This window comes from Campylobacter concisus (assembly GCF_015230035.1).
Lineage (GTDB): Bacteria > Campylobacterota > Campylobacteria > Campylobacterales > Campylobacteraceae > Campylobacter_A > Campylobacter_A concisus_BK.
The window spans coordinates 1-57,671 of the sequence record NZ_JAAKZD010000004.1 but is presented as its reverse complement, the minus strand read 5'-3'; the positions used below and the strand labels follow the sequence as shown (position 1 = coordinate 57,671).

General features: G+C 39.5%; 54 protein-coding genes, 5 tRNA genes and 1 pseudogene (1 of these 60 running past the window's edge). 27 read left to right on the top strand and 33 right to left on the bottom strand.

What is annotated here, in order from left to right; genetic code table 11:
• The 7 genes from G6W41_RS03505 to G6W41_RS03475 all read right to left on the bottom strand — a co-directional run.
• Positions 1 to 809 carry the 5' portion of a tyrosine-type recombinase/integrase gene (locus G6W41_RS03505; RefSeq protein ID WP_194170637.1) on the bottom strand. Its footprint begins 832 nt before the window's first position, so 809 of the gene's 1,641 nt are visible here — the first part of the coding sequence; its start codon is at positions 807 to 809; the stop codon falls past the left edge of the window.
• A 62-nt stretch (positions 810 to 871) separates the two neighbouring features.
• Complete coding sequence (locus tag G6W41_RS03500) at positions 872 to 2,134, bottom strand: tyrosine-type recombinase/integrase (RefSeq protein WP_194170636.1); 1,263 nt, start codon at positions 2,132 to 2,134, stop codon at positions 872 to 874.
• A gap of 157 nt (positions 2,135 to 2,291) precedes the next feature.
• Positions 2,292 to 2,381, bottom strand: a tRNA-Ser gene (locus tag G6W41_RS03495).
• A gap of 57 nt (positions 2,382 to 2,438) precedes the next feature.
• Positions 2,439 to 2,594: a hypothetical protein gene (locus tag G6W41_RS03490; protein WP_021086361.1), complete on the bottom strand. Its 156-nt coding sequence runs from the start codon at positions 2,592 to 2,594 to the stop codon at positions 2,439 to 2,441.
• 31 nt (positions 2,595 to 2,625) lie between these two features.
• Positions 2,626 to 2,699, bottom strand: a tRNA-Cys gene (locus G6W41_RS03485).
• 7 nt (positions 2,700 to 2,706) lie between these two features.
• A tRNA-Leu gene (locus tag G6W41_RS03480) sits at positions 2,707 to 2,793 on the bottom strand.
• 9 nt (positions 2,794 to 2,802) lie between these two features.
• A tRNA-Gly gene (locus G6W41_RS03475) sits at positions 2,803 to 2,877 on the bottom strand.
• A gap of 103 nt (positions 2,878 to 2,980) precedes the next feature.
• Between G6W41_RS03475 and G6W41_RS03470 the strand changes: the two genes are divergently transcribed.
• From G6W41_RS03470 to G6W41_RS03435, 8 genes are all read left to right on the top strand, one after another.
• Positions 2,981 to 3,056 (top strand) — tRNA-Ala (locus tag G6W41_RS03470).
• A 191-nt stretch (positions 3,057 to 3,247) separates the two neighbouring features.
• Entirely contained in the window at positions 3,248 to 4,468 is a 1,221-nt protein-coding gene (locus G6W41_RS03465; RefSeq protein WP_194170635.1) for a tyrosine-type recombinase/integrase, read from the top strand.
• A 966-nt stretch (positions 4,469 to 5,434) separates the two neighbouring features.
• Complete coding sequence (locus tag G6W41_RS03460) at positions 5,435 to 5,647, top strand: helix-turn-helix transcriptional regulator (RefSeq protein WP_194170634.1); 213 nt, start codon at positions 5,435 to 5,437, stop codon at positions 5,645 to 5,647.
• Positions 5,644 to 6,102: a hypothetical protein gene (locus G6W41_RS03455; RefSeq protein WP_194170633.1), complete on the top strand. Its 459-nt coding sequence runs from the start codon at positions 5,644 to 5,646 to the stop codon at positions 6,100 to 6,102. The genes G6W41_RS03460 and G6W41_RS03455 overlap by 4 nt, the downstream gene beginning before the upstream one ends.
• A complete protein-coding gene (locus G6W41_RS03450; RefSeq protein ID WP_194170632.1) occupies positions 6,099 to 6,329 on the top strand; it encodes a hypothetical protein in 231 nt (76 codons plus the stop codon). The genes G6W41_RS03455 and G6W41_RS03450 overlap by 4 nt, the downstream gene beginning before the upstream one ends.
• 229 nt (positions 6,330 to 6,558) lie before the next feature.
• The gene (locus tag G6W41_RS03445) at positions 6,559 to 6,705 is read left to right on the top strand and encodes a phage antirepressor KilAC domain-containing protein (protein ID WP_242039894.1); all 147 of its coding nucleotides are present in this window, start codon (positions 6,559 to 6,561) and stop codon (positions 6,703 to 6,705) included.
• Between the two features lie 62 nt (positions 6,706 to 6,767).
• A complete protein-coding gene (locus G6W41_RS03440) occupies positions 6,768 to 7,526 on the top strand; it encodes an aspartate carbamoyltransferase (RefSeq protein WP_194170631.1) in 759 nt (252 codons plus the stop codon).
• Positions 7,527 to 7,603: 77 nt separating this feature from the next.
• Positions 7,604 to 8,137: an ATPase gene (locus G6W41_RS03435; protein WP_194170630.1), complete on the top strand. Its 534-nt coding sequence runs from the start codon at positions 7,604 to 7,606 to the stop codon at positions 8,135 to 8,137.
• Between the two features lie 1,135 nt (positions 8,138 to 9,272).
• Here the strand turns inward: G6W41_RS03435 and G6W41_RS03430 are convergent.
• Positions 9,273 to 9,494 (bottom strand): acyl carrier protein, encoded by a 222-nt coding sequence (locus tag G6W41_RS03430; RefSeq protein WP_103593404.1) that lies wholly within the window; start codon positions 9,492 to 9,494, stop codon positions 9,273 to 9,275.
• Positions 9,495 to 9,759: 265 nt separating this feature from the next.
• Between G6W41_RS03430 and G6W41_RS03425 the strand changes: the two genes are divergently transcribed.
• The 11 genes from G6W41_RS03425 to G6W41_RS03375 all read left to right on the top strand — a co-directional run bounded on the left by G6W41_RS03425 (position 9,760) and on the right by G6W41_RS03375 (position 17,168).
• A complete protein-coding gene (locus G6W41_RS03425; protein ID WP_194170629.1) occupies positions 9,760 to 10,017 on the top strand; it encodes a hypothetical protein in 258 nt (85 codons plus the stop codon).
• Positions 10,014 to 10,238 (top strand): hypothetical protein, encoded by a 225-nt coding sequence (locus G6W41_RS03420; protein ID WP_194170628.1) that lies wholly within the window; start codon positions 10,014 to 10,016, stop codon positions 10,236 to 10,238. The genes G6W41_RS03425 and G6W41_RS03420 overlap by 4 nt, the downstream gene beginning before the upstream one ends.
• 8 nt (positions 10,239 to 10,246) lie before the next feature.
• Positions 10,247 to 10,585: a hypothetical protein gene (locus tag G6W41_RS03415; protein WP_194170627.1), complete on the top strand. Its 339-nt coding sequence runs from the start codon at positions 10,247 to 10,249 to the stop codon at positions 10,583 to 10,585.
• 654 nt (positions 10,586 to 11,239) lie between these two features.
• A complete protein-coding gene (locus tag G6W41_RS03410; protein WP_194170626.1) occupies positions 11,240 to 11,482 on the top strand; it encodes a hypothetical protein in 243 nt (80 codons plus the stop codon).
• A complete protein-coding gene (locus G6W41_RS03405; RefSeq protein WP_194170625.1) occupies positions 11,476 to 11,754 on the top strand; it encodes a type II toxin-antitoxin system RelE/ParE family toxin in 279 nt (92 codons plus the stop codon). The genes G6W41_RS03410 and G6W41_RS03405 overlap by 7 nt, the downstream gene beginning before the upstream one ends.
• Positions 11,755 to 12,185: 431 nt before the next feature.
• Positions 12,186 to 12,923 (top strand): spore coat protein, encoded by a 738-nt coding sequence (locus G6W41_RS03400; RefSeq protein WP_194170624.1) that lies wholly within the window; start codon positions 12,186 to 12,188, stop codon positions 12,921 to 12,923.
• A gap of 84 nt (positions 12,924 to 13,007) precedes the next feature.
• Positions 13,008 to 14,132: a PepSY-associated TM helix domain-containing protein gene (locus G6W41_RS03395; RefSeq protein WP_194170623.1), complete on the top strand. Its 1,125-nt coding sequence runs from the start codon at positions 13,008 to 13,010 to the stop codon at positions 14,130 to 14,132.
• A gap of 71 nt (positions 14,133 to 14,203) precedes the next feature.
• Positions 14,204 to 15,226: a ribonucleotide-diphosphate reductase subunit beta gene (locus G6W41_RS03390; protein ID WP_009494790.1), complete on the top strand. Its 1,023-nt coding sequence runs from the start codon at positions 14,204 to 14,206 to the stop codon at positions 15,224 to 15,226.
• On the top strand, positions 15,216 to 15,707 hold the full coding sequence (locus G6W41_RS03385) for a hypothetical protein (protein ID WP_194170622.1): 492 nt from the start codon (positions 15,216 to 15,218) through the stop codon (positions 15,705 to 15,707). Before G6W41_RS03390 ends, G6W41_RS03385 begins: the two co-directional genes overlap by 11 nt.
• A complete protein-coding gene (locus tag G6W41_RS03380) occupies positions 15,708 to 16,475 on the top strand; it encodes a carbon-nitrogen hydrolase family protein (protein WP_194170621.1) in 768 nt (255 codons plus the stop codon).
• Between the two features lie 60 nt (positions 16,476 to 16,535).
• Positions 16,536 to 17,168 (top strand): protein-L-isoaspartate(D-aspartate) O-methyltransferase, encoded by a 633-nt coding sequence (locus G6W41_RS03375; protein ID WP_194170620.1) that lies wholly within the window; start codon positions 16,536 to 16,538, stop codon positions 17,166 to 17,168.
• 11 nt (positions 17,169 to 17,179) lie between these two features.
• Here the strand turns inward: G6W41_RS03375 and G6W41_RS03370 are convergent, their stop codons facing one another.
• The 5 genes from G6W41_RS03370 to G6W41_RS03350 form a co-directional block, all read right to left on the bottom strand.
• A complete protein-coding gene (locus tag G6W41_RS03370; RefSeq protein WP_194170619.1) occupies positions 17,180 to 17,665 on the bottom strand; it encodes a hypothetical protein in 486 nt (161 codons plus the stop codon).
• 129 nt (positions 17,666 to 17,794) lie between these two features.
• On the bottom strand, positions 17,795 to 18,040 hold the full coding sequence (locus tag G6W41_RS03365; protein ID WP_194170618.1) for a hypothetical protein: 246 nt from the start codon (positions 18,038 to 18,040) through the stop codon (positions 17,795 to 17,797).
• Between the two features lie 81 nt (positions 18,041 to 18,121).
• Positions 18,122 to 19,696 (bottom strand): single-stranded-DNA-specific exonuclease RecJ, encoded by a 1,575-nt coding sequence (gene recJ, locus G6W41_RS03360; RefSeq protein WP_194170617.1) that lies wholly within the window; start codon positions 19,694 to 19,696, stop codon positions 18,122 to 18,124.
• 312 nt (positions 19,697 to 20,008) lie between these two features.
• Positions 20,009 to 20,581: an outer membrane protein gene (locus tag G6W41_RS03355; protein ID WP_021088449.1), complete on the bottom strand. Its 573-nt coding sequence runs from the start codon at positions 20,579 to 20,581 to the stop codon at positions 20,009 to 20,011.
• 80 nt (positions 20,582 to 20,661) lie between these two features.
• Positions 20,662 to 22,296, bottom strand: coding sequence for a CTP synthase (locus G6W41_RS03350; protein ID WP_107849993.1), 1,635 nt, complete (start codon positions 22,294 to 22,296; stop codon positions 20,662 to 20,664).
• A gap of 126 nt (positions 22,297 to 22,422) precedes the next feature.
• On the opposite strand from G6W41_RS03350, the gene G6W41_RS03345 reads away from it, so the two are divergent.
• From G6W41_RS03345 to G6W41_RS03330, 4 genes are all read left to right on the top strand, one after another.
• Positions 22,423 to 22,638 carry a DUF4492 domain-containing protein gene (locus G6W41_RS03345; protein ID WP_009295224.1) on the top strand — a complete coding sequence of 72 codons (216 nt, stop codon included), beginning with the start codon at positions 22,423 to 22,425 and terminating at the stop codon, positions 22,636 to 22,638.
• 1 nt (position 22,639) lies between these two features.
• Entirely contained in the window at positions 22,640 to 24,175 is a 1,536-nt protein-coding gene (locus G6W41_RS03340; RefSeq protein ID WP_103568211.1) for a cytochrome ubiquinol oxidase subunit I, read from the top strand.
• A complete protein-coding gene (locus G6W41_RS03335; RefSeq protein WP_194170616.1) occupies positions 24,168 to 25,292 on the top strand; it encodes a cytochrome d ubiquinol oxidase subunit II in 1,125 nt (374 codons plus the stop codon). Before G6W41_RS03340 ends, G6W41_RS03335 begins: the two co-directional genes overlap by 8 nt.
• 264 nt (positions 25,293 to 25,556) lie before the next feature.
• Positions 25,557 to 27,323, top strand: coding sequence for an aryl-sulfate sulfotransferase (locus G6W41_RS03330; RefSeq protein ID WP_194170615.1), 1,767 nt, complete (start codon positions 25,557 to 25,559; stop codon positions 27,321 to 27,323).
• A 35-nt stretch (positions 27,324 to 27,358) separates the two neighbouring features.
• On the opposite strand, the gene G6W41_RS03325 is transcribed toward G6W41_RS03330, so the two are convergent.
• Positions 27,359 to 27,709 (bottom strand): hypothetical protein, encoded by a 351-nt coding sequence (locus G6W41_RS03325; RefSeq protein ID WP_103557760.1) that lies wholly within the window; start codon positions 27,707 to 27,709, stop codon positions 27,359 to 27,361.
• 217 nt (positions 27,710 to 27,926) lie between these two features.
• On the bottom strand, positions 27,927 to 31,067 hold the full coding sequence (locus G6W41_RS03320; RefSeq protein WP_194170614.1) for a retention module-containing protein: 3,141 nt from the start codon (positions 31,065 to 31,067) through the stop codon (positions 27,927 to 27,929).
• Positions 31,068 to 31,388: 321 nt separating this feature from the next.
• Here G6W41_RS03320 and ilvD point away from each other — a divergent pair, with 321 nt between their 5' ends.
• A complete protein-coding gene (gene ilvD, locus G6W41_RS03315) occupies positions 31,389 to 33,062 on the top strand; it encodes a dihydroxy-acid dehydratase (RefSeq protein WP_194170613.1) in 1,674 nt (557 codons plus the stop codon).
• Positions 33,063 to 33,097: 35 nt separating this feature from the next.
• On the opposite strand, the gene G6W41_RS03310 is transcribed toward ilvD, so the two are convergent.
• The 7 genes from G6W41_RS03310 to G6W41_RS03280 all read right to left on the bottom strand — a co-directional run bounded on the left by G6W41_RS03310 (position 33,098) and on the right by G6W41_RS03280 (position 42,460).
• Positions 33,098 to 33,832 carry a hydroxymethylpyrimidine/phosphomethylpyrimidine kinase gene (locus G6W41_RS03310; RefSeq protein ID WP_194170612.1) on the bottom strand — a complete coding sequence of 245 codons (735 nt, stop codon included), beginning with the start codon at positions 33,830 to 33,832 and terminating at the stop codon, positions 33,098 to 33,100.
• Between the two features lie 87 nt (positions 33,833 to 33,919).
• On the bottom strand, positions 33,920 to 34,456 hold the full coding sequence (locus G6W41_RS03305) for a hypothetical protein (RefSeq protein ID WP_103566256.1): 537 nt from the start codon (positions 34,454 to 34,456) through the stop codon (positions 33,920 to 33,922).
• A 150-nt stretch (positions 34,457 to 34,606) separates the two neighbouring features.
• The gene (locus G6W41_RS03300; protein ID WP_194170611.1) at positions 34,607 to 38,734 is read right to left on the bottom strand and encodes an Ig-like domain-containing protein; all 4,128 of its coding nucleotides are present in this window, start codon (positions 38,732 to 38,734) and stop codon (positions 34,607 to 34,609) included.
• Between the two features lie 62 nt (positions 38,735 to 38,796).
• The gene (locus tag G6W41_RS03295) at positions 38,797 to 39,474 is read right to left on the bottom strand and encodes a response regulator transcription factor (protein WP_194170610.1); all 678 of its coding nucleotides are present in this window, start codon (positions 39,472 to 39,474) and stop codon (positions 38,797 to 38,799) included.
• 3 nt (positions 39,475 to 39,477) lie between these two features.
• Positions 39,478 to 41,127: a sensor histidine kinase gene (locus G6W41_RS03290; RefSeq protein ID WP_194170609.1), complete on the bottom strand. Its 1,650-nt coding sequence runs from the start codon at positions 41,125 to 41,127 to the stop codon at positions 39,478 to 39,480.
• 47 nt (positions 41,128 to 41,174) lie between these two features.
• Positions 41,175 to 41,795: a protein-disulfide oxidoreductase DsbI gene (gene dsbI / locus G6W41_RS03285; RefSeq protein WP_021083796.1), complete on the bottom strand. Its 621-nt coding sequence runs from the start codon at positions 41,793 to 41,795 to the stop codon at positions 41,175 to 41,177.
• A gap of 8 nt (positions 41,796 to 41,803) precedes the next feature.
• On the bottom strand, positions 41,804 to 42,460 hold the full coding sequence (locus G6W41_RS03280; RefSeq protein WP_103585519.1) for a thiol:disulfide interchange protein DsbA/DsbL: 657 nt from the start codon (positions 42,458 to 42,460) through the stop codon (positions 41,804 to 41,806).
• A gap of 239 nt (positions 42,461 to 42,699) precedes the next feature.
• Between G6W41_RS03280 and G6W41_RS03275 the strand changes: the two genes are divergently transcribed.
• Positions 42,700 to 43,344, top strand: coding sequence for a ferritin family protein (locus tag G6W41_RS03275; RefSeq protein WP_012140636.1), 645 nt, complete (start codon positions 42,700 to 42,702; stop codon positions 43,342 to 43,344).
• A 110-nt stretch (positions 43,345 to 43,454) separates the two neighbouring features.
• Positions 43,455 to 43,745 carry a DUF5339 domain-containing protein gene (locus G6W41_RS03270; RefSeq protein WP_002940734.1) on the top strand — a complete coding sequence of 97 codons (291 nt, stop codon included), beginning with the start codon at positions 43,455 to 43,457 and terminating at the stop codon, positions 43,743 to 43,745.
• A 38-nt stretch (positions 43,746 to 43,783) separates the two neighbouring features.
• Here the strand turns inward: G6W41_RS03270 and G6W41_RS03265 are convergent, their stop codons facing one another.
• From G6W41_RS03265 to G6W41_RS03220, 9 genes and pseudogenes are all read right to left on the bottom strand, one after another.
• Positions 43,784 to 43,972 (bottom strand): DUF2798 domain-containing protein, encoded by a 189-nt coding sequence (locus tag G6W41_RS03265; RefSeq protein ID WP_275944619.1) that lies wholly within the window; start codon positions 43,970 to 43,972, stop codon positions 43,784 to 43,786.
• Between the two features lie 38 nt (positions 43,973 to 44,010).
• Entirely contained in the window at positions 44,011 to 44,292 is a 282-nt protein-coding gene (locus G6W41_RS03260) for a YciI family protein (protein WP_194170607.1), read from the bottom strand.
• 77 nt (positions 44,293 to 44,369) lie between these two features.
• A complete protein-coding gene (locus G6W41_RS03255; protein WP_194170606.1) occupies positions 44,370 to 45,050 on the bottom strand; it encodes a putative quinol monooxygenase in 681 nt (226 codons plus the stop codon).
• 15 nt (positions 45,051 to 45,065) lie between these two features.
• Positions 45,066 to 46,502 carry a subtype B tannase gene (locus G6W41_RS03250; protein ID WP_149709696.1) on the bottom strand — a complete coding sequence of 479 codons (1,437 nt, stop codon included), beginning with the start codon at positions 46,500 to 46,502 and terminating at the stop codon, positions 45,066 to 45,068.
• A gap of 70 nt (positions 46,503 to 46,572) precedes the next feature.
• Entirely contained in the window at positions 46,573 to 47,343 is a 771-nt protein-coding gene (locus tag G6W41_RS03245) for an SDR family NAD(P)-dependent oxidoreductase (RefSeq protein WP_149709697.1), read from the bottom strand.
• Positions 47,340 to 47,981: an NAD(P)H-binding protein gene (locus G6W41_RS03240; RefSeq protein ID WP_149709698.1), complete on the bottom strand. Its 642-nt coding sequence runs from the start codon at positions 47,979 to 47,981 to the stop codon at positions 47,340 to 47,342. The genes G6W41_RS03245 and G6W41_RS03240 overlap by 4 nt, the downstream gene beginning before the upstream one ends.
• Before the next feature lie 29 nt (positions 47,982 to 48,010).
• Positions 48,011 to 49,156, bottom strand: a complete 1,146-nt coding sequence (locus G6W41_RS03235; RefSeq protein ID WP_149709699.1) for an iron-containing alcohol dehydrogenase — start codon at positions 49,154 to 49,156, stop codon at positions 48,011 to 48,013.
• 84 nt (positions 49,157 to 49,240) lie between these two features.
• Positions 49,241 to 49,915 carry an anaerobic ribonucleoside-triphosphate reductase activating protein gene (locus G6W41_RS03230; RefSeq protein ID WP_149709700.1) on the bottom strand — a complete coding sequence of 225 codons (675 nt, stop codon included), beginning with the start codon at positions 49,913 to 49,915 and terminating at the stop codon, positions 49,241 to 49,243.
• 99 nt (positions 49,916 to 50,014) lie between these two features.
• Positions 50,015 to 52,297, bottom strand: a pseudogene (locus tag G6W41_RS03220) (ribonucleoside triphosphate reductase).
• Between the two features lie 301 nt (positions 52,298 to 52,598).
• Here G6W41_RS03220 and G6W41_RS03215 point away from each other — a divergent pair.
• Positions 52,599 to 53,042, top strand: coding sequence for a hypothetical protein (locus tag G6W41_RS03215; protein WP_194170604.1), 444 nt, complete (start codon positions 52,599 to 52,601; stop codon positions 53,040 to 53,042).
• A gap of 61 nt (positions 53,043 to 53,103) precedes the next feature.
• Here the strand turns inward: G6W41_RS03215 and G6W41_RS03210 are convergent, their stop codons facing one another.
• Together G6W41_RS03210 and G6W41_RS03205 are read right to left on the bottom strand one after the other, a co-directional pair.
• The gene (locus G6W41_RS03210; protein ID WP_194170603.1) at positions 53,104 to 55,479 is read right to left on the bottom strand and encodes a ribonucleoside-diphosphate reductase subunit alpha; all 2,376 of its coding nucleotides are present in this window, start codon (positions 55,477 to 55,479) and stop codon (positions 53,104 to 53,106) included.
• 104 nt (positions 55,480 to 55,583) lie between these two features.
• The coding region (locus G6W41_RS03205; RefSeq protein ID WP_194170602.1) for a pentapeptide repeat-containing protein at positions 55,584 to 57,671 on the bottom strand (2,088 nt) is incomplete at its 5' end.

The window sequence follows — 57,671 nt, the reverse complement described above, 5'->3', positions numbered from 1 at the left end:
ATTATATTATTTACGGTTTTTTCACTTATTGGGTTGCCTTGTTTACCCTTTTTTGCACTTATGTATTCTTGAAACTCCTCTACATCTAGTTTTTCGATCTCATACATGTTGTTATCTTCCATATATTTGATGAATTGATTTATATCGTTTATATATCTTTTTTTGGTTTCCTCCTCATACTTTTGCTTCTTGCCTTCTCTTTTTATAAATTTATCACGCATATCCAGCAAATTTATATTTATTTTTAGTTCTTGATTTTTCGGTAAAAGCTCTTTTTGCTTTTTCGGTAATTTTTTAAGCGTTTCACTCTCTAAGTACCCTGCAATATTGTCGGGTACAAATTGATTATTGATAAATCTGCCGCCTTTTACTTTTTCATCCGTAAAAATGCCGTACTTTATTACTTCTTCTGGTATATCGTAATTTTTAAGATCTATTACGCCTGTTTTTGGCTCATTTTGCATATCAAGTTCGTTAGCCGAATTCATGATGCTTTTTTTAATTATCATTGCAGTATCTTTGAAACCGACTTGCATGTAATATTTGGTAGGCGTTGAGCCGTTTAATTTTTTTAAAATATCCGCTCTTTTTAGCCATTTATCTTTGTCTTTTGTATTTCTGGCATAATTCTTTACGCAATAGTCCATATCTCTCTCAAGCCGCTCCTTATCTAGGGTGTTTCCGATAAAGCCCATCTCGATATTGTCTGTTTTGTTTATAAAATCCTTTTTTATGCCAGAGTAAAACTCAAAAAGCCTACCGAAGTCTACGTTTTCTTCGTCAAGTAAATTTAAAATCTCTTTATTCATATTTCACCTCTTTTTGCCAAATTATACATAACTAGCCAAAGATATTCAATAGAATTTCATCGCTAGAGATTGGAAAATATATTTAGACCATTCATAGCTTTTAGCTTTGCTTTTAGCGAGATATCCTTGGCGTATACGTCTGTTGCTAGATCGGTAGCGTGCCCGAGTAGTACCGAGGTAACATCCGTAAAACCATTTTCTAAGGAGTAATTTTTAATAGCGGACGCAAAATTTGCCCTTAGCCTATGAAAGCTTACGTTGGAGTCCGGTAAAACGGCATGAATATGTTTGTTAAGCCTTTTTCCAAGATAATTACAATCGCTTTTGCCTTTTTTTATTTTCGTTAACCACTTCATATCGCTTAGACGATATATATTTTTATGTATCGGCAGCTCTCTAAATTTAACATCTCCGCCTTTTTGCTTGGCAGTTTGAACTTTGATAAATTTAATACCGTCTCGCTCGCTTACGCTACTTTCATCTAAGCTCCAAATTTCGCTAAGCCTAAGTCCAGTGTGCAAGGCAAACGCCATATAATCTTTAAGCTCCTTTTTATCGGTCTTAAAAATCTTAACCAGTTCGTCCATGCTAAAATTATCCTTCGGCGATTTTTGATCTTTGGAAATTTTAAACGAGCTTAAAAGTTTAAACGGGTTTTGAGATATAAGGCCTATTTTGATAGCATAGTCAAACATTCTACTTGCGTAGCACGTGTAGTTATTGATGGTCTTTTTGTTAAGCCTTTTATTATTTAAGAGATGTAATTGAAAATCCTCGCAGTCCTGGTAAGAAATTTGGGTTATCTGCTTGTGCTTAAAATAAATGTCAAGTGCTTTGGCTACCCTCTGATAGTATCCGGTATTTTTACTATTTGACTTCTTACTTTCGTTTTGAGCGTATCTGGATGCTATATCCGTAAATTTTATCGATTCTCGTGTTTTCTTTGGCCTATCGTTTTCTTGACATTCTTTTCTATCGACAAACATATCGTTGTCGGCTTTGATAATCCCATAAATACCCGATATAACTTTTTCAAATATTTCTTTATATTCGGTCGTCGATAGTCGATGCGATTTGTTTTTAATATTTTTTTGAATGTTGCGTATCTTGTATCTTAACGGTAAATCAATAAATTTTTTGGTTTGAACAGAATTACGTCTATTATCGGCTTCGTTTTTTATTTTTAAAGCGATAGCTTTGGCCTCAAACTCATTGTCCGTAAATAGACAATATTTGACGGTGATAATTTTATCATTTTTCAAGGCCTTATCGAAATAGTAGTAGCTTGGTCTATTTTTGATTCGAGTTATTAATTTAGAAGTCATTGCAAACTCCTAATCTAATAAGCAAACGATGTAACAGACATCCAAATTCGGTGTAACAAAATAAAATCGTCCGAAATTTGAGACGAAAATATAGTGATATAGGCTGCTTAAAAATGCTGAAATACAGATATCTGAAGATATATTTTAAGAGTGGTTGTGGCCGGGAGATAGGGATTCGAACCCCAGGAGGCTTTCACACCTCAACGGTTTTCAAGACCGCCGCTTTCGACCGCTCAGCCATCTCCCGATTAAAGATTTGTGATTATAGCCAACTTTGCTTAAAATTTGCTATAACCACTAAGAATTATTCTGTTTTTTCTTTGACGTAACTAGCGCCGTCATTGATCTTTTCTTTAGTCCATTCTTTGGCGTTGTGGCTATCTTCTTTTACGCCGTGCCAAGTGTTTGAACAACCTACTGCAAAAAATGCCATACATACTATTAAAAGCAATTTTTTCATCGTTATCCCTTTATGTGGTTATTTTTGAAGTTGGAGGCGACACCCGGATTCGAACCGGGGATCAAAGCTTTGCAGGCTCATGCCTTACCACTTGGCCATGTCGCCGTTTTGGTGGTGCCCGAGACCGGACTTGAACCGGTACGGTAAAAACTACCGAGGGATTTTAAGTCCCTTGCGTCTACCATTCCGCCACTCGGGCAAAATTTAATGGAGCGGGAAACGAGATTCGAACTCGCGACCCCAACCTTGGCAAGGTTGTGCTCTACCCCTGAGCTATTCCCGCGTTAAAGGTTGCAATGTTACCCAAAAGTTGCTTAAAAATTTATTTTATAAAAACAACTTTCAAAAAAATGTAAGCCATAAAAAGATAAAATACCAAATCTTTTGGGGTTATAGCTCAGCTGGGAGAGCGCTTGAATGGCATTCAAGAGGTCGGCGGTTCGATCCCGCTTAACTCCACCAACAGACGTTTTCAGGGGTTTTCAAACCTTGTCAAAAAAAGCTTTTTAAAGCCTAAATTTAGGGCTTTTATCACTTTTTAAGCTACCACTCCTTATCATTGCATTTCATCTAATATCACTCTTTTGAGTGTATATCTGAGTGTAAAAAAATATTTTTAGTAACTTTTTACACTCAAAATTAAGGGTTACGAAATGGCAAGCTTTACAAACGATTTGGCACTAAAAAAATTTACACTCAAAAATAAAAATCGTGAGTGGATAAAAGATGACGGAGTGAAATTTTTATATGTGCTTGCATATAAAACCAAAAAAGAAACCACCAAGACCTTTTATTTTAAATATCAAGAGAGCGACGAAAAGCGAACAACAAAACAAATCAGGCTAGGCAAATATCCAAGCATTACGCTAGCAGAAGCAAGAGCGAAAGCTTTGGAGCTTGAGAGGCTAAGAGATAGGGGCGAGGATTTACAGCTAGCCACAGCAAAGCAAAAGGCTATCACTTTTAAAGACGTAGCCGATGAGTGGATAGAAAAAGAGCAGAGCAAAAGCCTCGTATCGACTAAGAAGCAAATAGGGCGTGTAAAAAATCATCTCATCTTTTATTTAGGCAGTAAAGAGATAACCGCTCTAAAGCGTAGAGATTATATGCAAGTAATCGAGCAGATACAAGCACAAGAAATCAAAAAGGGCATAACACACGAAACATCAGAGCGAACATTTAGGCTACTTCGTAAAATCTTAGATTTGGCAGTAAATAAGGGCTACATCGAACACAATCCAACAAGGGACATTATTTTTAACGATACTTTCAAGACCTCATCAAATAACCACTACAAGGCAATAACCGAGCCAAGCAAGCTAAAAGAGCTATTAAGAGCAATGCAGGACTATCAAGGCTCGTTTTGCACGCAGCAGGCGTTAATCTTTGGCGTGCATACCTTTTTACGTAGTGCAAACGTAAGAGAACTAAAATGGCAATACGTGGATTTTGAGAATGATTTAATCACATTTCCAGCCGAGGCGATGAAGTTAAGAGAAGTTTTTTATATGCCAATGAGTAAGCAGGTCAAGAAGCTTTTAAAAACAATGCTAGAGCACAAAAGGGGCGATTTTGTTTTTCCTAGTGGCATAAGTGCGACAAGACCGCTAAGCGATAGCACACTAAACCAAGCAATCAAACGTTTAAATTTCGGCGATGATATGGTATTTCACGGCTTACGCACGACAGCAAGCACCTTGCTAAACGAAAACATCAAAAATCACGGCTTTAGTAGCGACGTGATAGAGCTTTGCCTAGACCACAAAGAGCGAAGCAGCGTAAAAGCAATTTACGATCGAAGCCAACGGCTGGACGAGAGGGCGGAGCTTATGCAATGGTGGAGTAATTATTTAGATAGTTTAGTAGAAGAGTAGAAGAACAATGGCAGAAAAGAAAATCGACCTAAATGAATTATTAAAAATGGAGATGGATAAAATAATGTTAAAAGATGAGTTATTAAATTTTTTGTCGCGATATGCAAATAAATACCCACAATTTCAAAGCGAGGCTAGCATTTATGAGTTAAAAGAAAGTTTATTTTTTTAAAAGATTTTAATGTAGAAAACAATTCTTACGTAGATTATTCCGCCAAATATACTATCAATAAATACATCCAAGACTTAGAAGCCATAGCCAAGAAAAAAGAACGCAAACAAACAAGAGATGAACGCCTACTTAAAAAAATCGAAAAAGCTATTAATGCATTATACGATATAAAAGAGGATTTTTTTATGGGTGAAGATATTGACGAAGAGGACCAAAAGGCTATGTATCCCGATGAGATAAAAATGCGTAAAAAACATAGATGATTTAATATACGCACTTTACTTAAAAATTGATTGTTATGAAAAAGATGAAAATATTACGCCTACAATAGCAAACAAAAAATTTGATAAAGCTTTTTTTGAACTTCTAAACGAAAGAAAAAAGAATAATAATATTAGTCCCCTAGAGTTAGCCAAAGCAATAACACAATTAAGGGTTACTATAAGAAACATTTTTAACAATAAGCCAAATATACGGATAAAATCCGACAAAGAAGCATAAAAAAGATGCCTTTAAAAAATTTCTTACATCGAAAGCAATGTAAGAAATTTATTTTTTACATTAAAACTAATGCATTTTTTTAAAAACCTACATCAAATTCCGTGAAACTTTTTTATTTTTTACATCATTTCTCACGCTAAAAATTTATTTCTAGCATCGATTTTAACGCTACTTTTATGCTAGCTATTAACATTTTTATTTATTAATATTCTCACATCAAATCAATTTAAGCACATCAAGCTTGCAAGCATTCAGGCTTAATTATTTTGAAAAATTATCAAAAAGGATAAACAATGCAAGATAAAACATTACTAAGCTCAAAAGAAACGGCGAAGCTTTTAGGCGTAGGCGTATCAACACTTTACAGATACAAGAAATTAAGCGATTTTCCGAAACCTATCTTTTTTACAAATGTTACAAAACGCTTTAAAAGAGATGAGGTCGAAGCCTTTATTAACAAAAGACAAAACGAAGGCAGACCATTACCACAAGGGGGCGAAAGATGAAAGCTTTTAAAGACGATAACGAAGCTAGGCTATACGGGCGTTTTTACGCTCGTTTATCCAAATGCCCCGATATTAAGGCGATTTACGCGCAGACGGACGACCAGGAGCAAAGCGAGCTACGCGAGGGCGTGATTAAAGCCCTTTGTGTGGCTTTTGATTTATTTGAGGAGCGCGAAACGGAGCTAAATCAAAAGAGTATATGCAAAATAGCACGAGAGTGCAAAGAGATAAAAAGCGCGCCCGAACTTTACGTAAAAATGCTAAAAGAGTGCTACCTCGATATTTATCTCAAATCTCTACAAGACGAACAAAGCGGAGACGATACGGCGGACTTTAAGCCCGTAGCCTTTGATTTGTTTTGTGCTTTGACCGAGCAGGCAAGAGAGCTAAACGCATTACGAGACGAGAACAAAAGGCTAATAGAAACCTTTTTTATCAATAGGAGTGCGCGATGAGTAAGCTAGTATTTACGCCTAGCAAATTTTGCTTTAGCGCGGGCGATGAGGTTATGTTAAAGGCTTTTAAAAAGCATTTGCATACCTACAAGGTGGCGAGCCTGGACGGCGTCACTCAACCTTTACTTGATTGCGCTTATGATTTGTTTCATATCGTGCAGACGCAAAGCAAGAGCATAAAAGAGTTAGAAATAAAAGCAGGCATAAGAGAGGAGAATAACCTATGATACGAAGCAGACATAAAACGGCGTTAATAAAAATGATGTGGGACAGAACGGGAATAACCGCGGGGCGAGTATTTGGCATAAGTAACGCCAATCAGTATTTAGTAGAGCTTTTTAGAGAAAAAATCGTTAAATTTAGATGGTGCACGGACGCAAATAACCCTAAAAGGCGGTTTAAATTATGGCGTATCGATGATTTCCAAAAAGCTAAAAGATATTTAGTGAGCAAAATATGAGCGCAATAGTAGCATTTACAAAGCCAAACGGCGAGCGGTGTCTAAGCTTTAGACCCCTAATAACACCAAGAGGTCAAGTAAAGTTAGCTAAAAAGCTAATCGAGGCTATAAAAGCTAAAAATACACCTCGAATAAAGAGCTAATTAAAGAATTTTAGGGGTGGTCAAGCCAAGCAAGTTTAGCCACCCTTTACAAGGTTACAAACGTGGATATTTTAGCAGAAGTTGAGAGCATTATCAACCCAGCCGAGAGCAAAATTTACATAGACACCATAAGGGCTACATTTTTCAAAAAAGCTATCACACAAAAGATCCATAAAAAAATCGACCTTTTAAAGTCAATCGCTCGAAAGTATGGCAAAAAATGGCTAAAGCTGGATAAGCAAACAGCAAAAGCCGTAAAAATAGAGCGCCGTTATGAGTTTCGAGAATATGAGATAGTTAATATTTATATGCTTAGCGACTTGCCTATTTTTTACGCTACTTTAAAATCGTCAGGAAATGAGCCACAAAAGGCATTATTTGAAGTTTATTGGCTTAGGCAATACAACAAGACACCTCCACCCAAAGAGTTAATAGCGGAGCTTCTAGGCGTGATAAATAACGTTTCATCGCTTGACCTTTGTTTTGATAAGGATAGCCCCTTTAACCTTGAAGCTTTTTGCGATGAGGTTATTAGCTTTGAAAATACCAAGTATCTAAAAAACAAAGATGTATTAACTAGAGTGTATTTTTATGACAAGGCAAAAAAGAATAATCTAAACTTGCCTATCTACCGAGCTGAAGCCGTAGTAAGCATAAATCCCAAAAGTAAAGATAACCCCTTGCCACTCAAGCAAAGGCTAAATTTACAACTCCCTTACGCCATAGATGAGCTTAAATCCATACTGGATAAGACCACTAAAGAACAAGGCACGAGCAAGCCCTACAAGTCAAAAGAGAACAAAAGAGATCTAAGAGCATAATTAGCTAGTGGTAGCTTATGAAACTATTATTAAGCACGTTTTTCATAAAATGACGCGGTAAATTTTAAAGGGCTAATATGGACTTAATAGGACTATTTTCAGCAAAAAGACTAAATGATTATGAGAGCGAAGCCAAGCATAGGGATAATTTTTTGCTTATGCAAAGATTAGCGCCTAAACTGGGGATAATTGAAATTATCACGCGCAATAAAACCGCGCGCTTATTAGGCATCGACGACGATACTTTTGTTTCGAGGCAAACCCTAGGCTACTGGGTTACGTTAATAAACGTGATGAAAATTCATAACAATGTAGCAGATTTCAGTAGGCTAAATTTCGCCAATTATTCAAAATACAACAGGCAAGCCAAAAGCACGATGCTAAATTACAAAAAAGTTAAAATTTGCTATTCGCTCATACTTGCAATAAGAAACCGCGCCTTTCATTTTGAAAATCTTTACAAACTAAATCCAAAAGGGACGCCAAGAATATCAACCAGACACGATAATATTGTGGTAGGAATTGACCCCGAAAAATTAGAAACCTTTATTGATGATGTTTTGGATTGTTTAGATAACGAGATAAGAGAATATTTACAGAGAGGGCTTTAAAGCGCCCTCGGTGAATTTCGCCGTAATTATACAAGTAATTCTTAAACAAGTCAAGCAAAATCTACTAGAGCATAACCAGCCGAGATTTTGGCTCGTTATCTCAACGTAAAATCCGCCTCCCTAAAATTGTGGAAGCAAAAACCCCTAATTTTATGCGTTAGCCTAATTTTTGGCTTACGTAGCAAAGCCCTTAAATATGAGCTTTGTCCGTCTCCTTAAAATTAAGGACACGAGCTCTAACAATGAAACCCAAATAACCCTATTATCAAAGCTTGATCCTTGAAAGTGAAACGTAAAAGCTACCTATGTTAAACATAGCCAGCTTTAAAAGATGACCTAAGTTTAATTTAGGGCATCGTTATATTTGCCTTTCTCAAAAATCTAAAACGCAAAAAGATGACCTAGATTTAATCTACCTCATCGCTCCATAAAAAAAATGAAAACGGCTTTTAACCTTAAGCCAAAATAGCCCTTTTTTTGCTTGCTTAAGGTTTGATAAAAAAGGGTATTGCAGAGATTGCCACCGCTTGCCATATTTTTAACGTTTTTTGTCTATCTTTTAAAATCAAAAACCAAAGCCAGCACCGAGGAGCTAGAGCTTTGCACGCAAGCCACGCACGAGCGAAAATCACAATTTAAGAAAACGAACGTATAGTGTGCCCTTGTAAAACTACCCTACAATGACCTTTTTGTTACAAAAAATCTCCACTTTTCCTTAAATGAAAAAATTAATTATTAAGAGGGCTAAAAATAATCGGGGTCGCGGTTAAAAAAATCAGGGGTTGGCGGTTAAAAAAACGTGCAAGATAAGCACTAGAAAGAGCGTAAAAGCCCTATTCTAGGCGGTAGTTTTAAACTGGGTAAGTTAAATTTAGGTAGCTTTTTAAAAGGGCTTATCTAGTTAGATCAAAAACGCCCCTAAATGTTAAAGAATATCGTATTTTACGTAGCTAGAGCTAAGATCAGAGTTGAGCTGGGGGAATTAAATACCGGTAGCTTTTAAATGATGTCACAGCTGACACCCTAGAGGGATATGATTTTAATTCACCCCCTTTTTAAATGATGTCACAGCTGACACCCTATCGGTAACACGTGTAACGTTACATGTAACGAACTAACTCGTTACAAGATGATATTAATCCTCTTTGTTTTCAGTGTAGGGCTTAACTACCTCAACGATTTTATCCATATCAAGCGACTTAATGTAATTTTCAAGCATAAATTTTAAATAAGGTGGATATGGAGTGCGTGACCCCCAAGCATTAACGGTTGCGTAAGGGATGTTGGATAATTCACTAAGTCGTTTTTTATTGATACCAGCTTTATTTAACAAGTTTTGAAATTCGTTTTTATCCATTTTTTAACCTTTATTTTTTATGAAATAATAGCATAACGCAATAAAAAATAAAAATAAAATATTGTTATACTATTTTAGTTAATAATCTTTTAAGTATCGTTACAATATTATTTTACTTAAAATTAATAGCGTAAATATACTTTTAAAGGAGAACAAATGTTAATCCCAACCAATTCAGACAGACCAATGTTTTAAAAGGTTTCATGAGTTTGTTATCGAGCAGAACAATGGCAACACAGAGGCAAGCGAACAAACGCTTTATGATGTGGCATACTCGCTATTTTATGAGAGCCACACGCTAAGAAGTGAAAGAGATAGAGCCTTTCAAAACTCAGGCAGAGCAAACGCTTTATTTGCCAAATCAGAGGAGCAAAACGAGCAATTAAAAACCGAGCTAGAGCAAGCAAAAGCAAAGTTTGAGAAGCTAGCTAGTAATTACGTAGCCTTGTGCGATGAGATAGACGAGTTAAAAAAAGAAAATGCAGAGTTAAAAAGCAAATTATCACTAAAGGAGCAAAAATGAAGTTAGTTTTTAATAAAATCAATAAGAATTTTGAGTTAGGCGTTGAGGTAACTTGCGTATTAGGGCAAGTATCTACCCTAATGCTAGCACTAGCAAATAAACACGAGAGCATAGACGACAAAGAGAGGCTAAACGCTACTTATCTACTAAGTGGCATTTTGCTCGATATTGCCTCAACGCTTGACGATTATGCACTAAAAGACACAAAAGCGACTAAGTAGCAAAGAAAATGACAGCCAAGAGATACGTAAGACTATACGAGCTTGAAAAAGCCAAAAGCTTTGATGAGCTAATAAGCACACTAGAGCAAAGCCAGGACGTTAGCAGAAATGAAGCTATTTATCAAGCAGGTGCTAAGGCGTGGCTATTCGTAGATTATTACATTAACGAGCTAAGGCACGCAGAAGCACAAGTAAAGCACTTAAAAAGACAGCTTGACCGCCTAAGCCCTAGCGATAAAAGCAAAGAGGACTTTAACAAAAATAATCCCTTAGAAGCCAAAGGGATTTTTAAATGGCACAAGCCCTTAAAGGGTGCGAGCTTGCAAAACGATATGCAAGCAAGCTAATCATAATCTAAGGGGGCGAGGCTAGCCCCTAATCATCTTATTCAATGGGTCCTTTCTAGCCAAAAAGTGCGTATTGCGGGGCGTAACCGCAGATAATCGAGAAATTAGCTTAAAAAAAGTTTAATTCTGTTTCTATTTTTTTAGATGTAATTTTAGGTTGCATTAAGGTAAAAACAAAAGAAGTCAAAAAAGCGAAATAAGCCCTTTGATTTTGTATGTCTTGATTTTACTTTAACAATGCTACAATACTCGTATGAATAACAAAGCCCTTTTATTAAAATTACGATGTAGGCTAGGGATAATCCTAAGCACGAATAACCAAATCCGATTACAAATATTAAGCGAAAAATTAAAGTTAAAAAAAGCGACGTGGTAAGTTTGGCCGTAACCGAATATTTTAACGCACATAACCAAATCATCGACGATAAAAGTAAAGAAGCATTAAAAACGATTTTTATTTAACCTAGCTTTAAAATAGTAAGTGCGAAAAGTTACCACTACATGAACGCCTAAAAAGTGAATACTATGCGAATACTGGCAAGCACGTAATAAGCGTATAAAGATTGCAATTAGTGAATAAAAGTGAATACCAAAATAGAACGTAAGCCACCTTTTAACAATACAAGCTAAAATAATCAAAAGAAAGGGTTACAAATGCAAACATTAACCATACGAGCAGATGAAGCACTAATAAGCCAAATAGTAGCAATAAGCAAGGCTCTAGCTAATACGACTAATCAAAAGCTAATTATCGATGAGGATTATCCGATTTACGACGACGGCAAGACGATGAAGCAAAGGATAGCCGATTACAAAGCGGATATTGAAGCTATCAGACGTGGAGAGCTTGAAACCTATCCGCTAGAGACGTTAAAAGCCGAGATGGAAAAATGGTAGTTAGACGCACAGCACGCTTTAACCACGAATTAAAAGCGGCGTTTGACTTCATAGCCAAAGACAGCCTAAGCAGGGCGCGAGAGTTTAGAAACGAACTTATCGCAAAGATAGAACGCACAGCACAGACGCCTTTTATTTGTCGTAAGTCTATTAATTTTAACGATGAGAGCATTCGCGACTTGATTTTTAAAGGTTATGTAATACCTTACTTAATAGATGATGAGGTTATTTATGTGCTAGGCATTTACAAGGCTAATGAGTGGCAAGCGTGAAACGTAATAAGGCGGTAATGTTTCACAAAATAACCTTAATTAAGTTTTCGAGCAAAAAAGAGATGAAAACTAATTTTTCTTAAGCCAAAACGACCACTTTAAGCGTTCGAAACTTAAACCATTTAATTTTACAACTTCACAATCCCATATTTTAGGCACTTATGATAGTTTTGTATTGAAAACTAAACTTTTCATAACTAGTAAATCAAATATTTAAAGCTTAAAAGGCTTGAGTATGTAAATGAGTGTAAAAATTATTACCTTTAGTCTTGTAAAAAGTCGATAAAAACGGACTTTAAAGCTAAAATCATTTTTCGATTAACTCCACCATGATTTTACTCTCTTTTTTACTCATAAATATTTTCACTTTTTCATGAAATTTTACGTCAAATATATGTAAAAATTTAGAATTCTTTCGCTACATTTACAACATGCAAAATTTAAAACAATATGTAAATGAAATTTTAAAAAATCACCATGATGAGCGTGTATTTAGCTTTGAATTTGATGGGCAAAAATTTTGGTTAAAACGCATTGAAAAGAGCATCGAAGGTGGCTTTTTAACTAAAATTTTTAAACCAAACCCTTATAGGTCATTTGCGGCCGAGATAAAAAAGCTTGAAATTTTAAACGAGGCAAATGCTCCTGCTCCGAAACTCGTGCTAAAAAGTGATGAATTTTTCGTTATAGAAGATATTGGCGAGCCAGTTGCTAGACTATTTAAATATAGCACCGATGAAAAATTTAAGCATGAAATTTTACTAAAAGCAGCCCGCGCATTAGCTGGACTTCACGCACTAAATTTCGCGCACGGACGCCCAGCACTTAGGGATATCGCCATAAAAAATGACGAGATAAAATTTCTTGATTTTGAGTCAAAATTTTTTAGCAAAGACTTGGAGCTTCAAAAGTGCCGTGATCTGCTAGTTTTCATCCACGAGCTCTACCGACAAAAAATTTCAAACGAGCTTGTAAAAGATGCGATTGATGAGTACATTAAGGCTAATGGCAGCGAAATTTACGAGCACTCTTTGCGATTAATAGTGAAATTTAAGCCACTTTTCTACCTACTAAGGCCGTTTAAATTTTTAGATAAAAAAGATCTAAATGCAGCTATTTCAACATTTGAGCTACTTTTGCCAACCGCAAAATCCAAAATCACTTCTTGATAACTAAAAAATAATCTTCTAAATTTTATCTCTGCTTAACAAAAAATAAATTAATATTCGTTATTAAAATCTAAAAGGAGATATATGCTTTTCAAGCGTAACAAAATCATTTTCAACATCCACCTAATAATCGGTCTAATCGCGACTATACCGCTACTTATCATGACACTTGCAGCGCCATTTGCCTCTTATAGAGAGGAGATCAAGTCTGCGATAAATGAAAAATATATAAATTTAGCACCTAGCGAAAAGCCAAATTTAAGTTTAAGCGAGATCCTCGCCAAAGCAAAAAGCGAGATCAAATTTGACACTCTTGAAAACGTGCAAATCGGCGGCGAAAACAAAGCTTATAGCATCAGCGTCACCAAAGACAAAAAACTCCGAAATTTCTTTGTCGATCCCCGAACCGGCGAGGTGATCAGCGAGGACTGGGGCGAGAAAACTCGCATGATAATACTAAGCCTACATAGAAATTTAGGCCTTGCCCTACTTGATAGCAAAGTCCCAGCAAACATCGGCAAGCAAATAGTCGCCATTAGCTCCATCATCATGGCGCTTCTTGCCATCAGCGGCCTCATCCTCTACGCACCAGCGATCAAGCGAAATTTCTTAAATTCGCTAAAGATCAAAACAAATGCAAAGGGCTACGCCTGCTTTTACAACCTCCACACAAGCCTTGGCACCTACGTGGCGATCCTGCTTGTCGTGATGTCGCTAACTGGGCTTTACTGGTCTTATGGTTGGGTCAGAAACAGCGTAAATAGCGTATTTTTCGAGCTAAAACCAAGCCAAGCTCAAAGGGCAATGCCTCAAAGAAATTTAATCCCGATAAGCGATGATAAATTTAAAGAGATCGAGACTGCGGAGCAAATTTTTAAAGACAATGTCACGCTAGAGCTAAAATCACTCACGATAAACGTGCCTGAAAACAACCAAAGCACCTACACCATAAACTACGAAACTAGCGAAAGCCAAGTGGGCAAACTAAAGCTTGACGCGAGCGCTGGCAAGATCAAAGAAAACAAGCTTGTTAGCAAGGCTGAAAGTATCCCAGAGGCAAAAAAGGCTGGCCGCAAGGTGCTTAGCCTGCACACTGGAGAGATGTTTGGCGAGGTCGGTCAGATCGTCTTTGCCATCTCTTGCGTGATCGCCGTTTTACTAATAATAACTGGCTTTTTGATGACCATAAAAAGGAGCAAAGCCATATAAATAAAAGTAAATTTTTACCTTGCTTTGGATAAGATTTTAAGAAATTTTTACCACAAACAAGCGAGAAATTTATGAACAGAAAACGCATCTACAACCCAAGTTCAAATGAAAATTTGACCGACAGAAGAGTCTTTAACGGCAACCCACACGGCATTTTAAATTTCACCAAGGCAAAATACGAGTGGGCGTTAAAGCTTTGGGACCTCATGGAGGCAAACACCTGGTTTCCAAAAGAGGTCGATACCACCGACGACGTGCGCGACTACGCCTACAACCTCACAGAGGCTGAAAAACGCATGTACGACCTTGTCTGGAGCCAGCTCATCTCGATGGATAGCTTTCAGACAAACAACCTAGCTGACAACATCAACCCTTACATCACCGCACCAGAGATCAACGCCGTGCTAAGCCGCCAAGCCTATGAAGAGGCAAACCACAGCAAGTCTTACGCTGTCATGGTCGAGGCGATCTGTGACAACACCGACCTCATCTACGAGATGGAGAAGCACGACGACGTTTTGCGCGAGAAAAACGACTATATCTCAAGCGTTTATGAGGAGCTTGCAGGCGAAGTGACTGACGAGAAGCTACTTCTTGCGATGGTTGCGAACCAAATTTTAGAGGGCATCTACTTTTATAGCGGCTTTACAGCGATCTACGCTCTAGCTCGCGCTGGCAAGATGCTAGGCTCAGCGCAGATGATACGCTTCATCCAACGCGACGAGATCACACACCTGCTTTTGTTTCAAAACATGATAAATTCAGTCCGCAAAGAGAGACCTGATCTTTTCACTCCTGAGACTGAGGCAAAAATTTATGATATGTTTGAAAAAGCTGGAAATTTAGAGATCAAATGGGGCAAATACATCACCCAAAACCAAATAATGGGCTTTACCGACGATATCATCGAGCAGTACATCCACTATCTCATCGACCAACGCCTAGTTGCGATCGGTCTAAAACGCAAATACAACGTCGCTCACCCGATCAAATGGGTCGATGACTTTGCTAAATTTAACGACCAAAAGTCAAATTTCTTTGAAGCAAAGGTGACAAACTATAGCAAGGGAAGTATCAGCTTTGATGACTTTTAAAAATGGCATCTTAGCCCTTGTCTGCGTGCTTTTTGTGGGGTGTGCGAGTAGTAGCAGCCAGAAGGCGATCGACATAGCAAATAAGGATCTATTGAATAGTTTTAACCCTTACATACTTGTCAAAACAGACGAAACCAAATATGTTATCATCTACAAAAGCATGCCAGCTGGCGATGTCCGGCCAAGTCTGGCACCTATCGGGTCGGCTCTTTTTGTCGATGTTTTAAAGCAGATAAATAGGGTATGTAGCTTTAAATCCACCGACCTAAAAGAGACTAGAGTGGTATATTTTGACGATAAAACCTCGTTTTCGTATGAAGTCTGGGTCCTTAACGACCCGCTCTCGCAGCGTGATGACAAGATCACAGCTATAAGCGTTATTTTAAAAGCTACACCAAACATCGGTGGCACGGATATAAACTACAAAATTCCAAAAGACTGCCATGATGAAAAACCTATGATATTTGTATTTGAAAAATAAATGAGCGAAAATTTAAACCTAATAAGCCTAACTTTAAAGGCACGAAATGCTACCGAGCGGCTAGAAGAGCTTGCGAATTTAGTTGAGGCTGCACCTGAAAACTCGCTCCTACTTGCAAGCGAGCTTTGCATCAGCGGCTATGACTTTGACGGCTTTTTTGCAGGGGCAAATAAAGCGATGCTTGGTGGCATGATAGGCAGCTTTGATGCGATGCTGCTTGAGCGCTTACAAGAGGCGCTTAGCCCAGATAAATTTCTTGGTTTTACGCACCTTAGTAGCCTAAACAAAAGCGCAGGGCTCGCTCAAATTTCAAATCTAAATCCGCACCAACCAAAAATCTATAACGAATTTTTACTTCTTAACTCAAACAACGTCTTTCATTCGCAGTTTAAGGCTGAGCTTTTTAGACCAAATTCAGAGCATGAGATCTTTGCAGCCGGCGAGGTTAGCGATATAAACGCATTTGCATTTAAGGGGCTAAAGCTTGGCGTACTGATATGCTTTGAGCTGCGTGATAGCAGGCTTTGGGCAAAACTAAGAGGGTGCGACATCATCATGGTGCCAGCCATGTGGGGCAAGACTAGAGAGGACGCCTACCTTAGCCTTTGCAAGGCACTTGCGATCGCAAATAACTGCTACGTCATGATATCAAGCTCGCTTGATCTTGAGCTCGCTGGGGTCTTTTTGCCAGATGGCACGCTAGAAGCAAGCGCGGTTTTTGACGCAAATTTGATAGCGCAGATAAAGAAAAATTTAGGGCTTTTATAAATTTTAAGATAAGCTTTAAATCGTATAATAACGATTTAAAATTTGTTTAGGATAGAAATTTTGACCCAATTAGAAGCGATAAAATGCCAAAATTTAGCTAGCGACATAGCCGATGAGATCACGCTAAGTCCGCTTTTGTTTGACGCGATATCAACGACCGAGCGTGAAATTTTCGTGCCTATCCCAGCACATGCTTACAAGCTTGACGCACAACCGATACTGGGTAATCAATGGATCAGCTCGCCACTAACGGTGGCAAAGATGACCATGGCGCTAGAGTGCGAAAATGTGGATAACATCCTAGAAATAGGCTGTGGCAGCGGCTATCAAGCAGCGATATTAAGCAAGCTCGCACATAGAATTTTTAGCGTTGAGCGCATAGAAAAGCTAGCCATGGAGGCCAAAAAACGCTTCGAGACGCTAAAGATCAAAAACGTACATGTAAGATATGATGATGGTAACAACGGCTGGCGAAGCTACGCGCCGTTTGATAGAATTTTACTCTCAGCTGCTGCTGATGAGATATCGCCAAATTTATTTAGCCAGCTAAAAAGTGGTGGTATCTTGGTCGCTCCGATGAAAAAAGACGGCAAGCAGTTTATCGCTAAATTTAGAAAAGATGAGAGTGGAAATTTAGAAAAAGAGTTTTTAGACGAGTGTCTTTTTGTGCCACTTCTTGAGGGCAGAGAGTAGAAATTTCGTAGCTATTGCCACCTAACCAGCCACTCGCCGCTAGGGTGCTGCGTAAATATAAGATCATCAAATTTTGTAGTTTCTTCGCCATCTGCCGTGATAAATGTAACGCTAAAGCTAAATGCATTTTTAGCGATAAATTGCACATTTTCTATACTCAAGATATCAACGTTGTCGCTACAAGTGCCACTAGCCCTTTTTGAATGGCTATCATCTCTTCGTAGCGCAGGTGCCCTTGTGCCACCTTCCATAAATTTATCATTTTTATTAGCCTTATAGCATGCCATATTTGCTAAAAATTCCTGCATCCTAGGTTTTGCGCTATCAAATTTCGCTTGATACTCTTTTGGCACCTTAACGCCCAAAATAGCGCCTGGCACCGTCTGACCAACCAAATTTCTACTTTTTGTTAGCGTTGGCTCACTTTTTGGTTCGCAAAAGGCAAAGCTACTAAAAACGGCACAGAGCACAATGACAAGAAGCGATTTGGTTTTCATTTTTCTCCTTTTTAAGCAGGAGCCATTCTATCTCGCGCCACTTAAAAGTTGCCTGAGTTATAAATTTAAAGAATAAATGTGAGTTTTTAGGAGAGGCAAAGCCTAAGCCTTGCCTTGAATTAGAATTTATTAGAATTTATAAGTGTAGCCTGTGTAAATTCCAACACTTATATCTCTTAGCTGAGCGCCGCTATTTTTCTTATAAAATGTCTTATCAGCTTTTAGACCAAACTCTAGTGTGTTGTGAGCGTCAAATGAGTAGATACCGCCAGCTTTTGCACCAACTAACAAACCTTTGAAATTTTTCTTGCTAGTTTCGTTTTCAAAGCTTTGTCTAACACTTAGATAGCCAAGACCAGCGTAACCGCCAAGCACAGCTTTAAAGTTCTCAGTGATGTTTGGAGTGTAGATTTTAAAGATATTTAGTGATTAAATTTCAAACGACTAGGCAAAATGCTATAAAATTTCTCTTATGAGAAGCTGTGGCGTAACAAGCCCACGGAACGAATTTTTAGATACACAAAAGATGATATCTATCATCTCGCCTACTCTAACGTGCCTTGTGAAGTTGAAAAATAGCGCCTCAAGCGTTTTGTTGTCTTTTTGCAAGATAAGTTTTAAGTGGTTTTGATCCCTGCCTATGAGCCTCTCGTTCTTTACGACAGCGTTTTCTATCTTAAAGACTGGGCGCGGATTTTTCTGTCCGTACGGCTCGTAAAATTCCAAAATTTCAAGTAGCTCAAAGTCTATCTCGCTTGGCATTATGTCGCCAAGTAGCTCATCTGAGCTTTTGCACTCTTGCATATTTAGGCATGAGCAGCTTTTATTTATCGCCTCTTTAAATTTTTCCAAATTTTCAGGCGCAAGAGTTAGCCCTGCTGCACCTTTGTGACCGCCGTAGCTTGTTAGCAAATCTTCGTGACTTGCGATTAACGACAAGATATCAAGCTTACCAACACTTCTAGCACTGCCTTTTGCGCGGCCTTTGTCTATGCTAAAGACGATAGCCGGCTTTGCAAAGTGCTTTGCCAGGCGGCTGGCTACGATGCCTATCACACCCTCATGCCACTGCTCGCCCCAAGTGATGATGACCTCATCGTCCTCTTTTACGTCCTTTAGCGAGCACTCAAAGAGTTGGCGCTCCTCCTCTTTTCTGGAGTTGTTAAATTCAATGATCATATCAAGGTAGTTGTAAGCCTCTTCGATGCTCTTTGCACGCAAGAAGTTAAATGAATTCATCGCATCGTCCATGCGTCCGGCTGAATTTATAAGAGGCGCTATAAGAAAGCTGATATCATCACACTCAAATTTATCCTTGCCGTAAAACTCTTTTATGACGCAAAATGCCGAGCGCTTCGAGGCATTTAGCTTGCAAATACCCATGCGAACAAGCATCCTGTTCATATCTCTTAGCTCCATCATATCAGCTATTATCGCGATGGCTAAAAGCTCTAAAAACTTGCTCATATCGTAGTTTAGCTTGCAAACATCCTTTAGCGCTCCAACCAAATACCAAGCCACTTCAGCACCGCAAATTTCGATATTTGGAAAGCTGCAGTCCTCTTGTTTTGGATTGATTATGGCGTAGACTTCTGGCAAAATGGCTGGTGGCATGTGGTGATCTGTGATGATGAGATCGATGCCTTTTTCTTTGCAGATGCTAGCTGCTTCATTAGCTGAGATGCCGTTATCGACGGTGATTATTAGACTCACATCGCTTGCAAGCTCGTCGATGATCTCAGGGTTTAGGCCGTATCCGTCCTTAAAGCGGTTTGGGATCTTTACTAGGTAGTTTTTTACACCAAGATCGTCAAAAAACTCGGCTAAAATCACACTTGAAACCACGCCATCAACGTCATAATCGCCAACAATAGCGATGTGTTCATTTCTCTCGATCGCTTCTTTGATGCGATTAGCGCCTTTGTAGATATCCTTTAGAGCGCTTGGCGTTGGAATTTCACTAAGTTTTTTGTGTATGTCGTTACAAAATCTACGTGCTAGTAAATTCCTAATATCCTCTTTAGTTAACATAGCTTTGGCAAGGACTTTTTGACGCCCTGCCAACTTTTACTAATGCTATTTGCTCACTTAAATTTACGCCCAAACTGCCAAAAATTTGGCAACAAAAATGCTTTTTTTTCATCGTAATCTTTCGCCTTTATTTTGAATGCTTTGATTATATCTTTTTGAAATTTAATTTCTTATAATTTTCAATGAAAGTAAGATTTTTAGGGCAAAAAACTTTTGTTAAATTGATACTCTTTATAAATTAGCCATTGTAAATTTGAAGTAAAAAATGATAGAAATTTTAAGTAAAAATAAGGGGCCATAAGACCCCAAAAATTAAAATTTATATGTGTAGCCTAGATAAGCGCCAACATCTGTCGATTTAAAATCAAGATTATACGCTGAAGGATACCAAGTTTTATCAGTTTTTAAGCCGAATTCAAGTGCATTATTTTTATCAAAACTATACTCGCCACCTACTTTAGCACCCAATAGCCAACCAACTTTTGTAACATCATACATCTCTATAACAGCACCTTTATTATTATATGCATTAAAATTTATTGTTGAAAGACCAGTATAAAGACCAGCAATTAATTTCCAGTCTTCAGTTATGGTTGGTGTATAGTCACCACCTACTACAAATTTATGATTTGTCCATTTTGCATCCACTATACTGCCATGGCTATCTTTAGCTTTAGCGTGATAGAAGTATCCACCATAAACTCTAGCTATATCAAAGTCATAACCACCCTTTATTCCTATGTTTGGTCTATTATCTTTTAAACCACCAGTTAGCTTTGAGTTAAAATCATAGCCACCTTCAACTCCAGCAAATCCACCTTCAGCCAATGCAAATGAGCTAGCAAGTGAAAGTGTTAAAACACCTTTTAAAACACAATTTTTCATGTTAATCCCTTCAATAGTAATTATGGTGCAATTTTATGTATCATATACTTTATCTTTACTTAAATATTTTTGCAAATTTATCATTTTACGTGATTAGCCAAGCTTGCTTTTATAAAGCCTAGTATCACAGGGTTTGGTCTAGTTAAGCGGCTAGTAAATTCAGGGTGACACTGCACGCCTACAAACCACGGATGGCCTTTTAGCTCGATCGCCTCTACTAGTCCGTCGCTTTCGCCACTTACTATTAGACCAGCCTTTTCAAAGATATCTTTATATTTTGGATTTGCCTCGTAGCGGTGGCGGTGGCGCTCTTTTACGCTCTTTGCGTTGCCATAAATTTCAGCCAAAAGCGTCTTTGGCTTGATGTCGCAGTTATAAGCACCAAGTCTCATAGTGCCACCAAGTGGACTTGTGTGCGTTCTTATTTGCTTTTTGCCGTGAGCATCGATGAAGCTATCTATTAGATAGATGATAGGATTTTTGCACTCTTTGTTAAATTCCATAGAATTTGCATCTTCTAAACCCAAAACATCCCTTGCAAACTCGATTAGTGCCAGCTGCATACCAAGGCAAATTCCAAGATAAGGTATCTTATTTTCACGAGCAAATTTTATAGCCTGCATCTTGCCTAAAACGCCCCTTTCTCCAAAGCCGCCAGCTACTAAGATGCCATCCACGTCTTTTAAAAGCTCATTTACATTGCTCTCTTCTATCTTTTCGCTATCTATCCAGCGTAAATTTACCCTAGCGTCCAAATTTGCTCCAGCATGGATGATGCCCTCTGTTAGGCTCTTGTAGCTCTCTTTTAGATCGATATATTTGCCTACAAAGGCAATCGTTGTTTCGTTTGTTGGAGCGATGATCCTTTTTACTAGGCTATCCCAGTTTGCCATGTCTGGTTTTAGCTCACCAAAGCCTAAATTTTCAGCGATCGGCGTTAATATATCTTGCTTTAAAAATGAAAGTGGAATTTGATAGATACTTGCGCTATCTAAGCTTTCTATGACGCAGTTTTTCTCCACACCACAGCTTGCTGCGATCTTATCTTTTAGCTCGCGGTTTAGTGGCATTTCAGATCTGCAGATGATGATATCTGGGCTTATGCCTATGCGTCTTAGCTCGCCTACGCTGTGCTGGGTTGGCTTTGTCTTTAGCTCGCCAGCTACTTTGATAAATGGCACGAGCGTTAGGTGGATATTTAGCGCTCTTTTTTTACCAACTTCTACTCTTAGCGCCCTTATCGCCTCTAAAAATGGTAGTCCCTCGATGTCGCCAACGGTTCCGCCGATCTCAACGATGAGCACATCTTTGCCCTCGCCCGCTTTTTTGATACGATCAACGATCTCGCCAACGATGTGAGGGATCACTTGTATAGTCTTTCCAAGGTAGTCGCCACGGCGCTCTTTTTCGATAACTGAGCTATAAACTCTACCTGTTGTGAAGTTATTATCCTGACTTAGGCTCTCATCTAAAAATCTCTCGTAATGACCAAGGTCAAGATCAGTCTCAGCGCCATCGTCTGTGACGAAGACTTCGCCGTGTTCTAGCGGGCTCATCGTGCCTGGATCTACGTTGATATATGGGTCAGCTTTTAAGACGCTCACCTTTAAGCCAGAATTTTTAAGTAATGTCGCGATAGACGCAGCTGCGATGCCTTTTCCAAGTGAGCTTAAAACACCACCTGTGATAAAAATATACTTCGTCTCTTTTGCCATCAAAATTTCCTTAACTTTAGTTATTTTTTAATCTGCCGATTATACCCCTTAAATATTTAGTAAGGCATTAATCTTGCAATTTTTAAAAATTATTCTTTAAGTTTTTTTGTTATAGACTTCGACATCATGATTAAAAACTGCTTAAAAAACATCGCCTCTTTATATATAGACGGCTTTAAAAATATGAAAATAGGCAAGAAACTATGGCTTCTCATAGCGATAAAGCTTATCATTATGTTTGGGATATTAAAGGTCTTCATCTTTGATGAAACTCTTAATACCAAATTTCAAACCGACGAAGAAAAAAGCGAATTTGTAATTCGTAATTTAATAAAGGAATAAAATGTCTGAGATGGATTTTGTTGATTGGTCTAGGGCTCAGTTTGCGCTGACTGCCATTTACCACTTTTTGTTTGTCCCGCTTACGTTGGGGCTAAGTTTTATCATCGCCATTATGGAGACGATATATGTCAAAACTGGCGATAAGGCCTGGCTTGAGATAACGAAATTTTGGCTAAAGCTCTTTGGTATAAATTTCGCTATCGGTGTGGCAACTGGCATCATCATGGAGTTTGAGTTTGGTACAAACTGGGCGAATTACAGCTGGTTTGTAGGCGATATCTTCGGTGCTCCGCTTGCGATTGAAGGCTTGCTAGCATTTTTCATGGAGAGTACATTTTTTGCCATTATGTTTTTTGGCTGGGATAAAGTTAGCAAGAAATTTCACCTATTTTCAACTTGGCTTGTTGCGATCGGTTCAAATTTAAGCGCACTTTGGATCTTGATCGCAAATGGCTGGATGCAGTATCCTATCGGCATGAAATTTAACCCAGACACCGCTAGAATGGAGATGCAAAATTTCTTCGAAGTCGCGCTAAATCCACTTGGCATCACTAAATTTTTACACACAGTAACTAGTGGCTACACTATCTCGGCTCTTTTTGTGATAGGAATTTCTGCTTGGTTTTTGATCCAAAAACGCCACATCTTGCTTGCTAAAAAAAGCATCGTCGTTGCTAGCGCATTTGGCCTTATCACTTCGGCATTTTTGCTACTTAGTGGCGATGAGAGCGCATATCTTGCAGCTCAAAAGCAGCCTATGAAACTTGCAGCCATGGAGGGACTTTACAAGGGCGAGAAAAACGCTGGCCTAGTTGCTGCTGGTATTTTAAACCCAGCTAAAAAGCTTGGCGATGAGAGCGATGCATTTTTATTTGAGATAAAAGTACCTTATGCACTTGGCATCATGGCAAACAGAGAGCTTAACTCATTTACACCAGGCATAAACGACCTACTTTATGGCAACAGCGAGCGCGGCATAATAAGCGTCGAAGAGAAGATGGCAAAAGGCAAAGTCGCTATCGAAGCTCTTAAAAACTACAAAGAGGCTAAAAAAGCAAATGACGAGAGTTTGATGAAAAGCTCGCTTTCAAATTTAGAGAGCAACCTAAATTTCTTAGGATATGGCTATCTTAAGGATGCAAAAGATGCTGTGCCACCAGTTGCACTTACATTTTATAGCTTCCACATTATGGTCGCACTTGGCACATATTTCATAGCTCTTTTTGCTATCACTCTTTATCTAAATCTCTCAAGAAAATATAAATTTGAAAACATAAGAGCATTTTTGTGGATCTGCCTCTTTACCATACCGCTTGGCTACATCGCAGCTGAGGCTGGCTGGATAGTAGCAGAGGTCGGCCGTCAGCCATGGGCGATACAAGATATCATGACCGTTGGCATAGGAGCTACAAATTTATCTGACTCAAATGTCAAAATTTCATTTATATTATTTGCTGTTTTATTTACGGTCTTGCTGATAGCCGAGATCAAGATCATGCTTAAGCAAATAAAGATAGGATTTAACGACCATGCATAGTTTAAGCTTAGAAAATTTACAAATTTATTGGTGGTTTATAGTTAGCCTTCTTGGCGGACTTTTGGTATTTATGATGTTTGTTCAAGGCGGTCAGTCGCTCATCTTTAGCCTTGGCAAGGACGAGCTTAAAAAAGATATGCTCATAAATTCTATCGGTAGAAAATGGGAGCTTACATTTACGACGCTTGTTATGTTTGGTGGCGCGTGCTTTGCGGCATTCCCGCTATTTTACGCTACTAGTTTTGGTGGCGCTTACTGGGTTTGGCTGGCTATTTTGTTTTGCTTTATCATCCAAGCTGTAAGCTACGAGTACCGCAAAAAGCCTGATAACTTTTTAGGAGCTAGAACTTATGAAATTTTCCTTTTCATAAATGGCTCACTTGGCGTTATCCTTATTGGCATGGCAGTTAGTACATTTTTTAGCGGTAGTGACTTTGTGCTAAATGAGCACAACTTTGTAGAGTGGGAGACTCCATTTCGCGGTCTTGAAGCTTTGGCAAATCCTTACTTGTATTTGCTTGGTATAGCGATGTTTTTCTTATCTCGCGTAGGCGGCTGCTTATATCTTATAAACAACATAGCTGATGGCGAATTTATACAAAACGCTAGAAAACAGCTAATTATCAACACCGTGCTATTCTTGCCATTTTTCTTAGGATTTCTTGCTTGGATACTTACAAAAGATGGCTTTGCATACGACGCAAACGGCGTAGTTAGCCTTGTTGCTTACAAATACGCTATAAATTTGATCGAGATGCCTGTCGCTGGCGTGCTACTACTTGTTGGCGTTCTTTTGGTGCTTGTTGGAATTTTCCAAGGAGCATTTACAAAAAGCATACGTGGAATTTTTGCTTATGGCGTTGGCGTAACGCTTGCTGTGACCGCGCTATTTTTGATAACAGGACTAAATGGCACTGCATTTTATCCCTCATTTAGCGACCTCTCTAGCTCGCTAACTATCAAAAATGCAAGCTCTAGCCACTACACACTTGGCGTTATGGCCTATGTTAGCTTGCTAGTGCCAGTAGTGCTTGCCTATATCTTCATCGTCTGGAGAGCGATAGATAGCAAGAAGATCACGCAAGATGAGATCAAAAACGATCATCACGCATACTAAGGATAAAAGATGTTAGAAGCAGGAATTTTTTTGATACTTTGGCCAGTAACGCTATTTATTAGCTACAAATTTGTTCTTTTTTCTCTTAAGAAATTTGACGCAAATAACTAAAATTTAGGGGCATTTGCTCCTAAATTCTTCTTTTTATTTTCACCATTTAAAACCACTTTCTTATAAATTTACTTAAGCCTCTTTTTATATAAGCGTTAGTTTTGTGTGAAATTTGGGGAGTAAGATATCATTAAATTTCACAAAGGAGCGAAAATGAGCAAGAATTTCTTAGGTTCAGTTGCCCTTGCGGCTGTTTTGGTGAGTGGTTTTGGCTTTAGTGCTCCACTAAACGCTGGAGTCTTGGCTCATCAAGTAAAGGTTCAAGGAGAGCTTGGCTCAGTCTTTATAAACCCATACGACGTATCGCCGCTAACTGCTATCATCGATAGAGCCGGCAAGGATATCAAAGATATCCACGTCAAAGTAAAGGGCAAGCCAGATGGCGGCATAGATATCGACTACAACGTCTCAGAGCATGCCTTGCTCACGCATGACGGCGTACCTATTTGGGGACTTTATCCTGACTATCTAAACGAGGTCGAGCTTAGTTATACTTTTAACGGAGCTAAAAAGGTAGAAACTTATAAAATTTACGCCCAACCTATCGTCACATATAGCCGTGATTTTAGGTTCTCACACATGCAAAAAACTCACGTCAAAAAGGTCGATCCTGCCTTTAAAAACAGGCTCTATCTCATAAACAACACAATAACAAGCGTCTATAAACCGCTTGATTGGAAAAATGGCGGAGCTGCTAGCTGGAATGACTTTACCGAAAACTACATCGTAGATACCAAGGGCGAGGTCAGATGGTACCTTGACTATCAGAAATTTTACGACCGCAGCGAGAGAAGAGTGATGGATGGGGGCATGATGATGGGCTTTCATCAGCTAAAAAACGGCGATATCAGCTTTGGCATGGCTCAAAGATATCTTAGATATGATCTAATGGGAAAAGAAATTTACAACCGCCCGCTACCTAGAGGCTACATCGATCTAAGCCACGAGGTGATGCCGCTAAAAGATGATCACGCACTTCTTAGAGTAGCAAAATACAACTACCATCACAAAAATGGCAAAATTTCTCACACCATAAGAGACCACATCATCGAGGTCGATAACACCGGCAAGGTGGTAGAAGAGTGGGATCTAAACGAAATTTTTGGCAACAACGTATATCGTAGCAACCTCATAAAGGCGCTTGATGCTAGGGCTGTGTGCCTAAATATCGACATGGACGCAAAAGAGATCAAGATAAGCGACGATCAGCCATTTGGCGATGTCACCTCCACTGGCACAGGCAGAAACTGGGCGCATGTAAATTCTATCTCATATGATGAGAGCGATGATAGCATCATCCTTTCGCTTCGTCACCAAGGCATCGTAAAGATAGGACGCGACAAGAAAGTAAAATGGATACTAGCCTCGCCTGAGGGCTGGAGCGAGGACTTTAAAGCAAAAGTGCTAACTCCGGTCGATAGTAAAGGCAACAAGATAAAATGTGAAAACTCAAAATGCGAGGGAGAATTTGACTGGTCATGGACACAGCACACCGCATGGCTAACGCCAAGATACGAAAACAAAGGCGACATAAAGCATATAAGCGTCTTTGACAATGGCGATGCTAGAGGCATGGAGCAGCCAGCCTTTAAAGAGGATAAATACTCCCGCGCGGTTGAGTATAAGATAGATGAGAAAAAGGGCACGGTTGAGCAGACTTGGCAGTTTGGCAAGGAGCGCGGATTTGACTTTTATAGTGCAGTCACCAGCAACGTCGAGTGGCAAAAGGATAAAAGCACCTACTTTATCTCAAGTTCAAACGTAAATTTACTACGCCCTGACAAGACTATCAAAATGGTCTTAGTCGAGATCGACCCAAAGACAAATGATATAAAATTTGAAATGGATGTGGATTCTGCTTCAAGAGATGATGTCGCTTATAGAGCGATGGTTATCGATCCAGAAGTGTTTAGTTATTAAATTTCGGTGTGAGACCCCCTCTCACACCGAGTGTATTAGTTATTATGTTGAAATTTATAAATTTCTTCTTTGACGCTAGTTAGGTCAAAATTTATCGCTCGCTCTAGCTCTAGCAAGCTTACATCTTCGTCTATCTCAAGAGCCATTGCTATCTCGTTTAGCTCTTTTGCTTCCTCATTTGCAAGGATCGCACTCTTAAAACTAGCTTCATCTATCTGGCCAAATTTTGAAAAGATCGATTTAAATTTATCTTTTAAAATTTCTCTACTTAGCTTTTTATCTTCTAAAGCCTTCTTCGTGCCGCCATTTCTGTTGCAGGTTCTAAATATAAAATCTATTGTTTCATTTACTTCATCGAGTAAATTTTTTGTCTTCTCGCTTTGCATACAAACTCCCTTCACCGCAAACAAATCAGCGAATATCATCTTGATATAAATTAATTTTGATACTATTTTATAATTAATTTTTTAAATTGTAAATTGTACCTAGGTACGATATAGTTACATTTGTATATTTTATTTTTATTTTTTGTATTATTTTTTAAAGCAGGATGTTTAACCCTGCTTTAAAGAGAGTTTAGACCCAAGAAATGGGTCTAAAAATTTATGGCAACAACTCATTTACATTGACATTTTGTATAGTAAGCGTAAATGTCTGACCGCCTTCACTTACGCTATATACATATCCGTTGCTAATTTCAGTAGAAGCATTTGCTACTTCAGCTGAGCCTTCTGTAAATGAGCCAACAAATTTATCACCTTTTACGATCAGCGATGTCGCACCTTCGCCACCGACATTTTTTATGAAATTTGCGATATCTGAAGCATGCTGAAATGTAAAATGCTCATTGGCTTCTGACATATCAAGCACCTCAAAGCCGCTTATCTTGCCAGCATTTGTTGTGTTAAACGAGCCGTCGTGGATTTTTAGCGTATCTATGCCGTCGCCTCCGTTTATAGCAGTGCCATTTAGGCTTACATCCTTGCCAAGATCGACTAAGTCGTTGCCGTCGCCACCTGAAAGGTAGGTGTTGGTTAGTGTTACATTATCAGCTATATTGATAGTATCGTTGCCTTTGCCTGAGTTGATGTTTGATGCATCATCATTGTGAGCCATCTCACCCGCAGCTGGACTTAAATTTACACTTGATGTGCCAGTTAGATCGGAATTTATATTTATCGTATCGTCTCCGCCTTGAGTGAAAATTTTAACATCGGTGTTGTCATGAGTGCCTGCTCCGATAGTCACTCTATCGCCGTCATCTGCGGTATTTATAGTAACTCTTCTAAGCTCAGCGTTATCGATAGTCACGATTTTTACACCAGCATTTCCAACGCCTGCACCCTCTATGTTTGTATCAACTAGACCAGTAGCCTTTGCGACATTTAGTGTTACGTTGCCATTTTCAAGCATAATGTTTGAATCCACCATAGAAACATCACCATCGACATTTACATGGTCATCTCCGCCGTTTGTGTAAATGATAGCCTTGTCAAATGAACTATTTCCATAGATATTAATGGTGTCATTTCCGCCGCCTGCACCGATATATGTGCTATATCCATCATTTGAGATCATGGTGACATCTGTTAAAGTTATCACATCCTCACCATATCCAGTCTCAATGGCAGCATTGTTAAATTTAGCACCAGTAACATCTACGCTGTCTCTATCGTCACTTACTCCAGCATCAGCTGAGCTAGTGTTTATCTTGGTGTTTGAAATTTCAGCGCCTCTTTCGATAGTTAATGTATCTCTACCTTTGCCCATCTCTATGTAGTTTGAGTGAATTCCAGCTTGGTTCGCTACTGGATTTGCCACGTGAGCTGTTGAGCTTATAGGGTCATTATGTGTGGCGCTATTATTTTTTATTTCAGTGCTGCCTTTGATAGTTAGGCTATCATTACCCTCACCTGTGTAGATATCCACAACATCTGCTTTGGTATCTTGAAGCACGATCTTATCATTGCCATTGCCACTTTTTATTTCAGAGTTATATATGCCTGCACTGATGAAATTTAGCATATCGCCTGTATCTGAGTCGCCAGAGTCGATATCTACACCATTAAGTCTTGCAGTTACACTAATAGTATCGTTACCCTCGCCTGTTTTTATAAAGCTAGCAGTTCTAACACCTTCATACTCGCTTCCATCTGTCGATCCATGATTAGACCAGTCATCTATCAAATCATGTTTTATATTTACAACATCATTATCGGCTCCAGTATCTATCTTCACTGATTTTAATGATGTTACTGTTATTCCACTCTCGATATTAACAGTATCTTCTCCTTTGCCAGTTTTAAAAAGCACATCGCCCAATGTCGCATCACCTCTAACAGTAAATTTATCATTGCCATCATGGCTTGTAATCATCGTATTTAGCACAATTCCGCCATCTATTATTACTGTGTCTTGATTGTTCTCTCCACCAGCATTGCCCATATCTATTTTTGTAGAACTAACATCAGCATCTTTTTCTATATTAAACACATCGTCGCCATCGCCCATTTTTATGACATCATTACCATCGTCTTTAAAGTCAGACAACCCACTTCTAAAATTTACACCTTCTTTTATAGTTATCGTATCATCGCCATCTTTTGTGTCGATGATGGTTTTCATAGTGTTATTGCCATTATTGTCTGGATCATAGTTTATAAAGCTGCGATCTATGGTAGGTTCTACACCTTCGTAATCGTCTGGATTTATGTCTTGTGTGATGTCGATCTTATCATCATTATCAATGATCTTACCCTCAGCCTCGCCAGATGTGATAGCAGCGTTGTTTGTAGTCACGCTAAGAGTTACACTCTCTTTATAAACGCCGTAGCCATTTATGCCAGGAGCGATATTTGCGCCTAGATCCTTACTACTTGCGCCCTCGTTTTGATTACCTGATGTTTGACCGTAGTCGTCAATCACTTGCACTCTAACCTTTACATTTGCGATATCACTTGGTGCGACGCCACTTATCGTGCCACCATTTTGTATCGTAGTCCAGTTATCTCCACCATCAAGTGAATACTCCATAACGTTTGAGTAGTCTCTGCCTGCACTTGCACCGCTTAAATTTAGCGTTAGATCAGTAGGTGTGGTTGAGCTTGTAGCAGCTGATAGGCCAAGATTATAGACTAGATGCTCGTTTGGAGTTGCCTCTCTTGCCTCGCCGTTACCATCAAGCGATATCTTGATAGCTACTGGAGTGTTAGCTGCTGATCCGCCTATATCGCCAGCACCAGCGTCGTTAGCATCTGCATAGCCGCCGATTGAGTTCTCTGGAGTTTGAAAAGCTTTGTTTGTGTCAGTTAAATTTCTGTAGTTTTCGTTGATGTTTGAGTAGTGACCGCCCTCTTCAAAGCTAGCTGCGCCTAAGCTTACGCCATCTCCACCAGCTCCAGCTGCTGCGTTACCACCAGCTGCAGTCTCTTCAAGATCAGTGATGTTTGCACCATCAAGAAGTGCCTTTTGAATAGCACTTACATCAGCTACACTATCATCACCAAAGCTCTCATTGTGAGCTACGCTCTTGTCTAAATTTAGGGTATCTTTTCCGATGATCGCGATATCTTTACCATCATTTGCAGTTATGACTACTTTTGAGTCAATATCAGTTGTTTGTATAGTCTCACCAAGAAAAATTTCATCGCCTACTTTTAACACTCTTTGTGTGCCATCCTTTGCAGTTGCGATTACATTTGCTCCTTGTGAGATGCTTTTAATAATGCCGATTTTGTTTGACATAGTTATCCTTGTTAAATTTTTCTCGCATTTTAATAAATTTTATAATTCATGTATATTGTACCCAGGTACAATAAAGCCCTTAAATTCGGCATTTATGACACATGTATGACAATTTTACATTATCAATTTATATATTATTTTGATCAAAATGAGGCAAATTTCATTTTATCTGTCTTATCTTTTAAGAGAGAGTTAAATTTAACGTGTTATTTGCGTTATAAAACTTATTAAAAATTTTCTTTTAAATTTTGTAAAAACTTTTAAAATTTTTGATACTTTAGATGTGATAAAATCCTCTCAAATTTTAAAAAAGGATCAAATTTGAGAAGCGATATAATCAAAAAAGGCTACACAAGAGCCCCACACCGCTCACTTTTACGTGCGACTGGGCTAAAAGACGAGGACTTTGCTAAGCCATTTATCGGCGTTGCAAACAGCTTTATAGAGATTATTCCTGGGCACTTTTTCTTAAACAAATACGCTCAAATTTTAAAAGACGAAATTCGCAGAAATGGCTGTGTGCCGTTTGAGTTTAACTGCATCGGCGTGGATGACGGCATAGCGATGGGGCATAATGGCATGCTATATAGCTTGCCTAGCCGCGAGATCATCGCAAATTCTATCGAAACCGTGATGAACGCGCACGCACTTGACGCGCTTGTTTGTATGCCAAACTGCGACAAGATCGTCCCTGGCATGGTTATGGGCGCTTTAAGGGTCAATGTCCCAACCATTTTCGTAAGCGGCGGCCCTATGAGAAAAGGCCACACAAAAGATGGCAGGCCGATAGATCTTGCGACTGCATTTGAGGCGGTTGGCAAATTTGAAACCAAAGAGATAGACGAGGCCGAGCTAAGAGATATCGAGTGCAACGCATGTCCAAGTGGCGGCAGCTGTAGCGGTATGTTTACGGCAAATTCTATGAACACACTTTGCGAAGCGATGGGTATAGCGCTCCCTGGCAACGGCACCATCCTAGCGCTAACTCCAGAGCGCGAGGAGCTCATCAGGCAAGCTGCTCACAGGATCTGCCAGATCGCCCTTGATGAGAAATTTAAGATAAGAAACATACTAAATGAAAAGGCGATCCGTAACGCTCTTGTCGTTGATATGGCGATGGGCGGCAGCAGCAACACTGTCCTTCACATGCTAGCCATCTCAAGAGAAGCTGGCGTAAATTTAGACATCAAAGAGCTAAATAAGATCAGCCAAAACATCGCTCACATCGCAAAAATCAGCCCAAGCTTGCCAAACGTGCATATGGAGGATGTCGGCAGAGCTGGCGGTATGAATGCGGTGATAAAAGAAATTTCACGCAGAGACCACGGCATGCTAAATTTGGACAACCTAACAGTTAGCGGCGAGACTTTGGGCGAGCGCGTACGTGCTAGCGACATCAAAGACGAGAGCGTCATCCACAAGGTGGAAAATGCCTATTCGCAAGTTGGCGGACTTGCCATTTTATTTGGAAATTTAGCCGAGCAAGGCTGTGTCATCAAGACAGCTGGTATCGTTGGCGAGCGTAAATTTAGCGGCAAAGCGGTCTGCTTTAACTCACAAGATGAAGCGATAGCTGGCATCTCAAGCGGTAAAGTAGATAAAGGCGACGTCGTCATCATCCGCTACGAAGGCCCACGCGGAGGCCCTGGCATGCAAGAGATGCTAAGCCCTACTTCGCTCATCATGGGACGAGGCCTTGGCGCAGACGTAGCGCTCATCACAGATGGTCGCTTTAGCGGGGCGACAAGAGGTCTAAGCATCGGTCACGTAAGCCCAGAAGCAGCTGAGGGCGGCATGATAGGCTTGCTACGAGACGGCGACATCATCGATATAGACGTTGATAAATACGAGATAAATGTTCGCCTAAGCGAAGCCGAGATCGCAAAGAGAAGAGCGGAATTTAAACCAGTCGATAAGGCGCTAACCTCTCGCTGGCTAAGGCAGTATCAAAAACTAGTCACAAACGCAAGCAATGGAGCGATACTAGAGGCGTAAATTATCAAATTTAAGCCTAAATTTTAGGCTTAAATTTACTTCACTCCGTGCCACAGTAGGCGGTTTTTACCTAGTTTTGTGTCGATACTCTCTTTTATAATGGAGCAGATATACTCTTTTGAAAGCCCTATGGCCTCCTCCAAGCTCTTGCCCTTTGCAAGGTAGCAAGCAAGTGCCGTTGAGAAAGTACAACCAGTGCCACTCATCACAAGCGGACTAGCAAGCGGAGTTTTGAAATTTTGCAGCGAGCCATCTTTTCTATAAAGCGTATCTATGCTGCTATCCTCGCTTACATGTTTTTTCACGATGATATCGCAAGGCAGATCTTTGAAATTCCCTTCAAAAAGGACGTTTGCCTCGTCTAAATTTGGCGTGGCGACAGTGGCTAGTTTCATTAGCTCTTTTAACTTCTCTACTGCGCTATCTTTTATGAGCTTGTGGCCGCTCTTTGAGACGCAGACCGGATCAAGCACGACTTTTGCCTTTTGGGTGAGTAAAAACTCATGCACCACGTCCATTATCTCCTCGCTAAAGAGCATGCCGATCTTTATGGCATCAAAGCTAAATTCCTCCGCAAGCGTACTAAGCTGGTCTTTAACAAAGCTAGGTTCAAGACAAACTACGCTTTTTATCGCGTCTGTAGTCTCAGCAACCAGCGAAGTGACCGCCGTTGCGCTATAGCAGTTTAGCCTAGCGCATGTCTTTATATCAGCCTGAAGCCCTGCTGTGCCGCTATTGCAAGAGCCTGCGATGATTAAAATTTTCTTCATCGTTTTCCTTTTGTAAATTTTGGCTTATTATAAGAGATGTTAGTTAAATTTGAGTTTTTAAAAGGATTTGAGCCAAGAGGCTCAAATTTATGAAAGTTTGTTTAGATCGTTATCGATCTCGATATATATCGTAGTTGCATCAAAATTTGCATGCTCATAAGAGTTATCTACTTTTAGCTCGTTTGAGTCAGATAAAATCTCATCATTTGCGCTATGTTTGTCTGCTAGATTTTCACTGCTCTCAAGGCTATTTGAGCTATTTTCAGCCTCATTTGGCTGCGTTTTTGCAAACATATCTTCCACTTTTTCATTCATCTGATCAAGTATTTCAGCGTAGTTTTCTCCAAGAAGCGCTCTAAAAAGTGCGTCAGTATCGATGCTATTTTCAGCGCTAGTATCAGCACTTACCACGCTACTATCAAGCCATATCGTGTCATATCCATTTAGAGATATGTCGCTACCATCCACTGCTGTGATAGTCACGCTAGCACTTTGGCTCTCGCCCTTTATACTCTCTCCTATATAAACCTCATCATCTACGTTTAGAACTCTTACACGGTCGTTTTTATCTATCGCTATAACATCAGATGTGACGCTTTTTACCTTGCCGGCTACAGCTGCCATCTTTATTCCTTACTTTTATTTTTTGTTTTATTCTAGTGTTTTTTATTAAATTTGTATATTGTACTTTGGTACAAAGATGGTTTTTAAAGGCGTTTTTTGGGAGTAAAAATAGAAATTTAAAAGAAGAATTTGGGCTAAAAAGCCCAAATTTTATACAAGTTGTTTGTTTATATCATTATCTACATCTATGTAGATAGTTTTCGGAGTATCTGAGCTTGTTTGACCCTCATATCTTGTATATCCAGCTTGGACACCACTTTGATCTGTAGCCTCAGTAAATCCTTTTAATGAAACGCTATCTTTGTTATCGCCACTTATTTTTAAGATAGTATTTACATCATCAGTGATGCCAAATACATTATCCGCTTTTAAATTTAGTAGCTTAACAGCTTGGTTGTCATTGCCATGCTCATCCATGCCAAGTTGGATCTCTTCAAAACTCTTGATCGCATTAGTTAAAGACTTGTTATCAATCTTATCAAAGTCGATAGTGCCATCCTTTGCCACTGGACGCATGATAAGCGTATCTGTACCAGTGCCACCATCAAGGCTTTGAGATAGAGCTGCTGTTGGATTATCAAAGGTAAATACAACCTTATCATCGCCAGCGCCAGCATTTACTATATCGCCTTTGTTCATGCCAGTATAGCCGCTTCTACCAGCGTCGATGTAGTCGTTGCCACTTCCTGTGGTTATGACGTCGTTGTTGTCACCAGTGATGATTACGTTGTTGCCGTTGCCTGTGCGAATTTCATTTTCACCGCGTCCTGCGTGTATGACGTTATCGCCGTTTCCAACGTTGATGATGTCGTTGCCTTCACTTGTTGTGATGACATTGTTATTGTTGTTATTTTCTGCGTCTACTATTGTATTTTTAGCGATATCAGAAATTTGTAGATAGACATCACTTGCTTTTACTTCGCCGTCAAATACTGCTTCGAAATTTCCATTGTCATCAAGCGTTACAGAATTTGCAGTTATGATGTGTCCATTTGCATCTCTTAAAGTGATGCTATCTTTTAGAGCTATGCCTTTTACCGCCTCTTCAAAGTGCTCTTTTAGTGTGTAGCTTGCGCCAACTCCATTTTCACTTAAATTTCCACTCCATGTGGTTTTATTTGCAGCTGCGTCGTAGTGTAATTTTGAGTCATTTATCGTTGCAGCTGTTGCATCGATCGTAAATCTGATAGAGTTGTAAAGTAGCTCATCTCCACCTTGGTATTTGCCTTTTATAGATACATCATAAACACCATCAGCCATTTTGCCAGCGGCATCAAGTCTGTTGTTATAGCCTGTAAGTCTGTTGTAGTGATCAGGCGTTACATTGCCTATTGGTTTTTCTATCGCTTGAGATAATAGATCTTTTGAAACACCTTTATCAACGTTAGTTGCTACAAATCTAACATCGCCAGTGCCCCATGCTATGCCTCTACCACTATTTAAAAACTCACTTACAGTTTGATTATTGCTAGCATTGCCAGCTGTTGTATCCTCTGGGATCACAGCTCTTAGGTATGGGGTAGCGTCATTTGAAACGATCCTTGAGCCATCAGCTCTAAGGCCACTCTCACTCATCTCCATAGTGCCCCACAACTTCTCAGCTGAGCGGTTATTTGCGTTTGTAGTTGTATCGTTGCCATTTTCAAACTGCGTCATAGTTGGAACTAAAATTTCATTTACATGAGTATATTTTGTACCAGCTTTATCAGTCATCTCAACTTCTATCTTATCGCCTAGTTTTATCTTGTGATCGTACTCAAAGCTTAGCACGCCATTAGTTGGTTTAGTTGTGCCAACAGAGATGATGTTAGTAGTTCCGTCTGCTGTTACCACTTTTATACTCTCGATCTTATCGCCATCCTCATAGTTTTTGAGGTTAAAATTGATCGTATGGTGTTGTCCCTCTTCGTCATTTTCGATGATCTTGATGTTTTCTATAGTAACTGGCGTCTTATCAACTACAAATTCGCTAACTATCGTACTCTTGTCGCCATTTGCAAAGACAGCAGTTGCTTTGATGTTATAGCTACCATCATCTAAATTATCAGATGTGACTTCAAATTTACCATTTGAAAATTCACTTTGGCTAAGCTCTTTTGTAAAGACTTCATGTCCATTTTTATCAAGTACAGTGATGATCGCTTTAGTTGCGCTACTGTCTATGCTACCTGTAAATGTCGGAGTCTTGTCGCTTAGTACTGGTAGTGGTGCATTAGATGAAAATTTATCAGTTTGAGCGATGTCGTCAGTTGTATATTTATAATATTTAGTTGCATCGTTTATGCCTGTATTTGTATTTGCGCTTACATTGCTTGCGTCATTATCTATAGCGTCTATTAGGTCTGTATTAGCGACATTTAGCTTAGTTGATATCGCCTGCGCCTCGTTACCTACAAGGTCGCTAACTTTTGCAGTGTATGTCGCTTTTGGATCGCTTGTTTTAAACTCAACTTCATATTTGCCATCTACCACTTTAGCTGTATGGCTCTCGCCTGTGCTTGATGTGACAGTTACGATCTGTCCGTCTTCGACATTATCCACAGTACCTGTGATCTTTTGAGTGACTTTATAGACATTTCTTGTTACTGTATCTACGTAGCTGTCAAAGTCGGTTGAATTTAGTTTTATACCACTTGCTTCTGAGCCAAGTATGCTCTCAGGTCCGCCATCTTTTGAAACTGTTAGTTTTAGCTTGCCCCAGTAGATGTAGTTTGCATAGCTCATATCAAAGTCATAGTATCCTGCTTTATCAACGTGTAAAGTTGTAACCGTGGCTCTATTTTCTGAGTGTATAGTGTCATAATCAACCATAGTAACGCCATCAATTTTAAATCTTACACTATCATCAGTATTTTTTGCGTCAAATTTATAGTCTCCTGGCTCAAGATACATAGTGCCTTTTAAATTTACCATCGCACCAGCTGTTGTGTTTTTGCCATTAGGAGCATCTCTTACGATATGAATATCGCTACCTTTTGCGTTGTCAATGAAGTACTCAAGCGCTTTGAAATTTGGAGCTACCCATTCATTATTTGGAGTTACTACATTACCATCAAGATCGACCTTACCGACCATATTATGAGCACCGTCTAGTCCTGAGACTGTTCCAGCATCATTATCAGTGTTATCTCTATCGCCACCTTTGCCTTGTTGGAAATTTAGCTCTTTTGCTTTAAAGCTTGCCCAAGGTTTGGTATTATTCATATAGTATTCTACAAAATCATTTTGCTTCTTACCGTTATGAGCGTATTCTGTATTATTAAAAGCATAAGGTCTTAGCTCAGTGCCCTTTACACCTGGCTCATGGATGTGGTTAAACCAAAAACTTCCTTTTAGTCCGCTACTCATCTCAGACTCTTTTACAAGGCTCATCTCTGTTTCAACATTTATAGTGATCTTTGCAGTCGTATCAAGTACGAAGTCGCCACTATCGGTTGCAGTCTTGCCGTCTCTTCCTGTAGCTGTTATCTCCACTTTATAGTCGCCATCAACTGCGAGCTGGTTGGTTGTAAATTTAAATGTACCATCAGTGTAGTCGCTTGGATTTAGAGTTTTTGTAAAGACTTCGTGTCCATTCTTATCAAGCACGCTAACAACAGCTCTTACAGCAGTAGGTTCAACTGTGCCACTTATAGTTGGAGTAGCGTCATTTGTGCGAGGTACTTTTGGTGCGTCTAGGCTGTAATCGCCTTTTATAGTGCCAAAATCATCAGTTAAAGTTTTGATATCAACGCTGATTGGAGGTATGACTGGGGCAACAGGAGTTGCATTGCCTGCGTCATTGCCATCGTTGTAGCCGCCGATTGAGTTCTCTGGAGTTTGAAAAGCTTTGTTTGTGTCAGTTAAATTTCTGTAGTTTTCGTTGATGTTTGAGTAGTGACCGCCCTCTTCAAAGCTAGCTGCGCCTAAGCTTACGCCATCTCCACCAGCTCCAGCTGCTGCGTTACCACCAGCTGCAGTCTCTTCAAGATCAGTGATGTTTGCACCATCAAGAAGTGCCTTTTGAATAGCACTTACATCAGCTACACTATCATCACCAAAGCTCTCATTGTGAGCTACGCTCTTGTCTAAATTTAGGGTATCTTTTCCGATGATCGCGATATCTTTACCATCATTTGCAGTTATGACTACTTTTGAGTCAATATCAGTTGTTTGTATAGTCTCACCAAGAAAAATTTCATCGCCTACTTTTAACACTCTTTGTGTGCCATCCTTTGCAGTTGCGATTACATTTGCTCCTTGTGAGATGCTTTTAATAATGCCGATTTTGTTTGACATATTTTTTGTTTTATCTCAATAATAATATATTTTATTGTTTTAAAAGAGCTTTGTCTATTGTACTATGGTACAACCAAGATATATCCGCTCTCGCTGATGTTTTTAAATTTCACGCCAAGCTCGCGTTTTAGACGAAGTACGACATTTTGTATCGCAGCCTTGCTCACCTCGGTGCTCTCATAGACAAATTCCTCTATCATCTCGTAGGTGACAAGCTTGTTTAAGTTGTAAGCAAATAGCCAAAATATCTTATTTTGCAAAAAGCTAAGGTATAGCTCGTTGCCATTTTTATAAATTTTTTCTCTTTTTAAATTTATACTCACCTCATCACTTAGGCGCACTAGCTTCTCATCTCGCTCAAAGCTTAGGCTTATCAGCATCGATCTAAGATCTTTTATATCGATAGGCTTTTTCAAAAACAAGGTCGCCCCCTGCTCATAGCTCTTGATCAAATTTTCATCGCTATCATACGATGTAAAGACGATAAATTTCTGGTGAGGTTTTAGCTTTTTTATCTCGTTCATCATCTCAAAGCCATTTAATACTGGCATGTGAATGTCGCTCATCACGATGTCAAAGCCCTGTTTTTTAAATTTCTCCAGTCCATCTTGCCCATCTTTTGCGCCTACGACCTGATCGCAGTATGGCTTAAGCCCAGTGATGATGAGCTCCCTTGCCATCTCGTCATCTTCAGCTACTAAGATAGATACTTTTTTTAAAATTTCTAGCGCCTCTTGCATCTTTTAACCCTTTAAATTCTTATCAAAGCTTAGCTCAAAAATCGTTGGCTTTAGGTTGTGCGCAAGCGTGATGTCGCCATTTAGCTTCTCACGCGCGAGCTTTTTAGCAAAGTAAAGTCCTATGCCATTTCCTTGTTTTTTAGTCGTGTTTAGCCAAGTAAAAATTTTCTTACTCATCTCGTAGCTCACGCCGCCGCCACTATCATAAACGCCGATGTAGCACTTATCTTCAAAGTTTCTAAATTTTAGCTCTATTACGCGTTTTAGCGGCTCATCTTTGTAGCTTTCAACTAGTGAGTCCTTTGCGTTGTGGATTAGGATTAGTAAAATTTGCTGGATGATGTTTTCTATCTGATAGACTTTCATCTCTTCAAATCCGCTAAATTTCACGCTCACGTTTGTACGGCTAAGCTCTGTGTGCATAAGTGTTATTAAATTTCTAACGCTTGTTTGGATCTCAAATTCGCTCACATTTTCAGCGCTTTTGTAAAAATTTCTAAAAATTTCGATTGTTTTTGAAAGAAGCTCGATCGAGCTTTGCCCTTTTTTTAATAAATTTAAAAGCTCCTCATCGCTTAGCTTGCCCTCTTTTTTTAGCATTATCGCCGAGCTTAGCATCAGTTTTAGCGAATTTACTGGCTGGATGAACTGATGGCTTATACCGCTTATGAGCTCTCCAGCCTCGCTCATCTTGGCTCTGTGCGCTAGCAAGGTCTCGTACTCGTCTTGCACCTTTTTTATCTTGTTATACATGAAGTTGTGCAGGCTGTTTGCCAAAAAAGCAAGTGCGACGAAGGCAAAGAGTAAATTTAGGGCGTTTTTTAGCGCCTCTCTTGTCATGGCTAAAATTTCTTCTTCATTGTTTGTGCCAGCTCCGATAAACCAGTTCATCGTCGGTATCTCGGCTACTTGGATCAAATTTTGCCCTATCTTTAGGCTAGTGATGTCCTCATCTTTTAAAAATAGCTCCTTAAATTTCTCCTCGATCTCTCTTTTTAGCGTCGCATCAGCCATCGATGTGAGGATCTCGCCGCTGTGAGTTACTAAAAATGAGTAAGAATTTGGCGCAAGGTTAAAGTTTTTGATGCTATCAAAGATAGTGCCTATGCGCACGACGCCACAAAGTGCCGCTTCAAATTTATTATCCTTTTCAACTGGCACGCATAAATTTAAAGTTGAGTCTTTTAAAATTTTGTGATTTTGCATGAAATTTACGCTTGGGGCATTTGTATTTTTTGTCTCGACATACCAGATAAGCCCCGCTCGTTCGCACTTTGACATCACCTCTTCTGAGATCTTTTGCCCATCTACAAAGATCTCGCCATCCTCTCTTAGAAGCTGCATGAGATCAAATTCTTTCGCATTTTCTTTAAAGAGCTTTATGAAATTTGCCACCCTAGTATCGTCATCTATGATGCCAGAGTTTTGGATAAATTTTGACGCACGGATGAGCGAATTTAAGCGTTCATCAAGCCAAATTTGAAAGTTGCTAACGATGTTTTTACTAACTGCGATGTTGTTTTTATCAGATAGCTCGATGATCTTTTCTTTTGCATTGTTGTAGCTATTTAGCCCAAGAAGCACGACAAAGAAGCTTGCTAGTAAGATGATCGCATAAATTTTAATATTTTGTGATTTTAAATTAATACCCATGCGCGCAGTATATCCTAAGTTAGCCCAAAAACAGGGCTAACAAAAATTTAATTTTTAAAAGATAAGAGCTTTGAAACAAGCATAAGCGCAAGCACAACAAAGCAAATGCCAAAGCCAAGTAGCGTGCAATCCGCCATCGACATAAATTTAGAAGACGGCACAAGATACCAGCCATCTGCGTAAAGATCCACTATGCTCTTTTGAAGATCGCTTAGCACCGCGCCGTCAGGCACCATAGGGCTGTCATAGCCACAATCACCCGTTGGCATAAACCAGTCAGGCGCCCACTTCTCAAGTGGCAAGCCAAATGGATAGTGCGGCTCAGTCGAGCAGCCCTGCACGCCAAAAGGATCATCGCCATGCACCGCATCGTGGATTTTGGCTAGCTTCACGCTATACATTATGCCCTGCACCGCTCCCCAAAAGGCAAAGACGTAGCCAACAAGGGCAAAGAGTAAATTTTTTGGATTTATGATAGCGATCACGCCGCCAAGCGCCATACACAAAAAGGCAAAACGTATATAGACGCACTGCTCGCAAGGCGGCATATAAGCGTAGTTTTGAAAGAGCGAGTGCGCGATAACGACAAGCGCGACGCTTACAAAGACTAGGATCGCCCAAGAGATGCGTGAGTCTTGAAATTTAGCCATTTTTTTAAAAAAGCTCATGTGGCGCCTTATTTTTTAAGAAGCTCTTCGATGAGTGCTGCCATGCCGTCAAGCGAGCTGATTGATTTTGTCATGATGAGATATTTGCCATTTACGACAAATGCTGGCACGCCTTGAATTTTAGCCACGTCATAGCTCTCATCCCACTTTTTAAGTAGCTCAGTCACTTTTGGATTAGCCAGCTCTTTTTCGTAGTCTGCTTTGCTAACGCCAGCAGCATCAAGTCCGGTCTTTAAAAAGCCCTCAGCGTCTTTGCCATCGCCCCAGCGCTCTTTTTTGTCGTGGTAAGCTTTGTAGTAGGCAAATTTAGCCTTTTTAAATAGCGAATTTTCATCAAACAAGCTCACTCCCTTTGCCTCGTCCATAACGATAAGTACGGCAAAGACCTTGCTCGCAACCTCGCCGTAATCGCCCTTTGTCTTTAGGTGAAATGGCTCATATTTTAGGCCAGGGATTTTCTCAACTACCTTTGGAGTGACGCTCTTGTCGTATTTGTAGCAAAATGGGCAAGCGTAGCTAAAAATTTTAACTAGTGTATTTTGTCCGACGCTTAGTGGCTTTTCAAGCTTGACATAGTCCTCGCCCTCGCTAAATGCACTAGCACTGATCGCACCAGCAACTGCAACGGCAAAGATAGCCTTACTAAATTTAGATAGAAAACTCATGATGATCTCCTTTGGATGATTTATTTTGAGTTATTCTACAACCAAGCTCAACCGCACTTTTAACGCTAGAATAAATTTTGGCTGAAATTTATCTTTTTTAAATTTATGATGATGGATTTGGCGATTTTGTATTTTGTTAAATTTATAAAAATAATATACGTTATCAATAAAAATTATTATTTACATATTTTAGTTATTTGGTTATAATCCGCTCAAATTTTATCAAAATAGGAGTCAAAATGAGACAGTACGAAACATACAAATGCGAGAAATGCGGCAACGAGATCGAGGTTCAAAAAGTTGGCGGCGGCACACTAACCTGTTGCGGCGAAGAGATGAAATGCATCACTGAAAATTTAACAGCGGTAAATTTGATGAAGGCATTTGCTGGCGAGTCACAAGCTAGAAACAAGTACGAACTTTACGGCGACCTAGCTAAAGAAGCAGGCTATCACGCTATAGCTAGACACTTTTACGAGGCAGCTGAAAACGAGAAATGGCATGCAAGGGCTGAATTTAAAAAATATCACGAGATGATGAACGATCCTATCGATAAGATGGATAAAAATTTACTTGACGCTGCAGCTGGCGAAAACTACGAGCATACGACGATGTATCCAGACTTTGCAAAGATCGCAAAAGAAGAAGAGCTAAGAGATGTTGAGAGGCTATTTAACGCGATCGGCAAGGTTGAAGTAGAGCATGAAAGAGAGTATTTAGAGCTTAAAAAGATGCTTGATGAAGAGGGCTTTTTTGAGAGCGATGAAGAGGATATCTGGGTTTGCGAGGTGTGCGGACACGTTCACAGAGGCAAAAAAGCTCCAGGCGCTTGCCCACTTTGCAAAGCTCCAAAAGAGTATTTTAAGCGAGAATTCCTAGGCTAAAAAGCCAAAATTTTAGCCAAGGCGCTTGTCTTGGCTAAATTTAATAAATTTAAATCTATTTAAAATAAAAAAGTTATATAATCTCCTTAAATTTTCACAAGGAGAAAGAGATGAAAAAATCACTTTTAGTTTTAGCTACTCTTGGCTTTGCACTAAGCCTAAACGCTGCAGATCTTACAGATACTTGCAAGTCTTACTTCTCAGACATCGACAAAATGGTCGAAGCTTACAAACAAGCTGGTCAAGAGCAACAAGTAAAAATGTATGAAGATCAAAAGAAACAATCAATGGATCAACTAGCTTCTTTACCAAAAGAGCAACAAGACGCTACTTGCAAACAAGCTAAAGAGATGTTTGCTCAAGTAATGGATCAAATGAAAAAACAAGGTCTTTTAAAATAAACCTTCACGTGGCTAGACTCTCTAGCCACACTTCAAATTTAACTCTCTTTTTTACATATCAAATTTGCTAGTTTTGCAGCCAGTGGCGCTATGAAAAATATCACAGGATAGGCGACCATAAAGGCTTTTAGATAAGCTGCTAACCAAATTTGCACAAAGCCGTCAATAAAGCCTAGGTTAAAATATGTCAACATAAAGGACATTATAAGCGCCATAAATGCTGACATTATAAACGCAAAAACATATCTATAAAATTTCGCTGGTATCATGAAATTTTGCCCATAATAGCCTTAAATTCTCTAACCACATACTCAGCATACCCAGGCGCATGATAGACATCTTGAGATAAAATTTCATCAAGCTCTTTGCGGTTCTTAGCATCTACGACCACGACGCCTGCGTGTTCATCATCCACAAATGGCCCAAGAAGCAAGAAATTTCCTCTATCAACATATTTTATAAACCACCCTCTATGCTCGGCAAAAAGCTCATCAGCTCTCTCTTTTGGTATGAGATCTGTTTTTAAACTAATAGTAACGATAAACATCTTTTTCCTTTAAATTTACTTGCAAACAAATCCGCTCGCCTTATAAATGGCAAAAGCAGATCTTTTTCATAAATCTCCTAAAATTTTATTTTGCTAAATGAGGTCTCGTTCTTAAGACCAAAGCCGTCAAATTCATCTATTAGCCCAGCTCGCTCTTTGGCGTAAGCCTTGTAGTTTTCGCTGTGGCGGTAGCTCTCAAAGCTAGCTTCGTCTTTGTAAATTTCAACCAGCACCCATTTATTAGGTGCCTCTTTTTGACTAAAGGCAAACTGCGCGTAAGCGTCCTCATCTACGCTTTTTTGCATATATTTTTTGATGATCTTTTCAAATTTCGCATCGCTCTTTGCTAAAAGGCTTAAGTTTGTGATGTGAAAGTAGGCATCTTTTAGGCGCTCTGGCGTTAAATTTTTAGAAAACGCAGCCCTCTTTTTCACGCTTATAGCCTTTTTACTAGCTAAAATTTCATCACTCGCACTTGCAAATTTCTTAAAATGCGCCGAGCCTATATGCTTTTTATAAGCCGCCTCGTCCTTGTAAAACTCAAGCACGTAAAATAGCTCTGGCTTGCTCTTTGAGCTCGCAAAAAAGATCGCCTGCGTGCCTGGCTCACTCTTTGAGCTTAGTATTTTTTCCCTGCCAAGACGCTTTAGCAAGCTCTTGTTATTTGGCGTTGAAAGCAGCTCATATAAGCTCACTTTCGCCTCCGCCCCAAAGGCAAATGCTGCCAAAACCGCTAGTAAAAATAGCTTTTTAAACATCAAATTTCCTTAAATTTATTTCTCAACCACTCTTTTCATCCAAGCAAAAAGCTCGTCTAAATCGTAGTCGCCGCCATGTCCTTGCCCCCAGACCGCTTCGAAATCAACCTCTTTGCCAGCATTTTTAAGCGAGAGTGCGATCATAGCAGGCACGGCAAGGGCTAGGTCGGTGTCGTTTGTGCCCTGTCTTATGCGGTAAAATTTCGCCGCCTCTTTATTTTTAGTGTAGTTCATCGCATTCATCATCTTTATGACGCTAGCATCCGCCATCTCGCCGCCACTTCGCTCTTTTGCAAATTTAGTAAAGTGCTTTGCAGGCGTTTTGCTATCGCCAAAAAGGTCGTTTTCTGGATTTTCTAGCCCAAATCCGTCAAAGGCAACCACCTCTTTGGCGCGTTTTAGCGAGGCGATGAAGTCCTCAAATTTGAATGTATATCCAAGCGAGCAGCCCTGCGTGTCAAGAGTTATAAATTTAGGCGTGAGCGTGCTTTTGTCGCTGCTTTTTGTAGCGGTAAATGCCCTTGAAACAAGAGCGTTTATATACTCTTTGAAGCTGCCCTCGCCGTTTTCATCAAGGCTTAGTGCGTGACCTTTGGCGTCTTTTAAATTTAGCGAGTTTAGATAGGCTGGGAATTTACTCTTTAGCTCGCGTGAGAGCTCTTTTTGCGTGGCGTTTAGCTCGCCTGCGATCATCTTTGGCTTTTTGCTTCTGTCGTTAAAAGTGCTCGCATCAAGACTTGAAAAGTCTATCCTTTCAAATTTATCCAAATCCCCAAACATCCACTCATACGCCTCGTCCTCATGCTCTAAATTTGTCACAGGGCAGTAGGCTGAAGCGGCATAAATTTGATCGTCAGCTTTCGCAGCGCCTAGCTCTTTAAGATATGGCTCATACTCTTTTGCATTTGCGCTAGCTCCTAGAAGTGCCGACATCGCACCGCCTGCGCTCGTGCCGTTTGAGATGATCTTGTTTGCGTCGCCTGGCATAAATTTGTCGTTAAATTTAAGATATCTAACGGCTGCTTTTAGATCGACTATCGCAGCTGGTGCTTTGCCGATAAAACGCCCACCCTCTTTTAGCGTCCTGCCCCTAGCGCCAACGCTTGCCACGACGTAGCCTCTAAGAAGTGCTTCAAGAGTGGCATTTGGCTTTTCATTTTGGATTTCTGGCTTTTGTGGCATTGCGCTCATGTAGCCACCGATAGCGTTTGGCATAAAGATAGCGCTCTTTTGGTCGCTAAATTTACCCTCTGGCACGTAAAAATTTAGCACCTCATAGTCGCTAGCTGGCTTTGCCACATAGACTATGCCCTCATAGGCTCTAAATTTAAGCGTCCTCTCGCCAACTTGCACGCTTTTTAGCTCAAATTTATTTTCATCAAATTTAAGCTCACCGCCAAAGCAAGCGCCTACCAAACAAACCCCTAAAATAGCAACTCTAACGCATTTCATGATCTACCTTTTTATTTTGTCCTACTTTTTGTTTCGCTAGCCTTGGCGTAGGCTACCAAGGCTTTAAGGCCTAGTTATCTTTTGGCTCGTATTTGATAGCGTAGTCAAATTTAGGCTGGTGCAGTGAAAATTCAAAGCTATCTCTATCGACCGAGCCAACGCAGTAGTGGCTATCATAAAGGCGAAGCAAAAACTCCGCCATCTGCTCGCTCGTGTGGTACTTTTTAAACGCCTTGTCATAGTCGTAGCTCTCTTTGCTAGTTGCCACCATGCCAAATTCTGTCTTTGTGGCAGCTGGGGCCAGCACTTTTGCCTGCATTTTCGCCTGCTTATCCTGTGCTAGCTCGTGGTAAAGTCCCTCGCTAAAGGCACTTACGAAAAATTTGCTAGCGCAGTATGTGACGGCGTTTGGCACGATCTTGTAGCCGCCTATCGAAGAGATGTTTATAAGCTGCGTATCTTTGTCTTTATATTTTTTAGTAAAGAGCGTTGAGAGCGTGACAAGTGAGATGATGTTTAAATTTATCATCTGTGTGATTTTGTCTAAATTTTGTTCGCCGACCTTGTTATAGTCGCCAAAACCAGCGTTGTTTATAAGCGCTTTTAGCTCAAATTTTTCTAAATTACGCCAAAGAGAAAGGGCATTTTCTTGCTTTGAAAGGTCGCAAAGCTCTATCACCACATCGACATTTGCAAATTTAGCTATCTCGCTTTTTAAATTTTCTAAAAGCTCGCCCCGCCTTGCGATAAGGATCAAATTCTCCCCGCGTTTTGCAAATGCCTTTGCCGCCGCCGCTCCGATGCCTGAGCTTGCTCCAGTGATGGCGATGTATTTTTTCACTTCGCATACTCCACCGGACTATAAATTTTCACACCCTCGCTGTGGTCATCTTGCGCTACTTGCACGATCACTTTAGCGATATCAGCCGCCCTCATCGGACGATACTCGTCAAAAAAGCCTTTTGGGATAAATTTAAACGCCTTTATCGCTAGATACTCGCCAAGTCTAAATTCCTTTCTCTCAGCCTCGATAAGTGGCAGTCTGGCGATGTGAAATGAGCTATATCCAAGCTCTTTTATCTTTGCTTCTGCTTGACCTTTTGCCTTTAGGTAAAATGAGCCTGACTTTCTGTTTGCGCCTGCAGCCGAGAGCAAGACAAAGCGTTTTGCGCCGCACTCCAAGCCAAATTTAGCGAAATTTATCGGATAGGTCACATCGACTTTGTAAAACTGCTCTTTGTGCTTTGCCGCTTTCATCGTCGTGCCAAGCGCGCAAAAAACGTCATCAGCGATAAATGGCACCTCATCTTTAAAATCATCAAAATTTACTATCTTTACTTCAAGCTTTTCATGGGTAAATTCTAGCTCATGCCTAACAAGGGCGACAACCTTGCTGTAGTGCTCACTCTCGCATAAATTTTTTAAAATTTCACTTCCTACAGCGCCGCTGGCTCCTGCGATAAGGGCGACTTTTTTCATGTTTATCCTTTGTAAATTTTGGATAAATTCTATCTCGCTAAGGCAAAAATTTCGCTTATGGCCTCTTTTGTATAAATTTGCTCCAAGCCCCTGCCCTTGGCGTAGTCATAAACTAGCGCCATGATCTCGTCTAAATTTGACTCATCAACGCCGATCTCAATTAGGCTTGTTGGCGTGCCGATCTTGCTAAACCACTCTTTTAGCTTTTTAATAGCCTCGTCTGCGTCATCCACGCCAAAAATTTCTTTGCCAAAGCGCTTAAATGCCTTTAAATTTCTACTCTTATACCACTTCATCCAAGCTGGCATAACGACACTTAGCCCAGCCCCGTGCGCGCAATCAACCACCGCACCTATGGCGTGCTCGATCATGTGGTTTGGATATGAGTAGCCAGCCGTGCCAACGTAAGTTAGGCCATTTAGCGCCATCGTCGCAGCCCAGGCAAACTCGCCTCTAGCGCCATAGTTTTCTGGCTCTTTTAGTAAAATTTCAGTCGTTTTCATGACGGTTTTGATGTTTGCTTCGATGTATAAATTTATGATCTCAGGCTGGATGCTCGCCGTAAAGTAGCCCTCGATGCTGTGAGCGATGATGTCTGAAGCTGAATAGACCAAGTACTCCTTGCTAACGCTTGCTTGAAGAAGCGGATTTACCACCGATACTTTTGGGTAAAGACAAGCGCCGTGCATGGCAAATTTCTCTTTTGTGGCTTCATTTGTGACGACTGCACCGCCGTTCATCTCTGAGCCAGTTGCAGCAAGCGTTATGATGTCAAAGATCATAAGCGCCTCTTTTGGGCATTTGCCAGTAAAAAAGTCCCAAACATCGCCGTTATATTTTACTCCTGCAGCCACAGCTTTAGCCGTGTCAAGCACCGAGCCACCGCCTATGGCTAGCACGCTATCGACGCCTTGCTTTTTAGCTAAATTTATAGCCTCATTTACCTTGCTTAGCACTGGGTTTGACTTCACGCCGCCTATCTTGCAAAACTCGATGCCATTTGCGCTTAAGCTCTTTGTGGCGATGTCAAAAAGTCCGTTTTGTATGATCCTGTCGCTGCCATAGATGATGAGCGTCTTTTTTGCACCAAATTCTTTCATATATTTGCCGATGTTTTGCTCTTTGTCTTTTCCAAATTCTATTTTAGTAGGGTTTAAAAAGCTGAAATTTTGCATAGTTTTCTCCTTGTTTGCTTTTGTGATTTGGGGTAAATTTTAGTTAAATTTTCTTATTTTTAGCTATTTTTATCTGCGCTAAATTTAGAAATTTCTTAGTCTGATAGGTAGTTTTGATGTGATCTTATCTGGATCGAAGCTGTTTTTTGGATCGCCTAAGCCTCCAAAATTTTCGCCAGTGTTAAAGAATTTTTGTAAGAAATAATCCCCTCTATACCCAAGCTCGTAAAGCAGCTCAGACATCTCAGAGATATCCTTTTCGCTTAGCAAGTCCGCATGCACGGTCGTTCTAACTTCAAATTTAAAATTTATCTCTATGAGATATTTTAGCGTGGAGGCAAATTTCTCATATAAATTTGAGCCAGTGATGCCGATAAATTTCTCTTTTGGAGCTTTAAAATCAAGAGCGATGTAATCAATCAGCCCCTCATCTATCGCCTCTTTCAAGACGTCACGATATGAGCCGTTGGTATCGACCTTTAAGCTAAAGCCACGCGCTTTGACCTCGCGTGCCAGCCTTAAAAAAAGAGGGTTTGCTGTGCATTCGCCGCCACTAAAGACGATGCCATTTAACTTGCCGACCCTGCGGTCTAAAAAGTCGCAAACTTCGCTAAAGCTTATAGTGCCATTTGACTTTACAACCTCGATGTTGTAGCAGTATCCACAGCGCATATTACACCCTGCGAACCAAATGACAGCTGCCACTTTGTCTGGGTAGTCAAGCGTCGTAAATGGCGTTATACTAAAGACTTTTTGCAAGTTTTTGACCCTTTTTTAAACTAAAAGGCACAGGGGCGTGCCTTTGGTTTGCATTTTAGTTGATTTTTTTAAATTTATTATTGTTTTTAGGCAAAAAATTTATCGTTTGCAGCAACTTGCGTATTCGTCAAATTTAACACGCTCTTTGTGCTCGCCTTTTTTACCGAGATTAAAGCTCTCAACTGGTCTGTGGTAGCCCATAACACGAGTATAAACCACGCATCTTGTGCGTTTGTCTTGCACTTTTTCTAAAATTTCTTTTTCTGTCATCTTCTCTCCTTATTTGGATTTTTTCTTTTCATTTTCTATCAGCTCTGCATCACAAAGTGGGCAAAACTCATGCTCGCCAGCTATGTAGCCATGCTTTGCGCAGACGCTAAATACCGGCGTTATCGTGATGTATGGGAGTTTGTAGTTTGAGATTATACTCTTTACAAGCTCTTTGCAAGCTTTAGCCGAGCTGATGCGCTCTTTCATATATAGGTGAAAGACGGTGCCGCCAGTGTAGGCGCTTTGTAGCTCATCTTGCAGATCAAGCGCTTCGTAAGCGTCGTCTGTGAAATTTGCAGGTAGCTGGGTTGAGTTTGTGTAGTAGATATTATCGCCCTCGCCTGCTTGGATGATGTCTGGATAGCGCTTCTTATCCTCTTTGGCAAAGCGGTATGTTGTGCCCTCAGCAGGTGTGGCCTCAAGGTTATATAAATTTCCACTCTCTTCTTGAAATGTCCTTATCTTATCACGTAAAAATCCAACCATCTCAAGGGCAAATTCTCGTCCAAATTTAGTTGAAATGTTCTCTTTATCGTCGGTGAAATTTCTAAGTAGCTCGTTCATGCCATTTATGCCGATCGTGCTAAAATGGTTATTAAAGTGCTTTAGATACCTCGCTGTGTAAGGATAAAGCCCTCTGTCATACATCTCTTGGATAAATTTACGCTTTTTCTCTAGGGTTGATTTAGCTAGCTCTAAAAGGTAGCTTAGCCTGTTGTAAAGTGCGACCTTATCGCCTTTGAAGTTATAACCAAGGCGGGCTAAATTTATAGTGACGACGCCTATCGAGCCAGTCATCTCAGCGCTTCCAAAAAGACCACCACCACGTTTTAAAAGCTCTCTTAGATCAAGCTGCAAGCGGCAACACATAGAGCGCACGTGGCCTGGCTTATAGGCGTTTTCGTTTTCTATCTTGTTGCCATTTTCATCGTAAGTGTATTGCGAGCCGATGAAATTTTGAAAGTAGCTTGAGCCCATTTTTGCGGTATTTTCAAAGAGCACGTCGGCTACTTCGCTATCCCAGTTAAAGTCCTCTGTGATATTTACCGTTGGTATAGGGAATGTAAAAGGCTGCGAACACTTGTCGCCAGCTGTCAAGACCTCGTAAAATGCCTTGTCTATGCGTGCCATCTCAGGCTCGAAGTCCTTGTAGGTCATATCGATCAAATTTTTCCTGCCACGCTCGTTTGCTTTTTTCAAAATTTTCTCATCTTTTACGTTCGTAAAGAGGTGTATATCATCGCTCGTTGGGCTCTGATCTCTTAGGTCGCTTGGGCATGTGATGTCTATGGTTACGTTTGTAAATGGGCTTTGTCCCCAGCGTGCAGGGACGTTTAGGTTGAAAATGAAGCTAGTTATCGCCTTTTTGATCTCAGCGTCACTTAGATCATCTTTGAAAACGTAAGGCGCAAGGTAGGTGTCAAAGCTAGAAAACGCCTGAGCGCCCGCCCACTCGCTTTGCAAAATTCCTAAGAAATTTGCCATCTGATAAAGCGCCTCTCTAAAGTGCTTTGGCGCTCTGCTCTCGACCCTGCCACGAACGCCGTTAAAGCCCTCATTTAGCAAGGCTCGCAAACTCCAGCCAGCACAATACCCTGTAAGGCAGTCAAGGTCGTGGATATGGTAGTCGCCATTTCTGTGCGCTAGCCCTTCTTCTTTGCTATAAACAGCGTCTAGCCAGTAGTTTGCTATGACTTTGCCGGCTGTGTTGTTTATAAGGCCTGCATTTGAGTAGCTTGTGTTTGAATTTGCAGAAATTCTCCAGTCGGTGCCGTTTATATACTCATTTATCGTTTGGGTTGAGTTTATATAGGTCGTATCTTCGTTTAGCCCTAAAATTTGCTCGCGTTGGAGCTTGTGCGTGTGGCGGTAGAGCATAAAGCTCTTTAAAACCTCAAAATGTCCGCCGTCAAATAGCTCTTTTTCTATCGCATCTTGGATGTCTTCGACTGTTATCGCGCTTGATTTTTGAAAGATGTCTTGGACTACGTTTGTAAAAACTTGCTCGTCATAAGCTTTATTTTCGCTTGCAAATGCCTTTTTGATCGCATCTACTATCTTGTATGCTACAAATTCTTGCCTTGTGCCATCTCGTTTTAAAATTTCACGCATCGCTTGCTCTTTTCTGATTATTTTTTTGATATGGAGTTTAAAAGTATAGGACAAGAAAGCTTAAAAGATAGATAACTATTTTATTTTGTTTAATAATATTTATCAAAAAATATAAAATTTTAGAGAGTTTTCTTAAGTATATTTTTACGTATTTTAAGCATTTTAAACTAAAATTTTATTATATTTACTTAAATAATTATTTTAGTTTTAGTTTTTAAAATAATATATTTAAATTTGTCTTTCATATAATCCTTATTTAATTTATGTTAATATTAGTCGATTTTCAAAAAAAGGAGTTTCAATGAAAAAAATCACAACGCTCGCCATAGGTCTACTTTTGGCTGGCTGTGCATCATCCAACGGCGTAAAATCACCCGAAGATGGCATGATGAAAAGCTTTGCAAAATGCGCCCTAAAATCAGATAGTACAGTCATTATGCTAGTACCAAGTCGTGGTTTGCTTGCTGACGCAATAGCTAGCGCAACAACTAGTGTTTCAAACAACGACGGAGGTTTTTACAACAATCTAACGGATAAAATACAAGAGGGCGTGGATGCCTTTGTCATCTACGGCGAAAGTGGGATGAAAACGGAGTCACTCATGTCAAATGTCTTTACGAGACTAAAAGAGCGTAACGTAAATGGTATGCAGTTTTGTATTTCAGCAGGAATAGAAAAGAGCGAGAAGCTAAGCAAGCTAGCAGATGAGCTTGGTATAAAATTAAGCTTTGTGACACTTCCGTAAATTTATAAATTTAATAGACAATTTAAAAAATTTAAGAGAGAAATTTCTCTCTTAAATTTAACTACTGACATCCCTCGCACTCGATCGAGCGGTCAGCTACGTCGTTTAGTTTTTCGCTATCTGGTGACTCAGAGCGTAGATAGTAGGTTGATTTTAGTCCAAGCTCCCATGCAAGCGTGTAAATTTCACTCAGATATCCGCCACTTGCCTTATCTAAACTCATGAAGATATTTAGACTTTGTCCTTGGTCAATCCATTTTTGGCGGATAGCGCCTGCTTTTATAAGAATTCTTTGATCAAGCTCGTAAGCTGGCGTGTAAAACTGCCACGTATCAGGGCTTAAATTTGGCACGACATTTGGGATCATACCGCTTAGGTTGTGCTCAAACCACTTGCGCTTATAGACTGGCTCGATGGTCTGAGTGGTGCCAACGAGGATCGAGATCGAGCTAGTTGGAGCGATCGCCATTAGGTAGCCGTTTCTCATGCCATCGCGTTTGACTTTTTCTCTTAGCTTGTCCCAGTCGCAGACATTTTCGTCAAATAGCCCGCCTTTGTCGTTTAAAAGAGCTTTTGCGTTCTCGTTTGCGGTGTCTATCGGCATGATGCCTTTGCTCCATTTTGAGCCTTCAAATTTTGGATAGATGCCCTTTTCTACGGCTAAATTTGAGCTAGCGTAGATCGCGTTGTAGCTTATGTTTTCCATTATGCTATCAATCAGCGCCAAATGCTCGTAGCTGCCCCATTTTACGTTTTTCTCAGCTAGCATTTGCGCCTCGCCCATGACGCCAAGGCCGATCGAGCGAGATGATAGGTTTGTGTGTTTTACCTTTTTGTGCGGGTAGAAATTTAGATCTATAACGTTATCAAGCATCCTAATAGCTATCGGCACGACGCGCTCGATATCCTCTTTGCTGTTTATCTTGCTTAAATTTATACTTGCAAGGTTGCAAACTGCGGTTTTGCCCTCGATGCTCTCTTTTTCTACGATGAAAATTTGCTTGCCTTTTAGGCTATCAAGCGCGCTAAGCTTTTTGGCCTTTTTAGTTATGCCACTATCAACGGTGACGTCTTCTTCTTCGTCAAATAGCTCCTCGCCGCCATCTTCATAAGTGATCTTGATCTTATAGTAGTTTGGCGCTGTGTTTTGGAAAATTTCGGTGCATAAATTTGAGCTTCTGATGATGCCCTCGTGGTCATTTGGATTTGCTTTGTTGGCGTTATCTTTAAAGCATAAAAATGGCATGCCTGTTTCAAAATAGCTAGTTAAAATTTTCTTCCAAAGCTCTTTTGCAAGGATGGTGTTTTTCTGGATATTTTCGTCGTTTTCATACTCTAAATATCTCTTCTCAAACTCCTCGCCGTAAAGGTCGCAAAGGTCGCTCACTTGAGCTGGGTCAAAAAGGCTCCAGCGGCCATTTTCTTTGACACGCTTCATAAATAGGTCGTTTATCCAAAGCGCAGGGAAAAGCTCGTGCGCGCGGCGTCTCTCTTCGCCTGAGTTTTTACGAAGATCGAGAAAATCGCTCACGTCCATGTGCCAAGGCTCGATATAAACAGCGATCGCGCCCTTTCTAGTGCCTAGCTGATCGACCGCCACTGCGATGTCGTTTGTCACTTTTAAAAATGGTATGATACCGCCAGCTGCGTTTTTGTGTCCGTCGATACTACCACCCATCGCGCGCACCTTGCTCCAGTCCCAGCCGATACCGCCGCCAAATTTTGAAAGTAGCGCCATCTCTTTGTAGCTATCAAAAATGCCCTCGATATTATCAGGCGTGCTGCCTACGTAACAGCTGCTTAGCTGGTGGCGTGTAGTCCTTGCGTTTGAGAGCGTTGGCGTGGCTAGCATCACTTCAAATTTAGAGATGAGGTCGTAAAATTTCTTAGCCCAGCCTTGGCTATCTAGCTCGTTTTGCGCAAGAAACATAGCGATCGCCATAAACATGTGCTGTGGTAGCTCGATAGGCATACCGCTCTTGTCTTTGATGAGGTAGCGATCATAAAGCGTCTTGATACCAAGGTATGCAAACTGGAGGTCGCGCTCTGGCTTTATGTATGCGTTTAGATCCTCAAGATCGTACTTCTCTTTTAGACCAGGGATGATGCGGCCTACCTTTTCGCCCTTTGCGAGGTAGTCTTTTAGATGGTTGTAGCCGTTAAAGCCAGTCACTTTGTGATAAAGGTCGAACAAAAATAGCCTCGCAGCGACAAATGTCCAGTTTGGGCGGTCGATATCGATCTTATCAACTGCTGTTTTTATAAGAGTTTGCTGAATTTCCTCAGTCGTTATCATATCTCTAAACTGAATTTTCGCATCTACTTCAAGCTCGCTAAGACTTACGTTGCTAAGACCTAAGACGGCTTCGTTTGTGTATTTTTTGATCTTGCTGATATCAAGCTCTTCTGTTCTGCCATTACGTTTTACTACTTTCATTTGCTCTCTTTCTTTTTTATAATCGTTATAATTGTATCTAATGGTTGTTTTTAAACTACTTAGAATGTTCTTATTTTTACCAACAAGAATTATAACTCTTGCGACTATGATACTATTGAATTTTTGCGTGATGTTTTTGCTAATGAATATAAACATAAAATCATAACAATAACGTATAAAATATATGTTGATTTGTATGTTTGCGAATTTATTTTATCTAATCTTATCGCATTATAGATATCAAGATAAATTTTTTGTTTTTCTACAATAGGGGTTAGTTTTTGCAATACCTCCTCAATCCTTGCAATATTACCAATAATCAAATCTATTTCTTTTTGGATATCCTTTTCATCTGCAAGACCAAATCTTAATCTAAATTTATCACTCATCTCCATATCATAAAGACCGCGTTTATATACTTTATCTGCCGCAAAAATCAAATCTAGTGCAATACTTCTATTTTTAGGTTCTTTTAGTGTTGTATTTAGATCATCTTTATTAGGAAGATTTTTTAGGATTTTATTCAATTCCTCTTTTTCTTTTTTTTGAAACAAAATACCTAAAACGTTCTCTAATGTTGCTTTGTTAGTTATAATAAGTTCTCTTTGGTTTACTATATTACTCTCTAAAAAAGTTATGTTTGTATCAATATTATAATCTCCAAATGATAGTCTTGTTAAATTTGCTAAATCCTTATAATCTAATTTAGCAAGCTTTTCTGACAAAATTTTATTTTCTATATTTTCTTTATTAAATATGTTTAATGTTGGATTTATAAGCTCTGGACTCTTTAACAATACTATAATAAAACCGGCATAAGTAAGAGTTTTTGTTAGGATAATTGCTAGGTTGTTACTCCTATTAAAAACAAAATATGTAAAAGAAAAAATAAGCATATACAGCAAAATACCAAAAGTTATATATGATATATTTTGTAAGATAAAAATAATAAATAAAAAAATGGCAAATAAAAACGAGATCACCAAAGTGCCCACGTCGCTTATCTTTTCACTATTAAGTATTGGTATAAATATAAGTAAGGCAAGCGTTATTAAATTCAAACAAAAATACATTGTTTCGTTTAATCCAATTTCGCCTATTGTATTAATGCAAAACAGACAAGACCAATAACTTACGATCATCAGTAAAGTAAAATGAAAAATTTTATTTAAATTTGTATGATGATCGCTAGTTTTTCGGTATAGATATAATTGCAACGCCTCAACCCATTTAGTTATATCTGGCAATTTCATTTTAAATAATACGATATTTATAAAATTAATAAAATATTTTATATTAAATATGCTGTATATAAATCCTGCGACTATTATATATGCACCATATAGCGAGACGCTACCAATCAATGAATAAACAAGACTCTCTAAAAAACCGAATTCTTTACAGAATTTCAAAAATAATAAAGAGATGGTCATGACCGCTGCAAATACAACAAAAAGTATCTTAGAATATAAATAATTTACATTTCTTTTTTCAAATGAGTTTATGTTTTTATTAAAATTTACTCTTGATTTTTCATCATATTTAATTTCATAATCAAGTCCCATTTCCTTACAATAAAGCTCTGCTTTGTGATGGTTGCTTGCATCTATTAGATTCTCATTTTGATTTAACATGTGTTTTAATATAGAAAATGAGTTTCTAAAATCAGAATATACTTTTGGATAAAATTCTGCTTCGGTGGCTTCTTTATTGTTTTCAAATCTCCTTTTTATTTCATCATCGCAATCTTGTTTTATACTGCTAAAACTATGCGAATCAAATTTCATATTAATTAAAATCGGCTTTTCTAAGAAAGTTACACTGTTAAAATTTGGTGTTTTATGAAATCTTATCCCATAAAAGGAAGCTATTTTTTTAAATTTGCACTCATGAAAATCTGCAAATTTATTAAATTCAGAATTGTTAAAGTAGGCATTGTCTTTAAAAATAGTATTTTTAAAATTAGTAAAACCGTAAAATTTATTATTTTTAAAAATTACATTTTTAAAAATGCAGTCGTTAGCTATAAAATCACCAAAAACAGTGCATTCTTTAAAGGTAAAATTTTTAAATTTAGCGTCTTTTATATTTATGTTTGATTTAAAAATACACTTTTTAAAGGTAACATTTTTAAAATTTGTTGAAGCAAAATCTATATTATATGATTTTGAATAGAATATGCACTTTGTAAA

What these genes read in the sequence shown, in the direction of transcription:
- G6W41_RS03250 (WP_149709696.1), bottom strand. Translation starts at nt 46,502, where the DNA reads ATGAAATGCGTTAGAGTTGCTATTTTAGGGGTTTGTTTGGTAGGCGCT.
- G6W41_RS03400 (WP_194170624.1), top strand. Translation starts at nt 12,186, where the DNA reads ATGCAAAATTTAAAACAATATGTAAATGAAATTTTAAAAAATCACCAT.
- G6W41_RS03345 (WP_009295224.1), top strand. Translation starts at nt 22,423, where the DNA reads ATGATTAAAAACTGCTTAAAAAACATCGCCTCTTTATATATAGACGGC.
- G6W41_RS03455 (WP_194170633.1), top strand. Translation starts at nt 5,644, where the DNA reads ATGAAAGCTTTTAAAGACGATAACGAAGCTAGGCTATACGGGCGTTTT.
- G6W41_RS03405 (WP_194170625.1), top strand. Translation starts at nt 11,476, where the DNA reads ATGGTAGTTAGACGCACAGCACGCTTTAACCACGAATTAAAAGCGGCG.
- G6W41_RS03240 (WP_149709698.1), bottom strand. Translation starts at nt 47,981, where the DNA reads ATGAAAAAAGTCGCCCTTATCGCAGGAGCCAGCGGCGCTGTAGGAAGT.
- dsbI (WP_021083796.1), bottom strand. Translation starts at nt 41,795, where the DNA reads ATGAGCTTTTTTAAAAAAATGGCTAAATTTCAAGACTCACGCATCTCT.
- G6W41_RS03420 (WP_194170628.1), top strand. Translation starts at nt 10,014, where the DNA reads ATGAAGTTAGTTTTTAATAAAATCAATAAGAATTTTGAGTTAGGCGTT.
- G6W41_RS03295 (WP_194170610.1), bottom strand. Translation starts at nt 39,474, where the DNA reads ATGCAAGAGGCGCTAGAAATTTTAAAAAAAGTATCTATCTTAGTAGCT.
- G6W41_RS03450 (WP_194170632.1), top strand. Translation starts at nt 6,099, where the DNA reads ATGAGTAAGCTAGTATTTACGCCTAGCAAATTTTGCTTTAGCGCGGGC.
- G6W41_RS03350 (WP_107849993.1), bottom strand. Translation starts at nt 22,296, where the DNA reads ATGGCAAAAGAGACGAAGTATATTTTTATCACAGGTGGTGTTTTAAGC.
- G6W41_RS03500 (WP_194170636.1), bottom strand. Translation starts at nt 2,134, where the DNA reads ATGACTTCTAAATTAATAACTCGAATCAAAAATAGACCAAGCTACTAC.
- G6W41_RS03415 (WP_194170627.1), top strand. Translation starts at nt 10,247, where the DNA reads ATGACAGCCAAGAGATACGTAAGACTATACGAGCTTGAAAAAGCCAAA.
- G6W41_RS03330 (WP_194170615.1), top strand. Translation starts at nt 25,557, where the DNA reads ATGAGCAAGAATTTCTTAGGTTCAGTTGCCCTTGCGGCTGTTTTGGTG.
- G6W41_RS03255 (WP_194170606.1), bottom strand. Translation starts at nt 45,050, where the DNA reads ATGTTTAAAAAGCTATTTTTACTAGCGGTTTTGGCAGCATTTGCCTTT.
- G6W41_RS03395 (WP_194170623.1), top strand. Translation starts at nt 13,008, where the DNA reads ATGCTTTTCAAGCGTAACAAAATCATTTTCAACATCCACCTAATAATC.
- G6W41_RS03260 (WP_194170607.1), bottom strand. Translation starts at nt 44,292, where the DNA reads ATGTTTATCGTTACTATTAGTTTAAAAACAGATCTCATACCAAAAGAG.
- G6W41_RS03290 (WP_194170609.1), bottom strand. Translation starts at nt 41,127, where the DNA reads ATGGGTATTAATTTAAAATCACAAAATATTAAAATTTATGCGATCATC.
- G6W41_RS03445 (WP_242039894.1), top strand. Translation starts at nt 6,559, where the DNA reads ATGAGCGCAATAGTAGCATTTACAAAGCCAAACGGCGAGCGGTGTCTA.
- G6W41_RS03410 (WP_194170626.1), top strand. Translation starts at nt 11,240, where the DNA reads ATGCAAACATTAACCATACGAGCAGATGAAGCACTAATAAGCCAAATA.
- G6W41_RS03265 (WP_275944619.1), bottom strand. Translation starts at nt 43,972, where the DNA reads ATGTCAGCATTTATGGCGCTTATAATGTCCTTTATGTTGACATATTTT.
- G6W41_RS03325 (WP_103557760.1), bottom strand. Translation starts at nt 27,709, where the DNA reads ATGCAAAGCGAGAAGACAAAAAATTTACTCGATGAAGTAAATGAAACA.
- G6W41_RS03460 (WP_194170634.1), top strand. Translation starts at nt 5,435, where the DNA reads ATGCAAGATAAAACATTACTAAGCTCAAAAGAAACGGCGAAGCTTTTA.
- G6W41_RS03430 (WP_103593404.1), bottom strand. Translation starts at nt 9,494, where the DNA reads ATGGATAAAAACGAATTTCAAAACTTGTTAAATAAAGCTGGTATCAAT.
- recJ (WP_194170617.1), bottom strand. Translation starts at nt 19,696, where the DNA reads ATGTTAACTAAAGAGGATATTAGGAATTTACTAGCACGTAGATTTTGT.
- G6W41_RS03355 (WP_021088449.1), bottom strand. Translation starts at nt 20,581, where the DNA reads ATGAAAAATTGTGTTTTAAAAGGTGTTTTAACACTTTCACTTGCTAGC.
- G6W41_RS03305 (WP_103566256.1), bottom strand. Translation starts at nt 34,456, where the DNA reads ATGGCAGCTGTAGCCGGCAAGGTAAAAAGCGTCACATCTGATGTTATA.
- G6W41_RS03490 (WP_021086361.1), bottom strand. Translation starts at nt 2,594, where the DNA reads ATGAAAAAATTGCTTTTAATAGTATGTATGGCATTTTTTGCAGTAGGT.
- G6W41_RS03435 (WP_194170630.1), top strand. Translation starts at nt 7,604, where the DNA reads ATGGACTTAATAGGACTATTTTCAGCAAAAAGACTAAATGATTATGAG.
- G6W41_RS03275 (WP_012140636.1), top strand. Translation starts at nt 42,700, where the DNA reads ATGAGACAGTACGAAACATACAAATGCGAGAAATGCGGCAACGAGATC.
- G6W41_RS03465 (WP_194170635.1), top strand. Translation starts at nt 3,248, where the DNA reads ATGGCAAGCTTTACAAACGATTTGGCACTAAAAAAATTTACACTCAAA.
- G6W41_RS03370 (WP_194170619.1), bottom strand. Translation starts at nt 17,665, where the DNA reads ATGAAAACCAAATCGCTTCTTGTCATTGTGCTCTGTGCCGTTTTTAGT.
- G6W41_RS03210 (WP_194170603.1), bottom strand. Translation starts at nt 55,479, where the DNA reads ATGAAAGTAGTAAAACGTAATGGCAGAACAGAAGAGCTTGATATCAGC.
- G6W41_RS03235 (WP_149709699.1), bottom strand. Translation starts at nt 49,156, where the DNA reads ATGCAAAATTTCAGCTTTTTAAACCCTACTAAAATAGAATTTGGAAAA.
- G6W41_RS03335 (WP_194170616.1), top strand. Translation starts at nt 24,168, where the DNA reads ATGCATAGTTTAAGCTTAGAAAATTTACAAATTTATTGGTGGTTTATA.
- G6W41_RS03385 (WP_194170622.1), top strand. Translation starts at nt 15,216, where the DNA reads ATGACTTTTAAAAATGGCATCTTAGCCCTTGTCTGCGTGCTTTTTGTG.
- G6W41_RS03270 (WP_002940734.1), top strand. Translation starts at nt 43,455, where the DNA reads ATGAAAAAATCACTTTTAGTTTTAGCTACTCTTGGCTTTGCACTAAGC.
- G6W41_RS03390 (WP_009494790.1), top strand. Translation starts at nt 14,204, where the DNA reads ATGAACAGAAAACGCATCTACAACCCAAGTTCAAATGAAAATTTGACC.
- G6W41_RS03380 (WP_194170621.1), top strand. Translation starts at nt 15,708, where the DNA reads ATGAGCGAAAATTTAAACCTAATAAGCCTAACTTTAAAGGCACGAAAT.
- G6W41_RS03300 (WP_194170611.1), bottom strand. Translation starts at nt 38,734, where the DNA reads ATGTCAAACAAAATCGGCATTATTAAAAGCATCTCACAAGGAGCAAAT.
- G6W41_RS03215 (WP_194170604.1), top strand. Translation starts at nt 52,599, where the DNA reads ATGAAAAAAATCACAACGCTCGCCATAGGTCTACTTTTGGCTGGCTGT.
- G6W41_RS03340 (WP_103568211.1), top strand. Translation starts at nt 22,640, where the DNA reads ATGTCTGAGATGGATTTTGTTGATTGGTCTAGGGCTCAGTTTGCGCTG.
- G6W41_RS03310 (WP_194170612.1), bottom strand. Translation starts at nt 33,832, where the DNA reads ATGAAGAAAATTTTAATCATCGCAGGCTCTTGCAATAGCGGCACAGCA.
- G6W41_RS03320 (WP_194170614.1), bottom strand. Translation starts at nt 31,067, where the DNA reads ATGTCAAACAAAATCGGCATTATTAAAAGCATCTCACAAGGAGCAAAT.
- G6W41_RS03280 (WP_103585519.1), bottom strand. Translation starts at nt 42,460, where the DNA reads ATGAGTTTTCTATCTAAATTTAGTAAGGCTATCTTTGCCGTTGCAGTT.